The sequence below is a fragment of the Candidatus Zixiibacteriota bacterium genome (assembly GCA_035574315.1).
GTDB lineage: Bacteria > Desulfobacterota > Binatia > UBA9968 > UBA9968 > DATLYW01.
Genome location: DATLYW010000024.1, coordinates 1 through 56,679 on the forward strand (window position 1 = coordinate 1; position 56,679 = coordinate 56,679).

General features: G+C 65.1%; 53 protein-coding genes and 1 tRNA gene (1 of these 54 only partly in view). 8 read left to right on the forward strand and 46 right to left on the reverse strand.

Going from position 1 to position 56,679, the window contains the following annotated elements:
- Nucleotides 1-580 precede the first annotated feature (580 nt).
- From dapB to xerA, 13 genes are all read right to left on the reverse strand, one after another.
- Nucleotides 581-1,384, reverse strand: coding sequence for a 4-hydroxy-tetrahydrodipicolinate reductase (gene dapB / locus VNN77_07260; GenBank protein HXG51184.1), 804 nt, complete (start codon nt 1,382-1,384; stop codon nt 581-583).
- 4 nt (nt 1,385-1,388) lie between these two features.
- Nucleotides 1,389-2,261: a 4-hydroxy-tetrahydrodipicolinate synthase gene (gene dapA / locus VNN77_07265; protein HXG51185.1), complete on the reverse strand. Its 873-nt coding sequence runs from the start codon at nt 2,259-2,261 to the stop codon at nt 1,389-1,391.
- A 67-nt stretch (nt 2,262-2,328) separates the two neighbouring features.
- Nucleotides 2,329-3,150, reverse strand: coding sequence for a diaminopimelate epimerase (gene dapF, locus VNN77_07270; GenBank protein HXG51186.1), 822 nt, complete (start codon nt 3,148-3,150; stop codon nt 2,329-2,331).
- Nucleotides 3,151-3,170: 20 nt separating this feature from the next.
- Complete coding sequence (gene lysA / locus VNN77_07275; protein ID HXG51187.1) at nt 3,171-4,442, reverse strand: diaminopimelate decarboxylase; 1,272 nt, start codon at nt 4,440-4,442, stop codon at nt 3,171-3,173.
- Nucleotides 4,442-4,885 carry a lipoprotein gene (locus VNN77_07280; protein ID HXG51188.1) on the reverse strand — a complete coding sequence of 148 codons (444 nt, stop codon included), beginning with the start codon at nt 4,883-4,885 and terminating at the stop codon, nt 4,442-4,444. The genes lysA and VNN77_07280 overlap by 1 nt, the downstream gene beginning before the upstream one ends.
- Nucleotides 4,882-6,267 (reverse strand): argininosuccinate lyase, encoded by a 1,386-nt coding sequence (gene argH, locus VNN77_07285; protein ID HXG51189.1) that lies wholly within the window; start codon nt 6,265-6,267, stop codon nt 4,882-4,884. The genes VNN77_07280 and argH overlap by 4 nt, the downstream gene beginning before the upstream one ends.
- Nucleotide 6,268: 1 nt before the next feature.
- The gene (locus VNN77_07290; GenBank protein HXG51190.1) at nt 6,269-7,480 is read right to left on the reverse strand and encodes an argininosuccinate synthase; all 1,212 of its coding nucleotides are present in this window, start codon (nt 7,478-7,480) and stop codon (nt 6,269-6,271) included.
- A gap of 8 nt (nt 7,481-7,488) precedes the next feature.
- Nucleotides 7,489-8,469 carry an ornithine carbamoyltransferase gene (gene argF, locus VNN77_07295; GenBank protein ID HXG51191.1) on the reverse strand — a complete coding sequence of 327 codons (981 nt, stop codon included), beginning with the start codon at nt 8,467-8,469 and terminating at the stop codon, nt 7,489-7,491.
- 22 nt (nt 8,470-8,491) lie between these two features.
- Nucleotides 8,492-9,682 carry an acetylornithine transaminase gene (locus VNN77_07300; GenBank protein HXG51192.1) on the reverse strand — a complete coding sequence of 397 codons (1,191 nt, stop codon included), beginning with the start codon at nt 9,680-9,682 and terminating at the stop codon, nt 8,492-8,494.
- Nucleotides 9,683-10,564, reverse strand: coding sequence for an acetylglutamate kinase (gene argB / locus VNN77_07305; protein ID HXG51193.1), 882 nt, complete (start codon nt 10,562-10,564; stop codon nt 9,683-9,685).
- A gap of 10 nt (nt 10,565-10,574) precedes the next feature.
- On the reverse strand, nt 10,575-11,894 hold the full coding sequence (gene hslU, locus VNN77_07310) for an ATP-dependent protease ATPase subunit HslU (GenBank protein ID HXG51194.1): 1,320 nt from the start codon (nt 11,892-11,894) through the stop codon (nt 10,575-10,577).
- 147 nt (nt 11,895-12,041) lie between these two features.
- Nucleotides 12,042-12,572, reverse strand: coding sequence for an ATP-dependent protease subunit HslV (hslV, locus tag VNN77_07315; protein ID HXG51195.1), 531 nt, complete (start codon nt 12,570-12,572; stop codon nt 12,042-12,044).
- Nucleotides 12,573-12,632: 60 nt separating this feature from the next.
- Nucleotides 12,633-13,529, reverse strand: a complete 897-nt coding sequence (xerA, locus tag VNN77_07320; GenBank protein ID HXG51196.1) for a site-specific tyrosine recombinase/integron integrase — start codon at nt 13,527-13,529, stop codon at nt 12,633-12,635.
- Between the two features lie 281 nt (nt 13,530-13,810).
- Between xerA and VNN77_07325 the strand changes: the two genes are divergently transcribed.
- Both VNN77_07325 and VNN77_07330 read left to right on the forward strand, forming a co-directional pair.
- Nucleotides 13,811-14,575, forward strand: coding sequence for an alpha/beta fold hydrolase (locus VNN77_07325; protein HXG51197.1), 765 nt, complete (start codon nt 13,811-13,813; stop codon nt 14,573-14,575).
- Nucleotides 14,576-14,579: 4 nt separating this feature from the next.
- Entirely contained in the window at nt 14,580-14,996 is a 417-nt protein-coding gene (locus VNN77_07330; GenBank protein ID HXG51198.1) for a hypothetical protein, read from the forward strand.
- Between the two features lie 3 nt (nt 14,997-14,999).
- Here VNN77_07330 and VNN77_07335 read toward each other — a convergent pair whose 3' ends face one another.
- Nucleotides 15,000-16,328 (reverse strand): MFS transporter, encoded by a 1,329-nt coding sequence (locus VNN77_07335; GenBank protein HXG51199.1) that lies wholly within the window; start codon nt 16,326-16,328, stop codon nt 15,000-15,002.
- Between the two features lie 97 nt (nt 16,329-16,425).
- Between VNN77_07335 and VNN77_07340 the strand changes: the two genes are divergently transcribed.
- Together VNN77_07340 and VNN77_07345 are read left to right on the forward strand one after the other, a co-directional pair.
- Nucleotides 16,426-16,998: a class I SAM-dependent methyltransferase gene (locus tag VNN77_07340; GenBank protein ID HXG51200.1), complete on the forward strand. Its 573-nt coding sequence runs from the start codon at nt 16,426-16,428 to the stop codon at nt 16,996-16,998.
- Entirely contained in the window at nt 16,995-17,642 is a 648-nt protein-coding gene (locus VNN77_07345; protein HXG51201.1) for a class I SAM-dependent methyltransferase, read from the forward strand. Before VNN77_07340 ends, VNN77_07345 begins: the two co-directional genes overlap by 4 nt.
- Here VNN77_07345 and hisA read toward each other — a convergent pair.
- From hisA to rpmE, 8 genes are all read right to left on the reverse strand, one after another.
- The gene (hisA, locus tag VNN77_07350; GenBank protein HXG51202.1) at nt 17,636-18,361 is read right to left on the reverse strand and encodes a 1-(5-phosphoribosyl)-5-[(5-phosphoribosylamino)methylideneamino]imidazole-4-carboxamide isomerase; all 726 of its coding nucleotides are present in this window, start codon (nt 18,359-18,361) and stop codon (nt 17,636-17,638) included. The genes VNN77_07345 and hisA overlap by 7 nt on opposite strands.
- A 7-nt stretch (nt 18,362-18,368) precedes the next feature.
- Entirely contained in the window at nt 18,369-18,983 is a 615-nt protein-coding gene (hisH, locus tag VNN77_07355) for an imidazole glycerol phosphate synthase subunit HisH (protein ID HXG51203.1), read from the reverse strand.
- 16 nt (nt 18,984-18,999) lie between these two features.
- Nucleotides 19,000-19,587, reverse strand: coding sequence for an imidazoleglycerol-phosphate dehydratase HisB (gene hisB, locus VNN77_07360; GenBank protein HXG51204.1), 588 nt, complete (start codon nt 19,585-19,587; stop codon nt 19,000-19,002).
- Nucleotides 19,588-19,596: 9 nt separating this feature from the next.
- Nucleotides 19,597-20,886: a histidinol dehydrogenase gene (gene hisD, locus VNN77_07365; protein HXG51205.1), complete on the reverse strand. Its 1,290-nt coding sequence runs from the start codon at nt 20,884-20,886 to the stop codon at nt 19,597-19,599.
- Nucleotides 20,887-20,921: 35 nt separating this feature from the next.
- Entirely contained in the window at nt 20,922-22,190 is a 1,269-nt protein-coding gene (gene murA / locus VNN77_07370) for a UDP-N-acetylglucosamine 1-carboxyvinyltransferase (protein ID HXG51206.1), read from the reverse strand.
- A 10-nt stretch (nt 22,191-22,200) separates the two neighbouring features.
- Entirely contained in the window at nt 22,201-23,091 is an 891-nt protein-coding gene (gene prmC / locus VNN77_07375; GenBank protein ID HXG51207.1) for a peptide chain release factor N(5)-glutamine methyltransferase, read from the reverse strand.
- Between the two features lie 35 nt (nt 23,092-23,126).
- Complete coding sequence (gene prfA / locus VNN77_07380; protein ID HXG51208.1) at nt 23,127-24,191, reverse strand: peptide chain release factor 1; 1,065 nt, start codon at nt 24,189-24,191, stop codon at nt 23,127-23,129.
- A 118-nt stretch (nt 24,192-24,309) separates the two neighbouring features.
- Nucleotides 24,310-24,513 (reverse strand): 50S ribosomal protein L31, encoded by a 204-nt coding sequence (gene rpmE / locus VNN77_07385; protein ID HXG51209.1) that lies wholly within the window; start codon nt 24,511-24,513, stop codon nt 24,310-24,312.
- A gap of 328 nt (nt 24,514-24,841) precedes the next feature.
- Between rpmE and VNN77_07390 the strand changes: the two genes are divergently transcribed.
- Together VNN77_07390 and VNN77_07395 are read left to right on the forward strand one after the other, a co-directional pair.
- Nucleotides 24,842-26,125 (forward strand): ATP-binding protein, encoded by a 1,284-nt coding sequence (locus VNN77_07390; protein HXG51210.1) that lies wholly within the window; start codon nt 24,842-24,844, stop codon nt 26,123-26,125.
- Nucleotides 26,126-26,246: 121 nt separating this feature from the next.
- A complete protein-coding gene (locus VNN77_07395) occupies nt 26,247-27,860 on the forward strand; it encodes a UbiD family decarboxylase (protein ID HXG51211.1) in 1,614 nt (537 codons plus the stop codon).
- A 75-nt stretch (nt 27,861-27,935) separates the two neighbouring features.
- Here the strand turns inward: VNN77_07395 and VNN77_07400 are convergent, their stop codons facing one another.
- From VNN77_07400 to VNN77_07415, 4 genes are all read right to left on the reverse strand, one after another.
- Nucleotides 27,936-28,931 (reverse strand): ABC transporter substrate-binding protein, encoded by a 996-nt coding sequence (locus VNN77_07400; GenBank protein ID HXG51212.1) that lies wholly within the window; start codon nt 28,929-28,931, stop codon nt 27,936-27,938.
- A gap of 198 nt (nt 28,932-29,129) precedes the next feature.
- A tRNA-Ala gene (locus VNN77_07405) sits at nt 29,130-29,205 on the reverse strand.
- A gap of 86 nt (nt 29,206-29,291) precedes the next feature.
- Nucleotides 29,292-30,986 carry a DNA repair protein RecN gene (recN, locus tag VNN77_07410; protein ID HXG51213.1) on the reverse strand — a complete coding sequence of 565 codons (1,695 nt, stop codon included), beginning with the start codon at nt 30,984-30,986 and terminating at the stop codon, nt 29,292-29,294.
- 10 nt (nt 30,987-30,996) lie between these two features.
- Nucleotides 30,997-31,854, reverse strand: a complete 858-nt coding sequence (locus VNN77_07415) for an NAD(+)/NADH kinase (GenBank protein ID HXG51214.1) — start codon at nt 31,852-31,854, stop codon at nt 30,997-30,999.
- Between the two features lie 334 nt (nt 31,855-32,188).
- On the opposite strand from VNN77_07415, the gene VNN77_07420 reads away from it, so the two are divergent.
- Nucleotides 32,189-32,641 (forward strand): DoxX family protein, encoded by a 453-nt coding sequence (locus VNN77_07420; GenBank protein HXG51215.1) that lies wholly within the window; start codon nt 32,189-32,191, stop codon nt 32,639-32,641.
- 76 nt (nt 32,642-32,717) lie between these two features.
- Here the strand turns inward: VNN77_07420 and VNN77_07425 are convergent, their stop codons facing one another.
- The 10 genes from VNN77_07425 to era all read right to left on the reverse strand — a co-directional run bounded on the left by VNN77_07425 (nt 32,718) and on the right by era (nt 43,595).
- Nucleotides 32,718-33,557: a tetratricopeptide repeat protein gene (locus tag VNN77_07425; GenBank protein HXG51216.1), complete on the reverse strand. Its 840-nt coding sequence runs from the start codon at nt 33,555-33,557 to the stop codon at nt 32,718-32,720.
- A 2-nt stretch (nt 33,558-33,559) separates the two neighbouring features.
- Nucleotides 33,560-33,931, reverse strand: a complete 372-nt coding sequence (locus VNN77_07430; GenBank protein ID HXG51217.1) for a hotdog domain-containing protein — start codon at nt 33,929-33,931, stop codon at nt 33,560-33,562.
- Nucleotides 33,932-33,978: 47 nt separating this feature from the next.
- The gene (locus tag VNN77_07435) at nt 33,979-34,896 is read right to left on the reverse strand and encodes a branched-chain amino acid transaminase (protein HXG51218.1); all 918 of its coding nucleotides are present in this window, start codon (nt 34,894-34,896) and stop codon (nt 33,979-33,981) included.
- Nucleotides 34,897-34,997: 101 nt separating this feature from the next.
- Nucleotides 34,998-35,222 (reverse strand): HU family DNA-binding protein, encoded by a 225-nt coding sequence (locus VNN77_07440; GenBank protein ID HXG51219.1) that lies wholly within the window; start codon nt 35,220-35,222, stop codon nt 34,998-35,000.
- Nucleotides 35,223-35,361: 139 nt separating this feature from the next.
- A complete protein-coding gene (locus tag VNN77_07445; protein HXG51220.1) occupies nt 35,362-36,303 on the reverse strand; it encodes a Ppx/GppA phosphatase family protein in 942 nt (313 codons plus the stop codon).
- Nucleotides 36,300-37,646, reverse strand: a complete 1,347-nt coding sequence (gene trmFO, locus VNN77_07450; GenBank protein HXG51221.1) for a methylenetetrahydrofolate--tRNA-(uracil(54)-C(5))-methyltransferase (FADH(2)-oxidizing) TrmFO — start codon at nt 37,644-37,646, stop codon at nt 36,300-36,302. The genes VNN77_07445 and trmFO overlap by 4 nt, the downstream gene beginning before the upstream one ends.
- A gap of 4 nt (nt 37,647-37,650) precedes the next feature.
- Nucleotides 37,651-39,942: a type I DNA topoisomerase gene (gene topA / locus VNN77_07455; protein ID HXG51222.1), complete on the reverse strand. Its 2,292-nt coding sequence runs from the start codon at nt 39,940-39,942 to the stop codon at nt 37,651-37,653.
- 19 nt (nt 39,943-39,961) lie between these two features.
- Nucleotides 39,962-41,110 carry a DNA-processing protein DprA gene (gene dprA / locus VNN77_07460; GenBank protein HXG51223.1) on the reverse strand — a complete coding sequence of 383 codons (1,149 nt, stop codon included), beginning with the start codon at nt 41,108-41,110 and terminating at the stop codon, nt 39,962-39,964.
- Between the two features lie 171 nt (nt 41,111-41,281).
- A complete protein-coding gene (der, locus tag VNN77_07465; protein HXG51224.1) occupies nt 41,282-42,670 on the reverse strand; it encodes a ribosome biogenesis GTPase Der in 1,389 nt (462 codons plus the stop codon).
- A 1-nt stretch (nt 42,671) separates the two neighbouring features.
- On the reverse strand, nt 42,672-43,595 hold the full coding sequence (gene era / locus VNN77_07470; protein HXG51225.1) for a GTPase Era: 924 nt from the start codon (nt 43,593-43,595) through the stop codon (nt 42,672-42,674).
- Nucleotides 43,596-43,619: 24 nt separating this feature from the next.
- Between era and VNN77_07475 the strand changes: the two genes are divergently transcribed.
- Nucleotides 43,620-44,285: a hypothetical protein gene (locus tag VNN77_07475; GenBank protein ID HXG51226.1), complete on the forward strand. Its 666-nt coding sequence runs from the start codon at nt 43,620-43,622 to the stop codon at nt 44,283-44,285.
- Here VNN77_07475 and VNN77_07480 read toward each other — a convergent pair.
- From VNN77_07480 to VNN77_07525, 10 genes are all read right to left on the reverse strand, one after another.
- Entirely contained in the window at nt 44,282-45,220 is a 939-nt protein-coding gene (locus VNN77_07480) for an aldo/keto reductase (protein HXG51227.1), read from the reverse strand. The two genes, VNN77_07475 and VNN77_07480, sit on opposite strands and share 4 nt — an antisense overlap.
- 55 nt (nt 45,221-45,275) lie before the next feature.
- A complete protein-coding gene (locus VNN77_07485) occupies nt 45,276-45,617 on the reverse strand; it encodes a DUF2007 domain-containing protein (GenBank protein HXG51228.1) in 342 nt (113 codons plus the stop codon).
- Nucleotides 45,618-45,635: 18 nt separating this feature from the next.
- Nucleotides 45,636-45,983: a DOPA 4,5-dioxygenase family protein gene (locus VNN77_07490; GenBank protein ID HXG51229.1), complete on the reverse strand. Its 348-nt coding sequence runs from the start codon at nt 45,981-45,983 to the stop codon at nt 45,636-45,638.
- A 112-nt stretch (nt 45,984-46,095) separates the two neighbouring features.
- Nucleotides 46,096-46,290, reverse strand: coding sequence for a hypothetical protein (locus tag VNN77_07495; protein ID HXG51230.1), 195 nt, complete (start codon nt 46,288-46,290; stop codon nt 46,096-46,098).
- A gap of 299 nt (nt 46,291-46,589) precedes the next feature.
- Nucleotides 46,590-50,966, reverse strand: a complete 4,377-nt coding sequence (locus VNN77_07500) for a VWA domain-containing protein (protein ID HXG51231.1) — start codon at nt 50,964-50,966, stop codon at nt 46,590-46,592.
- A 4-nt stretch (nt 50,967-50,970) separates the two neighbouring features.
- Complete coding sequence (locus tag VNN77_07505) at nt 50,971-51,900, reverse strand: DUF58 domain-containing protein (GenBank protein HXG51232.1); 930 nt, start codon at nt 51,898-51,900, stop codon at nt 50,971-50,973.
- A 15-nt stretch (nt 51,901-51,915) separates the two neighbouring features.
- Complete coding sequence (locus VNN77_07510) at nt 51,916-52,923, reverse strand: AAA family ATPase (GenBank protein ID HXG51233.1); 1,008 nt, start codon at nt 52,921-52,923, stop codon at nt 51,916-51,918.
- Nucleotides 52,924-52,967: 44 nt separating this feature from the next.
- Entirely contained in the window at nt 52,968-54,377 is a 1,410-nt protein-coding gene (locus tag VNN77_07515; GenBank protein ID HXG51234.1) for a hypothetical protein, read from the reverse strand.
- On the reverse strand, nt 54,374-55,120 hold the full coding sequence (locus tag VNN77_07520) for a hypothetical protein (protein ID HXG51235.1): 747 nt from the start codon (nt 55,118-55,120) through the stop codon (nt 54,374-54,376). Before VNN77_07520 ends, VNN77_07515 begins: the two co-directional genes overlap by 4 nt.
- A protein-coding gene (locus tag VNN77_07525) for a hypothetical protein (protein HXG51236.1) crosses the window boundary here: on the reverse strand, nt 55,117-56,679 show its 3' portion. Its footprint extends 381 nt past the window's final position; only the last 1,563 of its 1,944 coding nucleotides appear in the window; its start codon lies beyond the right edge, outside the window; the stop codon is at nt 55,117-55,119. The genes VNN77_07520 and VNN77_07525 overlap by 4 nt, the downstream gene beginning before the upstream one ends.

Below are 56,679 nucleotides of genomic sequence, written 5' to 3' on the forward strand. Positions count from 1 at the left end.
AGGAATCGGTTTACGTCCGGGACGGCCATCGGGAATATTTTCCTCGGGAAAATGCTCCCGGATCCTCGCCCAATGTTCATCGCTGAGTCTCAACATGCGCCGATGATACACGAGTTTCTAATTTTGAGATAGGTTCTAGAAACTGCTCGTCGGTGATCCGCATGAGATTCAGCTTTCGCGCGGCAGGCTGATGATCCGATACCCCTTACCCTCGTTGATCGCCTTGGCGACGACGACGTAGATTCCGTCATCGTGGAAAAGGCCGACGATGCCAGGGGCCAAGAAAAACGTCAGAGCAGAGAGCGCAAGAGCGAGAGCCACAACCGGTGGCCACCCGCCCGTTACAGACGAACCTCGTTCCATAGAAGCGCCTCCGTGAAGATCGGTGAGCGCTTTGGTGAGTAGAGAACAAAATGGCCGCTTCGATTGCCCATCGCAGAGAACTATTTTAAACCAAAAGGCCTATCCGCCTCTAATATTTTACCGGGCAGCCGCCGCTGGGAGTGCACATTCGCGTTTTGTAGCCGGTTTTCGCTCCCAGCTCTCCAAAAGATAGCTCTCAAGACGGAACTGAGGGGCTCTACACCCCCAGCATGTCGCGCATGCCGTAGAGCCCTTTCTTTTGCCGGACCAGCCATTGGGCGGCGCGGATCGCGCCGCGGGCGAAGGTGTCGCGGCTGTGCGCGCGGTGGGTGAGCTCGAGCCGCTCGCCGATGCCGCCGAAGATGACCGTGTGCTCGCCGGCGATGTCGCCCGCCCGGACCGAAAGAAGCGCGATCTCCTTCTTCGGCCGCTCGCCCACCAGACCCTTGCGGCCGCTGATCCCGACGGCGTCGAGATCGCGCCGTAGCGCCTGCGCCACCTCCCGGCCCAGAGCCAGGGCGGTGCCGCTCGGCGCGTCCTTCTTGAAGCGGTGGTGCGCTTCGACGATCTCCACGTCGTAGTCCTCGCCCAGCATCCGGGCCACCTTTCCCACGACGGACAGGAGCACGTTGACGCCGAGGCTGGTATTGGCGGAGAGCAGGACTGGCGCCCGGCGGGAAAGCCGCTTGATTTCGGCGAGCTGTGCGGAATCGAAGCCCGTCGTGCCGATCACCACGGGAACGCCCTTCTTTGCCGCGGCTCTCAGGTGCTCCAGGGAGGCCTCGGGACGGGTGAAATCGACCACGACCGAGCCGGGCCTGAGGTGAGGCTCGATGCGATCGTCGACGGCAACGCCGAGGCGGGGCGCCGAGCAGATCTCCCCGGCGTCGCGGCCGAGCCTTGGACTTCCCGGCCGGTCGATGGCGGCGGCGAGCCTGGCCGAAGGAAACTCCGGGAGCGCGCGGATGATCGCGCCCCCCATGCGCCCGCCTGCGCCGCAAACGATCAGCCCGACGGCCATGGGCTCAAAGCAACCCGAACTCCCGCATGGCTTGCTTCAGCTTCTCGAGGGCGCCCGGCGACATCGGCGTCAACGGCAGCCGCAAGTCGGCCGAGCATCTGCCCATCAGGGAGAGCGCGGTCTTCACCGGAATCGGGTTGGTCTCGATGAAGAGGCTCCGAATCAGCGGGATCAGGCGAAACTGCAGCTCCCGCGCCTGCTCCCATCGCCCCGCGAGGCAGGCCTGGGTCAGTTCCGACATCTCTTTGGGAGCCACGTTGGCGACCGTGGAGATGACCCCTTTGCCGCCGAGCGCCATGAGCGAGTAGGTGAGCGAGTCCTCGCCGGAAAACACCGCAAGGCGATCTCCGCAGAGCCGGATCACGTCGATCGCCTGATCCACGGACCCCGTCGCTTCCTTCACCCCGACGATGTTCCGTATCTCGGAGAGGCGCGCCAGCGTTTCCGGCTCGATCTTCGAACCGGTGCGGGCGGGAATGTTATAAACGATGATCGGGATGCCGACCGATTCCGCGACCTTCTTGTAGTGCTGGTAGATGCCTTCCTGGGTCGGGCGGTTGTAGTACGGCGAGATCATCAAGGCCCCATCCGCGCCCGCCTTTTCCGCCGCGCGCGTGAGCCGAATCGCCTCCTCCGTCGAATTCGAGCCGGTCCCGGCGACGACGGGAACCCGCTTGTTCGCGGCGCGGATCACGGCCTGGATGACCGCGTCGTGCTCCTCGTGCGTCAGGGTCGCGGACTCTCCCGTGGTGCCGCACGGAACGATCCCGTGCGTGCCGTTTTGCAGGTGAAAGTCGACCAGGCGCTCCAGGCTGTTCCAATCGACGCTGCCGTCCTTGAAAGGCGTCACCAAAGCGACCATCGAGCCGGCAAACATAGCCGTCCCCCCTTTCAATCTGTCGGCGAGTTTGTAAGCATGCAGACGCGTCTGCTACCGGCGGATCTCAGTCAACCTCGATCGTTCCCCGAAAAACCTCTTCAGCCGGGCCGGTCATGTAAACCCGGTTGTCGGCGCGCCACTCGATCGAGAGGTCGCCTCCTTTGAGGTGAACGGTGACGCTCCTTCCGGTCCGGCCGGTCAGAACCCCGGCGACCCCGACGGCGCTGGCCCCGGTGCCACATGCCCAGGTTTCCCCCGCGCCTCGCTCCCACACGCGCATCCTGACTTCTCCAGGGCCTAGAACCTGGACGAACTCCGTGTTCACCCTCTTGGGGAAAAACGGGTGATGCTCGAAAGCCGGCCCGATCTTTTCCAGGTCGAGCGAATCGACGTCGTCGACGTAGAGCACGCAATGCGGGTTGCCCATCGAAACACAGGTGACCCGATAAGTCTCCCCCCGGACGGTCAGAGGGTGATCGATGATTTTCCCGTCGGCGTCCACAGGGATCTCTCTTCCCTCCAGAATCGGCGCGCCCATGTCGACCTCGACGAGATCCCCCACGATGCGCGGCCGGATGATCCCCGCGAGGGTTTCGACCTCCAGCTGCCGCTTGTCCGTGAGCCCGTGGTCGTGGACGTACTTCGCAAAGCAGCGGATCCCGTTGCCGCACATCTCCACGCGGCTCCCGTCGGCATTGTAGATTTCCATCTTGAAGTCGGCCCGATCGGAAGGGTGAACGGTAAGGAGCTGGTCTGCCCCGATCCCGAAGCGGCGGTCGCAGAGGCGGCGCGCCAGCGCGCCGAGGTTCGGTATCTCCTGCTCGAGACAGTCGAGAAAGATGAAATCGTTGCCGCAGCCGTGCATTTTGGTGAACGCGATTTCCATCGGGCTCGCTTCTCCGGAACCTAGCTCAACGAAGGCGGAATGAACTCCCCGCGCACCAGATCTTCGTAGCTCTCCCGCGCGCGTACCACGTAATAGCGGTCCCCGTCGACGAGCACCTCCGGCGGCCTCGGATGGGAGTTGTAATTCGACGCCATCGTAAAACCGTAGGCGCCCGCGCTCATGACCGCCAGCAGATCCCCCCGCTTCGGCCTTTCGATCTCTCGGTCCTTGGCAAGAAAATCCCCGCTCTCGCAGATCGGGCCAACGACGTCGGCGACCATCTTCGCGCCGCCGTTTCGGACCACGGGCTGGATCGCCTGGTAGGAGCCGTAGAGCGCCGGCCGGATGAGGTCGTTCATGCCGGCGTCGACGATGACGAAGTTTTTCTCCTCGGTCTCTTTCACATACTGCACTTCGGTGACGAGGATCCCCGCGTTGCCGACGATCACCCGGCCGGGCTCCAGGATCAGCGTCACGTCCAGGCCTTCGAGCCCCTGGATGACCGCCTGCGCGTACTCCTCCGGGTGCGGCGGCATCTCGTCCTTGTAGCTGATCCCCAGGCCGCCTCCCAGATCGAGGTAGCGGATACGCACGCCTTCCTTTCCGAGCGAGCCGGCGAGCGCGCGGTCGAGGTACTCGCGCACCCGCGCGAGCGCGTCGACGAACGGGGCGACGGAAGTGAGCTGCGAGCCGATGTGGCAATCGACGCCCACAACCTCCAGGTGCGGGAGCGAGAGGGCTTTTCGGTAGCTGTCGAGCGACCGCTTGATGTCCACCCCGAATTTCGCCTTCTTGAGCCCGGTGGAGATGTACGGGTGCGTCTGGGGATCGACGTCCGGGTTGACGCGCAGGCTGATCGGCGCCCGGACGCCCAGCTCCGCGGCGACCGCGTTGAGCACGACCATCTCCTCTTCCGACTCGACGTTGAACATGAGAATGCCCGAGCGCAGTGCGTAGGCGATCTCATCCCTCTTCTTTCCCACCCCCGAGAAGACGATTTTCCGGGGGTCCGCCCCGGCCTTGAGCGCGCGGAAGAGCTCTCCGCCCGACACGATGTCGCAGCCGCCGCCCTCACGAACGAACGCGCGGAGCAGGGCGAGATTCGAATTCGCCTTGACCGAATAACAGACGATGTGCGGGATGGCGGCGAACGCCTGGTCGAACACCTGGAAATGGCGCCTCAAGGTCGCGAGGCTGTAGACGTAAGCCGGCGTCCCGACCTCGGCTGCGATGTGGCGGACCGGCACGGACTCGGCGTACAGCTCGCCGTTGCGGTACTCGAAATGATGCATCAGGGCCCTCTCGCAATTTCCACTTCGTTGGAAGGAGCGCTCAGTGAGCCGTCGGTGAGCTGCGAGGCCACGCGATAGCGGTAGACCTGTCCCGGGCGCGCCTCCTGATCGATGAAGCGGTACTGTTTCTGTTTCACGAACCTCTCTCGATCTTCCACGAAGACCGTCGTCAGCGGCCGGTAGGGGGCGATGCAGTCGGGGCAAGCCGGCGGCAGCTCCTTGCGGAAAATCACGAAGGCGGCGAGATCCTTGAGCTCACGACCGTCGACGTACTCGGTCGGCCGGCTCCAGGTGAGAACGATGCCCGCCTTGTCCGCCCTCGCGCTGAGATTGCGTATGGTCTGAGGCGTCGCCAGCTCCGGAGCGCGCGGCTCGCCCTTCCGGCCGCACGCGCAGAGCCCCAGCACCGCAGCCAATGCCAGCACCGTTGCAGGTCGCATCATACCCCTAGTTCCTTCAGCCGCCGCAGCACGTTGGCGCGAGCGGTGCCGCCCGGAGAGCGGCGGCGGTCGACGCCCGACTGCGGCGACAGATAGCGGTACACGTCTTCGTCGATTTTAGCCGAAAACCGCTTCAATTCCACCAGCGGCAGATCCTCGAGGCGACGCCCGGCGGCGATGCAATGGCGGACGATCTTCCCCGTGATCTCGTGCGCCGCCCGGAACGGAACTCCGCGCGCGACCAGGTAGTCGGCGAAGTCGGTGGCGTTCATGAATCCCCCGCGAGCCGCCTCGAGCATGCGCTCCCTTTTCACCTGCAGCCCGGCAATCAGCTCGCGGACGATCGCCAGGGTCGACCGCACGGTGTCCGCGGTGTCGAACAAAGGAAGCTTGTCCTCCTGCATATCCCGGTTGTAGGCCAGCGGCAGCCCTTTGACGATCGTGAGCAGGGCGCCGAGATGGCCGAAGACCCGGCCGGCTTTGCCCCGCACGAGCTCCGGCACGTCCGGGTTCTTCTTCTGCGGCATCATCGAGCTCCCCGTGCAGTAGCGGTCCGGCAACTCGATGAAGCCGAACTCCTGGCTCGACCACAGCACCATCTCCTCCGCGAGGCGGCTGAAGTGGACGAACAGGATCGCGGAGGCGGAGAGAAACTCCAGCGCGAAATCGCGGTCGCTCACCGCGTCGATGCTGTTGGTGGCGATCCGCGGAAAGCCGAGCAGGCGCGCAGCGTAACGCGGATCGACCGGATACGTGGTTCCCGCCAGCGCCCCCGCCCCGAGAGGCGAGACGTTGACGCGTTCCAGGCAGTCGCGGAAGCGATCCCGGTCGCGCTGGAACATGTCGAAGTAGGCGAGCAGGTGATGCGAGAACAGGACCGGTTGCGCCCGCTGGAGATGGGTGTACCCGGGCATGATCACGTCGATGTGGCGGCGCGCGGCCCGGGCGAGCTCCTTGCCGAGCGCGTCGAGCCCCTCGAGGATGCGCCCGATCTCGTCGCGCAGGAAGAGCCGCAGATCGAGCGCCACCTGGTCGTTGCGGCTGCGCCCGGTGTGGAGCTTCGCTCCGGCCTTGCCGATCTTCTCGATCAGGCGCCGCTCGATGTTCATGTGGATGTCTTCGTCCGCGGTCGAAAACCGAAAAACGCCGCGCTCGATCTCCCGCTCGATCGCCTTCAGGCCGCGAACGATCTTCCGCGCGTCGGAGACCGCAATGATCCTCTGGCGGGCGAGCATCTTCGCGTGAGCGATGCTGCCCGCGATGTCATAGCGGTACAGGCGCGCGTCGACGCCGATCGACGCCGTGAACTCCTCCACGGAGCTGCTGGTCGCCGACGCGAAACGACCGCCCCAGAGTTTTGCCTTCCTGTCGCCGCGTCCTTTCAAGTCAACTCCGCCGGCCGCGCGCCTGCCTCAGCCGGCGCAGCCGCAGCCGCAGCGCGTTGAGGCGGATAAAACCCTCGGCGTCGGCCTGCCGGTAGACGTCGTCCTCCTCGAACGTCGCCACTCTCGGGTCGTAGAGCGAAGAGTCGGACTTGCGCCCGGTCACGATCACGTTTCCCTTGTAGAGCTTCAGCCGCACCCGCCCGCTCACGTTCGCCTGTGCTGCGTCGATGGCCCGCTGGAGCATCTCGCGCTCCGGCGAGAACCAGTAGCCGTAGTAGATCATCTCCGCGTACCGGGGCACCAGCGAGTCGCGCAGCCGCAGGACCTCCCGGTCGAGCGTGATCGATTCCAGGGCGCGATGCGCCGCGTGCAGGATCGTCCCCCCGGGGGTTTCATACACGCCGCGGGACTTCATTCCGACGTAGCGATTTTCCACCACATCGACCCGGCCGATCCCGTGCCGGGCGCCGAGGTCGTTCAGCCGGGCGAGGAGTTTCGCCGGCGAAAGAGCCCGGCCGTTGACGGCAACCGGATCGCCGCGCGCATAGTCGATCTCCACGTACTCCGGCCGGTTCGGGGCTTTCTCGACAGGCCGGCACCAGACGAACATGTCAGCGGGCGGCTCCTTCCACGGATCCTCGAGTACTCCCCCCTCGTAGCTCACGTGGAAGAGGTTGCGGTCCATGCTGTAGGGCCGCGCACGGCTGACGGGCACCGCAATCCCGTGCCTGCGCGCGTAGGCGATCAGCGCCGATCGGGAGTTCAGATCCCAGATGCGCCAGGGCGCGATCACCTTGATCCCGGGCTTGAGAGCGTAGTAGGTCAGCTCGAAACGGACCTGATCGTTTCCCTTGCCGGTCGCCCCGTGCGATACCGCGTCCGCCCGTTCCCGGGCCGCCACCTCGATCTGCGACTTGGCGATGAGCGGCCGGGCGATCGCGGTCCCGAGCAGGTAGGCGCCCTCGTACACGGCGTTCGCCCGCAACATCGGAAAGACGTAGTCGCGGACGAACTCTTCCCTGAGATCGCCGATCACCGCCCGGCTCGCGCCGGTCGCCAGCGCCTTGCGCCGGATCGCCGACAGATCTTCCCCCTGCCCGAGGTCGGCGCAGAAAGCGACCACCTCGCATCCGTACTGCTCGATCAACCATCGCAGGATGACCGAGGTATCCAGCCCGCCCGAATAGGCGAGAACGACTTTCTTGACGTTCATTTTTCTCTTCAGCCTCTTTTACCGGCCGGCGCCCGACCCCGCGGCGTGCGCGACCTGGCGCTCCCCGCCCCGCGTGCCTGCTCCGCCAGCCACACCATGATCGCCTTCTGCACGTGGAGGCGGTTTTCGGCCTGATCGAAAGCGATACAGCGAGGGCTTTCCAGGACCTCGTCCGTGATCTCCTGCCCCCGATGGGCCGGCAGGCAGTGCATCACGACGGCGTCCTTCTTGGCCATCGCCACGACCTTCGCGTCGACCTGGTATCCTTGGAAGACCTTCAACCGCGTGGCGATGTCCCATTCCTGCCCCATGCTCGCCCAGACGTCCGTATAGACCACATCCGCACCCCTCACCGCCTCCTTGACGGAAGTCGTCACGGTGATCCGCGCGCCGTTCTTTCGCGCGCGCGCCTCGATCTCCCGGTTGGGCCGGTAGCCGTCGGGGCAGGCGAGCGCGAGCGTAAAGGGTATTTTCTCGGCCGCTTCGATCCATGAATGAGCCATGTTGTTGCCGTCGCCGACGAAGGCGATCTTGAGCTTGTCCAGGCTTCCCTTGTGTTCGAGCAGCGTCAGGCAGTCAGCCAGCACCTGGCAGGGATGATAGAGATCCGTGAGGGCGTTGATCACGGGGACAGAGGCATAGCGCGCCATTTCTTCCACCGTCGCCTGAGCGAAGGTGCGCACCACGATCATGTCGACCCAGCGGCTCAGGCTTCGGGCGCAATCGGCTGGCGTCTCCCGAACCCCGAGCTGGACCTCTCCCGGCGCCAGGAACACCACATGGCCGCCGAGCTGCACCATCCCGACCTCGAAGGTCACCCGGGTTCTCAGGCTGGGCTTCTCGAACAGCATCGCCAGCCCCATGCCCTCCAGCAGCCGGTGCGGCACCCCCAGTTTCTGTTTCTTCTTGAGCTCCCGCGCCAGCCTGAAAATCGTTTCCATTTCCTGGCGGCTCAGCGCTTCGAAGCTCAGTAGATCGCGCTTGCTCATCGTGGGCCGGAACACGCCGGAGCTACTGGCGGGCGAGCACCTTCTCGAGGATGGCGAGGCCCCGGTCGATCTCGCTCCTGGTCACGGTCAGAGGGGGGAGGAGCCGCAGGACCTTGCCCGCCGTGCAGTTGAGCAACAACCCTTCTTCCATGCACGCCTCGACGATCTTGCTCCCGTCCATGTCGAGCTCGACGCCGATGATGAGCCCCTTGCCGCGGATCTCGCGGATGAACGGAAACCGGCGCTTCAGCCCCTCGAGCCCCTCGAGCAGGACCTTCCCCATGCGGACGCAGTTTCTCAGCGCCCCGCCCAGCAGGGTGCGCAACACCGCGAGCCCTGCGCTGCACGCCACCGGATTGCCGCCGAAGGTCGAAGCGTGGCTTCCAGGGCCGAAGCTCCGGGCCACCTGCTCGCGCGCCAGCATCGCACCCAGCGGAAGCCCGCCGCCGAGCGCCTTGGCGAGCGTCATGATGTCGGGCTCGATTCCGAAGTGCTCGTAGCCGAAGAGCTTCCCCGTGCGGCCCATTCCGGTCTGGACCTCGTCGAGGATCAGCAGCAGGCCGCGCTGATCGCAGAGTTCCCGCAGCCCGCGCAGGTAACCCTCCTCGGCGACCCTCACGCCGCCCTCCCCTTGAATCGGCTCGATCAGAAAGGCGACGGTTTTCTTATCGTCGATCGCCTCCTCGCACGCGCGCAGGTCGTTGTACGGTACCTGGCGAAACCCCTCCGGCAAAGGATCGTAACCCGCACGGACCTTTTCCTGGCCGGTGGCCGTGAGCGTCGCGAGAGTACGGCCATGAAAGGAGTTGTGGCAGGAAAGGATCTCGTACTTGCCGCCCAACCTCTCCGCGCCGTAGCGGCGCGCAAGCTTGATCGCGGCTTCGTTGGCTTCGGCGCCGCTGTTGCAGAAAAAGACGCGGTCGGCGAACGAACGGCGGCAGAGCTCGCGTGCCAGCTCGGCCTGCGGCGCCGTGTGATACAGGTTGGAGACGTGGAGCAACGTCCGCGCCTGCTTCTGGATCGCGCGCACCACGGCGGGGTGGCAGTGGCCCAGGCTGTTGACGGCGATTCCGGAAAGGAAGTCCAGGTAGGCTTTGCCGTCGGCGTCCCAGACCCTGGTTCCCTTGCCCTTGACCAGCGCGACGGGGAAACGAGCGTAAGTTTGCGCTACGTACCTTGCGGTGATCGCGGCGACGTCTCGATTCTTCACCATCTACTTCCTTACCACCTCGGTCCCCACACCCTCTTTGGTGAAGATTTCGAGCAGCACAGCGTGCTTGACACGCCCGTCGATGATGTGCGTTTTCTCGACTCCCCCTTTGAGCGCGTTGACGCAGCACTCGACCTTGGGAATCATCCCGGAGGCGACCACGCCCTCCTGGATCAGCTTGCGCGCCTGCGCGACCTTCAGCGTCGTCAGCAGCTCCCCCTTTTTGTCCTTGACGCCCTCGACGTCGGTCATCAAGATCAGCTTTTCCGCGTGCAACGCCTCGGCGATTTCCCCGGCCACGAGATCGGCGTTGATGTTGTAGGTTTCCCCGTTCTCGCCGACCCCGACGGGCGCGATCACCGGGATGAATTTGTTCTCGTCGAGCGACTTGATGACCAGCGGGTTGATGCCGACGATCTCGCCGACCATGCCGAGGTCGATGATTTCCGGAGGCGCACCGTTCTCCGCCACGGTGACGTTCATCTTGCGTGCGAGGATCATGCCTCCGTCCTTGCCGCTGAGACCCACCGCCATGCCGCCGTGCTGGTTGATGAGGTTGACGATCTCCTTGTTGACCTTGCCGACCAGGACCATCTCCACGATGTCCAGGGTCTCCTGATCCGTGACGCGCATCCCGCGCACGTAGCGGCTGCGAATCCCCATCCGCTCCAGAACCTCGTCGATCTGCGGGCCGCCGCCGTGCACCACGACCGGATTGATCCCGACGTACTTAAGGAGCAGGATGTCCTGGGCGAAGCTCGCCTTCAGCTCCTCGTCGATCATGGCGTTGCCGCCGTACTTGATCACGAAGGTCTTGCCATAGAAGCGCCGGATGTACGGCAGGGCCTCCATGAGCACTTCCGCTTTGCCGATGAACTTTTCCATGGCGGTCAGCCTAGAGGATATACCGCGACAGGTCTTCGCTCTTCAAGATGGGCAACAACCGCTCGCGCACGTAGGCCGCGTCGATGGTCACCTCCTTGCCGCTCATTTCCGGGGCGGCGAACGACACGTCGTCGAGCAGCCGCTCCAGGACCGTGTGCAGGCGCCGCGCGCCGATGTTCTCGGTGCGTTCATTCACCTCCGCCGCCAGCCGGGCGATCTCCTGGATCGCATCCTCGGTGAAATTGAGCCGGACCCCCTCGGTCTCCAGTAGCGCAGCGTACTGCTTGATCAGCGCGTTGCGAGGCTCGGTGAGAATGCGAACGAAGTCCTCGGCTCCGAGCGAGCTGAGCTCCACCCGGATGGGGAAGCGCCCTTGGAACTCCGGGATGAGGTCCGACGGCTTGGCGCCGTGAAAGGCCCCCGAAGCGATGAACAGGATGTGGTCGGTTTTCACCATGCCGTACTTGGTGTTGACGGTCGAGCCTTCGACGATCGGCAACAGATCGCGCTGCACTCCTTCGCGCGACACGTCCGGGCCGTGGGTCGACTCCCGGCCCGCGATCTTGTCGATCTCGTCGAGGAAGACGATTCCCGACTGCTCGACCCGGCGCACCGCCTCCGCGATCACCTTGTCCATGTCGACCAGCTTTCCGGCCTCTTCCTGCGTGAGAATCTCCAGCGCCTCCGAGACCTTGACCGTCTTCTTCTTGGTTTTCTTCGGCAGCAGGTTGGAGAACATCTCCTTGAGGCTGAACTCCATTCCCTCCAGTCCCTGGGGAGCGAGCACCTCGATCATCGGCATCGCCGACTGCGTCAATTCGAGCTCCACGAAGCGCTCGTTCATCCTGCCTTCCCGGAGCATCTTCTTGAGCTTCTCGCGGGTCCCCTGAGCGCGGGCGGCGTCGATCGCCTCGCCGTCGGCGGCCGAGGGCAGCAACAGATCCAGAATCCGCTCCTCGGCGATCTCCCTCGCCCTGAACTCGACCTTGTCCTTCTCCTCCTCCTTCACCATGTTGACCGCGAGATCGGTCAGATCCCGGATGATCGATTCCACGTCGCGGCCCACGTAACCCACCTCGGTGAACTTGGAGGCTTCGACCTTGATGAAAGGAGCCTGGGCGAGCTTGGCGAGCCGCCGCGATATCTCGGTCTTGCCGACACCGGTCGGGCCGATCATGATGATGTTTTTCGGAGCGATCTCGTCGCGCAGCTCCTCCGGCACCAGCTGGCGGCGCCAGCGGTTGCGCAGGGCGATGGCGACCGCCCGTTTCGCCTCCCTCTGCCCGACGATGTAACGGTCGAGCTCGGAGACGATTTCCCGAGGCGTCATCAGGGGCGCCGGCGCCCGCGGCGGGGCCGCGATCGTCTTCGAGGGCGCGTCAGGCTTCATGGGAACAGGTCACTCCTAGCAACTTCACCGGGAAATGCAACGATTTTCGACCGCGAGCGCGCTCGGCGGGCCCGGAACACGCCGAGTTCAAGGCAGCTCTTCGAGGGTCAGCTGATCGTTGGTGTAAACGCAGAGGTCCGCGGCGACGCTCATCGCCTCCGCGGCGATGGTTCGGGCGTCGAGCTCGGTGTGCTTCATCAGCACCCGGGCCGCTGCCAGCGCGTAGTTTCCTCCGGAGCCGATCGCAATGAGCCCGTCGTCGGGCTCGACCACGTCCCCGCTCCCGGAGATCACGAGGAGATCGTTCAAGTCGGCAACCACGAGCAGCGCCTCCAGGCGGCGCAGCACCCTGTCCGTGCGCCAGTCCTTGGCCAGCTCGACGGCCGCCCGCTTGAGGTTACCGTTGAACTGCTCGAGCTTCGCCTCGAACTTCTCGAACAGCGTGAAGGCGTCCGCCGTGGCGCCGGCGAAGCCCGCGATCACCCGATCGTGATGCAGCTTACGAACCTTCCGGGCGGTGTGCTTCATCACCGTATCGCCGAAGCTCACCTGGCCGTCGCCGGCGACCACCACCTTGCCGTTGCGGCGGATCGCCAGAATCGTCGTACCCCGGAACATGAAATCGCCCGCCGTTTCCTTCCGCTTGTCTACAATCCTAAGGCTTAAAAACGTTTTTTTCTAGGCTCTCGGATGAGCCCGGTCGTAGACGGCCGTGAGCTGGTCCAGATTGAGGTGAGTGTATCGCTGGGTGGTCGAGAGGCTGGCGTGGCCGAGCAGCTCCTGGATCACCCGCAGGTCGGCGCCGTTGTTCAGAAGGTGGGTCGCAAAGGTGTGCCGCAACCCGTGGGGTCCCATCCGGACAGCGATGCCCGCCGCCTTCAGCCGTTTGGCAACCACCCGGGCGATGCTCCGGGTCGTCAGCCGCTTTCCGAAGCGGTTGAGAAAGATCGGGTTCTGGCTGCTGCAGGGGCGGTTCCAGCGCCTGCACTCCTCGGCGGCGTAGTCCCTCAGCGCCCGGAGCGCGACCTCGCCGATGGGTACGATGCGTTCTTTGGAGCCTTTGCCGACCACGCGGACGATGCCCAGGTCGAAGTCCACATCGCGCCAGTCGAGGCCAGCCAGCTCGCTGACGCGCACGCCGGTCGAGTAAAGCGTTTCCAGAATCGCCCGGTCGCGGGCATCCGGGAAACCGCGGTCTTTCAGTCCGCCGAGAAGCCGGAACACGTCGTCGACCGAGAGAAAAGCAGGCAGGGGTTTTCCCTGCTTCGGGCTCCCGAGCAACAAGAGCGGGTCGGCATCCAGCGCCCCGCTCTCGACGAGGTACCGAAAGAAGCTCTTGAGGGCTGCGGCCTTGCGGCCGAGCGAGCTTTTCTTGCGGCTCTTGGCCAGCGAGGCGAGGTAAGCGCGCGCCACGTCCAGGTCTACCCGGCGCAAATCGACCGGCCGCCCGGGCTCGATTCCGGTAAGAAACTCCTCAAACTGGGCGAGGTCGCTCAGATAGCTCCGCAGGGTGTGGGGCGAGACGCGGCGCTCGATTTCGAGATAGCGCGCGAACTTCTCCACCAGGTCCTTCATGCGCAGCGCGTTTAGGATAGCACGCGGCGGATCAAAACCAAACCGAAGCCGTTGAGTCCTTCGGTGCGCGGAGCTAATATGGCGTTGGCGTATTGATGTCGAAATGCAGACACGCTACCCGGGGGCCGAGGCCTGCCGCTTCGTACGGTTCAATCGTTCAGAAGGAAACAAGAGCGTTCGATAGCTTCTGGCACCTGTCCGCTCAAGAGTAACCCAACCAGAAACCGCACTTTTCGCCATGTTACCCATCGTTGACTGTTTCGCCGGGCCGAACTCTCGCCATGCCGCACGGGGCGACTGAAGAAAGGGTTTCTTTCCCCAACGGCCGCGGCGACACGCTGGTCGGCGTGCTCCACCGCTGCGCCAAGAGCGATTCCGGGGCCGTGATCCTCTGCCACGGCATGGATTCGAACAAAGAGAGCGAAAAGCTCGTTTACCTCGCTCGTGCGCTCGCCGAGCGGGGAACCACGGCGCTTCGCTTCGATTTCGCCTATACGGGGGAATCGACCGGGCGCTACGAAGACATTACGTATACCGGCGGAGTCGAGGATCTGAGGGCCGCCTACGCTCTGGTCAAGGCCGCGGCAGGCGGAAAGATCGGGTTGTTCGGTTCGAGCATGGGCGGCACCGTGGCGTTGCTCTTTGCGGCCCGGGAACCCGGCGTCGCGGCCCTTGTGACCGTCGCGGCGCCGCTCCATCCCGAGCGCTTTCCCTCGCGGGTGCTCAGCGCTGAGGGGCTCAAGGCCTGGCGGGATCAAGGGGTCACCTACTACAACGGCCGGCGCCTCAACGCCACGCTGCTTCGGGACCTGGAGCAGCTCGACGTCGCCGCCGCGGCCGCCCGTGTCGTCTGCCCCGCCCTCGTGATTCACGGAGACGCCGATGCGGTCGTTCCGGTCGACGAGGCTTACGAGCTTTACGAGCGCCTGGCGGGGCCGAAGCGGCTTTCGATCCTGCCGGGAACCGACCACCGCTTCTCCGACCCGGCTATGATGGAGCGGGCGATGGCGGAAGCGCTGGACTGGCTGGTGGAACGGGTGCGCTGACACCATGCGAACCGGCGGCCGGAGACTCCAGGCAATCACGATCTTGCTTCTCGCCCTGGCGGGTGCTGGCGGTTGCGGCCGGGACCTCGGCACGGCGCAGGGAGTGGTCGAGGAATTCCTCGACCAGCACTACGTGCACATCGATCTGGGGAAAGCCAGGCTCCACGTCGTCGGGCTGGCGCTGCACAAGGTCGACGAGGAGATCCGCCTCACGGCGGGGCAGGCGATCGACGCGTCGACCCAAAAGCCCCGGGTCAACTATCGGCTGCTCGAGAAGCGGGAGGGACGCGGGCGGGCGTCGTTCCTGTACGAAGGAACAATTCGATCCGACGACGGCAGCTCGTTCACGCGCAAGTGGCTCATCGCCGCGCGCCTGGAGAACGGCCGCTGGAAGGTCTCCAACTTCACCGAATCCGACTGACCTCTAGGCTCCGGCCGGCATCGGCGCGGCAGGGGCGGCCTCGGCGTCCCGGGCTTTGGATCTGATCTGCAACGCCAGGCCGGCCGCGATCATCGCGATCACTCCGCCCGATAGAAAAGCAAAATGGTAATCGCCGATCAGGTCGCGTACGGCCCCGGCGGCCGAGGCCATGGCCGCGGCCCCGATCTGGTGCGACATGAAAATCCAGCCGTAAACCTTTCCCACGTTCTGCTTGCCGAACGTGTCAGCGGTGATCGCCATCGAAGGCGGCACCGTCGCGAACCAGTCCAGGCCGTAGATCACGGCGAAAACCACCAGGCCGGAAAAATCGCGCACGAAAGGCAGGAGCAGCAGCGACACTCCCCTGAGAGCATACACGAGCGCCAGCCACCGTTGCGGCTGCACCCGGTCGATCATCCAGCCGGAAAAAATCGTGCCCACCAGGTTCAACGACCCCATCACGCCGACGATGGAAGCCGCGGCGACCTGGGGTATGCCGATCTCGATTTCGTGCGGGATCAGATGGGTCCCGATCAGCCCGTTCGCGGTGCCGCCGCAGATGAAAAAGCTCCCGCACAGCAGCCAGAAGGTCGGGTGGCGGAGGACCTCTCTGGCCGTGACCGTGGCGCCTTTCGCGGGCATACCGCGCAGGGAGGCGGTTCCGCCCGATTTCACCGCCAGCGGGTCCCCCGCGCCGTAGGGCTCGAGTCCTACTTCCGACGGATCGTCCCTCATCCAGAGGTAGATCATCGGCAACAAGACCAGCGCCACGGCGATCAAGACCATGGAGCCCAGCCTCCAGCCAGCGTAGGTGATCGCCGCCATGAAGAGCGGAATGAAGATCAGCTGCCCGGTGGAGCTCGCGCTGCCGAGAACGCCGAGCGCCAGGCCGCGCTTGGCCACGAACCAGCGGTTGCCCACCGTGGCCGCCAGCACTGAGCCGACTCCTCCCGCTCCCAGACCGACGATTACCCCCCAAACGATGAAAAATTGCCAGAAACGGTCCATCGCCACCGTGCCGGTCACGCCGAGGACCAGCAGGCCGAGGCTGCCGAGCATCACCTTGCGCGGACCATAGCGATCCAGAAGCCAGCCGCTGACGGGCGCCGCGATCCCGAAGAGCAGCAGGTTCATGCTTACTGCCGAAGCGATGAGCGTCCGGCTCCAGCCGAACTCGGCCTCGAGAGGATGGATCAGGACCGAGGGCGAGGAGCGCACCCCGGCGCTGGTGAGCGTGGTTACGAAGCACAGACCGATAACGAGCCACCCGTAATAGAACGGCAGTGATAGAGGAGGGCGTTTCTCGGCCGCGGCCAGACTGTGATTTTCCATGGGTTCATATAACCATCTCCGCGGAAAATCACAAACCGGACCGGCTCCGCTTGACACCGGCCGGCGAAAGCCGCTAGGGATCGACCGGGCGGAACCGATGAAGCGCTTCCTGGCGATAGGGATCGTCTGCGGGCTTTTCCTGCCCTCCCCGAGGTGCCTTCTCGCCGAAGAGCAGGAAAAGGTGCCTTACGTGCCGACCCCGTTCGAGGTCGTGGATCGGATGTTGAGCCTTGCGGGGGTGAAGCGCGACGACGTCGTCTACGATCTGGGAAGCGGGGACGGGCGCATCGTGATCGAGGCCGCGAAGCGATACGGCGCACGGGGGGTCGGCATTGAGCTGGACGGGCGTCTGGTGGAAGTCGCCCGGGCCGCGGCCAGGCGCGAGGGTGTGAGCCACCTGGTGGAGTTTCGCCAGGCGGACGCCCTCAGGGCGGACCTGTCCCCGGCCACGGTGATCACGCTCTACATGCTGCCTTCGTTCAACCGGCGGCTGCGACCCGCTCTGGAGCGACAGCTCCGGCCGGGCACGCGCGTGGTGGCTCACGATTACCCTATCGAGGGGTGGCAGCACGACAGGTGGGAAGAGACGCCGCTTCTCGATACCCGGCCCGAAGTTGCACCCCACAAGCACATCCTCTATCTGTATGAATGGCGCCCCGACCGACGATGACCGCAGCAACAGCGCAACCCGGCCGTGAAAAGATCGCCCGCTCGTTCCGCCAGTTCCCCTCCCGGGGAACCGCCGCCCGGCGGCTCGCGCTCTGCTTCGCGGCTCTCTTGCTGATCCGGGCGAGCGCAGCTCGCGCTGATTATCCCGAAGAGATCCCGTTCCTGCCGACGCCGATCGAAGTGGTCGATCGCATGCTGGAGCTTGCGGCGGTCACGCAAAGCGACGTCGTCTACGATCTTGGAAGCGGCGACGGGCGCATCGTCATCCGCGCCGCGAAAAAGTACGGCGCGCGCGGCGTGGGTATCGAGATGGACGCCGCCCTGATCGAGCGCGCCGTGGAGGCCGCGCGGCAACAGGGCGTGGAGCACCTGGTCGAGTTTCGCAGAGAGGACGCCCTCAAGGCGGACCTGGCGCCCGCCAGCGTCGTCACGCTCTACATGCTTCCGTGGTTCAACGAGGCGGTCAAGCCGAGCCTCCGAAAGATGAAGCCGGGCGCTCGCGTGGTCGCTCACGATTTCGGCATCGAGGGCTGGCCGCCGGACAGGACTGTCGTCCTGGAGAAGCCCGAGCGGATGCTGGGCGGCATCAAGCACCCGCACAAGATCTTCCTCTGGAAAATCAGGAAAGAGAGCAGCGATCAGTAGGACTCCGCGAGCTTGATCGCATCCGCCAATTCGAACCCGCGCGTGTAGAGGGCCCGGCCGACGATCACGCCTTCGACCCCCTGCTTCCCCAGGGGCCCGAGCCGCCGGATGTCCTCGAGGGTCGCCACTCCACCCGAGGCGATGACCGGAATCTTCACGGCTCCCGCGATCCTCAGCGTCTCTTCCACGTTGATGCCCTCTCGCGTGCCGTCCCGGCCGATGTCGGTGTAGATGATCCGGGAGGCCCCTTCCTTCTCGCAGCGCTGCGCCAGGGTGACCGCGTCCATCGGGGTGGTCTCCTTCCAGCCCTTGATCGCGACCCTGCCCTCGCGCGCGTCGATCCCGACGACGATCCTTCCGGGAAACCGGCTGCATAGGGTCCGAAGCAAATCCGGGCGATCATAAGCGGCCGTCCCCACCACGACGCGGGCGACGCCGAGCCCGAGCGCGGTTTCCACCGCCGCAACGGTGCGCATACCGCCTCCGAGCTGCACCCCCGCACCCAACCGGCAGATCTCTTCGACCTCGCGCAGGTGCACCGGGCGCCCTTCGACGGCCCCGTTCAGATCGACGACGTGCAGCAGGGCGGCTCCCTGGGCGATCCAATGCCTGGCGGCGTCCACCGGGTTATCGAAGTAAACCGTCGCACGATCCATGTCGCCCCGGAGGAGACGAACACAGCGGCCGTCTTTGATGTCGATGGCGGGGATGATCAGCACGGGCGGCTCAGCGGGATTTCACGAAACGGCCGAAGTTGGCGAGGATCCTGAGACCCAGCTCCTGGCTTTTTTCCGGGTGAAACTGGCAGGCGAAGAGATGGTCCGTGGCGATGCTCGACGCGAACCGGATCCCGTAGTCGGTGGTCGTGGCGACGATCGAGGGATCGGCCGGATCGACGTAGAACGAATGGACGAAATAGACGAAATCGCCGCTCCGAATCCCCTCCAGAAACGGCGAATCCAGTTTCTTTTCGATACTGTTCCAACCCATGTGGGGAACCTTGAGGCCGTCGGGCCTGAACCCGACCACCCGGCCCGGAAAGAGGTCCAGCCCCTTCTGCGGACCGAACTCCTCGCTTTCGGAAAAGAGCAGCTGAAATCCCAGACAGATTCCCAGGAAGGGTTTTTTTCCCCGGACAACCTCGCGGATGGCTTCGACCAGACCGAACCGGGCGAGGTTTTCCATGCAGGCCGGAAAGGCCCCGACCCCCGGCAGAACCACCCCGCGAGCCTCGGCGATGCGTGCCGCCTCCCGCGTGATGCGGGCCTCCACGCCGACGTGCTCGAAGCCCTTCTGCACGCTGCGGAGATTTCCCATGCCGTAGTCGACGATTGCGATCATTGGATCGGCTTGTCTGCTACAGACTCCCTTTCGTCGAGAGCACCCCTTCGACGCGCCCGTCGATCTGGGTCGCCATGTCCATCGCTCGCGCGAACGCCTTGAAGATCGCCTCGATGATGTGATGCGGGTTTTCCCCGCGTACGAGGTCGATGTGCAGGTTCATGCCCAGTTGGTTTGCGAAGGCGGCGAAAAATTCGTGCGGCAGGTCCGTGTCGAAGTCGCCGACCCGGCCCGGCCGGATCTTGACGTTGTACGACAGATAGGGTCGCCCGCTCAGATCGACCACCACCCGGGCCAGCGCTTCGTCGAGGGGACAGCTCGCCTCCCCGAACCGCCGGATGCCGTGCTTTGCTCCCAGCGCTTCTTTGAAGGTCTGGCCCAACGCCAGACCGACATCCTCGACGGTGTGATGGTAATCGACCGCCAGGTCTCCCTTGGCGTCGAGTTCGAGGTCGAAAAAACCGTGCCGGGCGAAGCTGTCCAGCATGTGGTCGAGAAACGGAATGCCGGTTTGAACCCGGGCCCGCCCGGTTCCGTCGATCTCGACCGCAACGCGGATTTCGGTCTCCTTGGTCTTGCGCTCCGTGCTCGCCGTCCGTCCCATGGTCTCTCCTTAGCCCTCGAAGCGGGATTCGACGGCGCGTGCGTGGTCATCGAGCCCTTCGAGGCGCGCCAGCCGGGCGATGCGCGGAGCCAACGCCTTCAACGACCGCGCCTCCGCCTGGATCACCGTCGTTCGCTTGAGAAAATCGTACGTCCCCAGAGGCGAGAAAAATCGCGCGCTCCCCCCGGTCGGCAGGACGTGATTCGGGCCGGCAAAGTAATCGCCCAGCGGCGGAGTCGAGTAACGGCCGAGAAAGATCGCTCCGGCATGGCGCACGCGGTGCACCCATTTTCGCGGCTCCCTCACCATCAGCTCCACGTGCTCCGGCGCGATCGCATTGGCGAGATCGAACGCCTCGAGCAGGCTGCGGGTGACGATGATCGCGCCGTAGTCGGCGAGCGCTTTCAGGCTGACCTCGCGCCGCCGGCTCCGCCGCAGGCGTTCGGAGAGCGCCGCCTGAATCCTGGAAGCCAGGGCCAGCGAAGGCGTCAGACAAAGCGCCGACGCCAGCTCGTCGTGCTCGGCCTGCGACAACATGTCGGCGGCGGCGTACCTCGGATCGGCGGAGTCGTCAGCCAGCAGGAGGATCTCGCTCGGTCCGGCCACCGAGTCGATGTCGACCTGGCCGAAAACCATTCGCTTGGCCGTCGCGACGAAGATGTTTCCCGGCCCCACGATCTTGTCCACCCTGGGAACCGTCTCGGTGCCGAACGCCAGGGCAGCGACCGCCTGGGCCCCGCCTACCCGGAACACCCGGTCCACCCCGGCGATCCGGGCCGCGGCGAGGATGATGTCGCCGTCGGCTCCGACCGGAGAGGCCATCACGATCTCGTCGACTCCCGCCACCTTGGCCGGAATCACGTTCATGAGAACGGTGGACGGGTAGGCTGCTTTGCCCGCCGGCACGTAAACGCCCACGCGCTCAAGCGGCGTGACCCTCTGTCCGAGCAGGAGCCCCAGGCGATCTCGATAGTACCAGCTCTTCTCGAGCTGCCGGCGGTGAAACGCGGCGATGCGCCGGGCGGCCGCCTTGAGCAGGGCGATATCCCGCTTCGGAACCCGCGCCGCCGCCCGCGCCATCTCCTCGCGAGCCACCTCGATCGCAGAGCGCGTCAGCCGGCGCCGGTCGAACAGCCGCGTATAACGGATCAGGGCCCGATCGCCTCCACGGCGGACGTCGGCGATAATCGCTCCCACCTGCTTCTCGACCTCTCCCTGGCGGCGCTCCCTGCGCCCGAGAATGCGCTCAAGGAGCGAGTCGAACCCTGCGTCCGTAGTCTTGACAAGTCGGATTTCCACGACCGTACCCGTTCGCTCCCTCCGCTTTCGGCTCCCTATGCCCGGACGCGTCTGATATCGGCTCCCAGCTGAGAGAGCTTTTGCTCGATCCTCTCGTATCCGCGGTCGAGGTGATAGACCCGGGCGACCTCGGTGGTGCCGCTGGCCACCAGACCGGCGAGAACGAGGGATACGCTGGCGCGCAAGTCGGTCGCCATGACTGGCGCTCCGGAAAGCGCTCGGACACCTCTCACGATCGCTCGGTTTCCCTCCAGGCGGATGTCGGCCCCCATCCGGTCCAGCTCCTGGGCGTGCATGAACCGGTTCTCGAAGATCGTTTCCGTGATCACGCTGACGCCGTCGGCGACCGACATCAAAACCATCATCTGCGCCTGCAGATCCGTGGGGAACCCGGGATACGGGAGGGTGGTCACGTCGACGCTCTTCACCCGCATGCCGCTTCTCACGCGCACGGCGTCCTTCCCGACCGTCAGGTCGACCCCTGCTTCCCTGAGCTTGATGAAAAAAGCGTCCAGGTGATCCGGCCGCACGCCCTTCACCACGATGTCGCCGCCGGTCAGGGCTCCGGCGATGACGAAGCTTCCGGCTTCGATCCGATCAGGGATCACCGTGTGGGTGACGCCGTGCAGCTCCGGCACTCCCTCGATGGTGATGATGTCGGTGCCGGCGCCGCTGATTCGGGCCCCCATGCCCGAAAGGGCGATTGCCAGGTCCTCGACCTCCGGCTCCTTGGCCGCGTTCTCGATCACCGTCGTCCCCTCGGCGAGGGTCGCGGCCATCATGAGATTTTCCGTGGCTCCGACCGAGGGGATGTCGAGGTAGATCTTTGCGCCCTTGAGCTTCGCGGACCGAGCTTCGACGTACCCGTGAACCTGCTCGATCGAAGCGCCCATCGCAGCCAGTCCCTTGAGATGCAGGTTGACCGGCCGCGTGCCGATGGCGCAGCCGCCGGGCGTGGAAACCCGCGCCCGCCCGAAGCGGGCGAGCAGCGGACCCAGAACCAGAAACGAAGCCCGCATGGTTTTCACGAGGTCGTACGGCGCCTGGAAGTCGGTTACCCGATCCGCGCGCACGAAGACCCTCCCGGTTCCCTCGCTCCAGCCCTCCTTGTCGACGGCGACCCCCAGACCGGAAAGAAGCTTGAAGGTGGTGCTGATGTCGGCGAGGCGGGGAATCGCCTCGTAAGTACAGGGCTCCGCGGTCAGGAGGGAAGAAATCAACACGGGCAGGGCCGCGTTTTTCGAGCCGCTGGCCCGCACCTCGCCTCTCAAAGGCGTCCCGCCTTGAATGACGACTTTGTCCATGCGGCCGTTCCTATGTTTCGGCCGTGGGCCGGCGCGCGACCAGGACCCTCTCTAGGCCAGAGCTGTCCCGATACACGGCGGGCCTGCCGTAGACACGCGCCGACTCGATGAGCTCTCCGACCGGACCCGCCATTCCAGAACCGATCTCCAGCGCCAGGAACCCGCCCTGTGCCAGATAGCCGCGGGCATCGTCGAAGATCCGCCGATAGAAGTCCAGACCATCGGCGCCGCCGTCCAGGGCAACCCTCGGCTCCCAGTCGGCGATTTCCGGAGCCAGCCCGGCGATGTCGCTGCGGCGAACGTAAGGCGGATTGGAAACGATCAAGTGGAACGGGCCGGCATCTGCGTCGAGCGCGCCGAAGAGGTCGCCCCTGGCGAGCCGGATACGATCGGCGACGCCGTGGCGGCGGGCATTGTCGCGGGCGACCTCGAGCGCATCCTCGGAAATGTCGGTCGCCCAGACGCGCGCCCGGCTGATTTCTTTAGCGACCGCCACCGCGATCACCCCGGCACCGGTGCCGATGTCGAGCACGCGGAGCTCCCGCTCCGATTCGAGCGAGCTCGCCAGCACGACGGCGATCTCCACGAGGAGCTCCGTTTCGGGCCGGGGAACCAACACGGAGGGAGTCACCCGGAATTCGAGGGACCAGAATTCTTTTCGACCCACGATATAAGCGAGAGGCTCGCGCCTGAGTCGGCGGCCGATGAGTTGCTCGTATCGGAACCGCTCTTCCGGGCGGACTCTTGCGTTGCGGTCCGTGCAGAGCCTTTCTTTCGTCCATCCGAGCGCTTCCCCGAGAAGGAGCTCGGCGTCGAGCAAAGCGCTTTCGATGCCGGCCGCCGCCAGGCGCCTCCCGCCCTCCGCCAGAAGCCCGCGGACCGATGCTGCGGGGCCGATCATCGACCGCTCGATTTCAGAAGTTCCCGCCATTGTCCTTATGCCGTCGCCTTGAGGGCCTCAGCCTGATAGTGCGTGATCAGCCCGTCCACCAGCTCGTCGATCTCCCCCTCCATCACGCGGTCCAGCTTGTAAAGCGTCAGATTGATGCGGTGGTCGGTCACCCGGCCCTGCGGAAAATTATAGGTGCGGATCCGTTCGCTGCGGTCTCCGCTCCCGACCATCATGCGCCGGGAAGCCGCGATCTCGGAGCGCTGTTCTTCCAGCTTCTTTTCCAGCAACCTCGCTCTCAGGATCTTCATTCCCTTGGCGCGGTTCTTGTGCTGCGACTTCTCGTCCTGACAGGAAACCACGATGCCGGTGGGAAGATGTGTGATCCGGACCGCGGAATCCGTAGTGTTGACGCTCTGCCCTCCGGGTCCCGAGGAACGGAAAACGTCCACGCGCAGATCCTTCGGATCGATCTCGACCTCGACCTCGTCGGCTTCCGGCAGAACCGCCACCGTGACCGTCGAGGTGTGGATCCGTCCCGAGGCTTCGGTCACGGGAACGCGCTGCACCCGGTGCACGCCACCCTCGAACTTGAGCCGGCTGTAGGCTCCGGCGCCTTCGATGCTGGCGATGATTTCTTTGAAGCCTCCGAGACCGGTCGGATTGGAGCTCATCATCTCGACCCGCCAGCCCCGCGATTCCGCGTAGCGCGCGTACATCCGGAACAGCTCCGCGGCAAAAAGCGCGGCCTCCTCCCCGCCGGTGCCGGCCCGGATCTCGAGGATAACGTTCTTGGCGTCATTGGGATCTCTGGGCAGGATGAGAATCCGAAGGCGGTTTTCGAGCTCCGCCTTTCGGGCGCGCAACGCCGCCAGCTCTTCCTTGGCGAGCTCCCGCAAAGCATCGTCCTTTTCATCGAGCAGCTGGCGGTTCTGCTCAATCTCCCGCTCCACCTTGCGCCATTCCCTGAAGCACCGCACGATTTCCTCGAGCTCAGACCGCTCCTTGGCGATCTTGGAATACTCCCGCTGCTGACTGAGGAGCTTGGGGTCGGACATGAGACCTTCCAGCTCCACGTATCGTTTCTCGACTTCCGCCAGTTTATCGAGCATCGGCGCACCCGTATCTCCGGGTCTAGCGACGGAAAAAGAAAAAAGGGGCAAAGGGAAGCCCGCCACCCTTTGCCCCTTTATGCGACCCAAAGCTGTTTCGACCGCTGGCCTGCCGGGCTTACTCTTTGATGCCGTACTTCTTTCTGAACTTCTCGACGCGACCCGCGGAATCGACCAGTTTCTGCTTGCCAGTGAAGAAAGGGTGGCAATTGGAGCAGATATCGACGTGGATCTTGCTCACCGTGGAGCGGGTTTCGACAACATGCCCGCAGGCGCAGATCACCTGTGCCGCCTTGTATTCCGGATGAATTCCCGGTTTCATAAAGTACTCCCGAAGCGTTTTTTATAACACACTCCTCTTCTCTCTTCAAATCCGGAACTTTCGTTTCAAAAACAACGACTTAGGCTGGCGGACCGGAAGATTTGCTTGCCGGCCCGGGACGGGTGGGGTATCCTAGTACATGTTTTTTCCGACCTGCGGGTTGGTCGATTGGTGGATTTGCTCGAGAAACCCTTTGACGGGCTGGCAGCGACAAAATTCCCGGCTTCGGGTCCCGGGTTCCGGTCAAAGCAGCGATTTCGGCCCGAGCGCATGATACGGTGTCTGCATACGAACGAACTCAGTAAACGTCAGGGTAGGGTTTAAAACCATGGCCAAGAACGAAGAGGTCCTCTCGACCCGGTCCGATCCCCACCTTCCCCCGGTTCCGTTGTCCGTGGAAGCCACGGAGCTCGATTTCGGCTTCCTCGCAGACCTCGCCCTCAAGACCGTTTACGCCGACACCAATTGCACCACCGAACGGGCGTCCCAGAAGCTCAAGCTTCCGATGCCGCTGACCGAACAGTTGTTGCAGCACCTGTATCGCGAGAAGTTCGTCGAGATCCGCGGCCTGATCAGCTACGGCAACAACCGTTACGCGATGCTCGACCGGGGCTGGCAGCGGGCCCAGCGGCTGCTCGAGATCAACGGCTATATCGGGCCCGCTCCCGTCTCGCTCGCCGCCTATTCGAAGATGATCGTCGAACAGAGCGCGAGCCACGAAAACATCCCGCCCCGAGCGGTTCAGGCCGCGTTGTCGGGACTGGTTCTCCCCGACGCCACGGTTCAAACGCTCGGCCTGGTCGTCAACTCCCGGCGAAGCCTGTTTTTGACCGGACCCTCGGGAAACGGCAAGACGACCATCGCCACCGCGTTGCACCAGGCGCAGTCGGGAGAGATCTGGATCCCGTACGCGGTAGAGGTCGACGGACAGATCATCAAGGTCTTCGACCTTCACAACCACGTGCCGGTGGACCCACCGGAGCAACGTTACGATGAGCGCTGGGTGCGGATCAAACGCCCCATCGTGGTCGTCGGCGGGGAAATGACCATCGAAACCATGGACCTCATCTACAGCGAGACGGTGCACTTCTACGAGGCGCCGTTTCAGATGAAGGCCAACGGCGGGACCCTGGTGATCGACGACTTCGGCCGCCAGCGAGTCGAGCCTCACGACCTTCTCAACCGCTGGATCATTCCGCTCGAGGGGCGGGTCGATTATCTCACGCTCCACACGGGAAAAAAGATCGAGGTGCCCTTCGAGCAGCTGCTCATCTTCGCTACGAACCTCGACCCCAAGGATCTGGTCGACGACGCCTTTCTGCGCCGGATGGGATACCGCCTCTTCATCAACCAGCCGAACCAGGAGCTGTACGGGAAGATCTACCGGAACTACGTGGAGGGGCAGGGGCTCAACTACGACCCGGCTCACCTCGAGTTCCTCTTCCAACGCTATAAAGAGGAAAATCGACCGCTGCGGGGCTGCGAGCCGCGCGATCTGATCCAGCGCTGCCTGGATATCTGCGCCTACGAAAACCGCCCGCGCGAGATTTCCATCGATCTGCTCGCGCTCGCCTGGTCGAACTACTTCGGCGCCCGGCCGGCGTCGCGCTGAGCTACAAAATCCGTAACCTCCGGGAGCCGGCGCCTGGAAAAACGCGCCGGCCCCGGCTCGTTTGACGCACCGCCCGCAATCGTATATTTTTCCCTGACCTTTCAAGCGACAGAGGAAGACGATGGCCTACTCAGACCTTCACGAACACCTGAACAGGCTCGACGCCGCCGGCTATCTGCGGCGCGTCCGACGCCTCATCAACAAGGACACCGAGCTCCATCCGCTCGTGCGCTGGCAATACCGCGGCGGCATTCCCGAGGAAGACCGCAAGGCCTGGCTTTTCGAGAACGTCACCGATGCAAAGGGCCGACGCTATGACTTTCCCGTGGTCGTAGGCGCCCTCGCCGGCAATCCCGCGATCTACTTCATCGGGATGGGCTGCAAGAGCGCGGACGAGATGGACGAAAAGTGGCGGCGCGCGCTTTCCCAGCCGATTGCGCCGGTGATCGTCCGGGAAGGGCGCTGCCAGGAGGTGGTGCACTCCGGACGCGACCTCGAACGGGAGGGCTTCGGCCTGGACAAATTCCCGGTGCCCATCTCGACGCCCGGGTTCGACAACGGGCCCTACACCACGTGCTCCCACTGGTTCACCCGCGATCCGGAAACCGGGATCCAGAATGTCGGCAACTACCGCGGGCAGATCAAGTCGCGCACCCGCGTCGGCGTCTTTCCGTCCGGACTGGGCCAGGACATCTACCTCCACTGGAAAAAAGCCCAGGAGAAAGGGCAGCCGCTGCCCGCGGCTCTGGTGCTCGGTGCGCCGCCCGTGGTTTCTTACGTTTCGGTGCAGAAGGTCTCTTACGGCGTGGACGAGATCGGGGTCGCGGGCGCGCTGGCCGGCGAACCGATTCCGATGGTCAGGTGCAAGACCGTGGACATAATGGTCCCTGCAGATGCCGAAATCGTGATCGAGGGGAACCTCAACACCGAGTGGATCGAGCCCGAAGGACCGTTCGGGGAATCGCACGGTTACATGCATCCGCGCCAGCTCAATCCTTTCATGGACGTCACCGCGATCACCCACCGCAGGGACGCGATCTATGTATCCTGGCTGAGCCAGCTGACCCCGAGCGAGTCCTCGGTGATCCGGAAGATCGGCTACGACCGGCTCATGCTGGTCCACCTCCGCGACGAATGCCGCATCCAGAGCGTGCTTCGCGTCGAGATGCACGAGCCGTTGACCAACACCTACAAGCTCGTGATCATCCAGATGCGCCGACCGAGCGAAGCGGAGGTCTGGCGCGCCCTGCACGCCGCGTGCTCGTTCCACCCGGGAGTGGGAAAGATCGTGGTCGCCGTGGACGAGGACATCGATCCCTCCAACGAAGCTGCCGTGTTCTGGGCGATGTGCTACCGCATGAAGCCGCACCGGGACGTGCACATCGTCGGAGGGATGGAAAAGGGGCACGCTCCGCCGTTTCTGTACAAGCACGAGACGCTCGGCACCGACGTGGTGTCGTATCATCTGCCGGCCGACGAGTCCGCGATGCTCTGCAACGCCATTCAGAAGGAGCCTTTCCCTCCGGTTTCTCTGCCGAAGCGGGAATACATGGAAAAAGCGCGCGAGATCTGGGAGGAGCTGGGCCTGCCGAAGCTGCGCCCGCAGATGCCCTGGTTCGGTTATTCCCTCGGCCAGTGGGACGAGGAGCTGGACGAGGAGGCCCGGCTGGCGGTGGAAGGGCGCTACTTCGAGACCGGAGAAAAGCTCAAGGCGGGTCGGGTCAAGGCAAAGTAGCCCGGCTGTGATCCCGGGGCAAGCGGGACGACAGCAGGCGCCCGCGGTGCAAGCGCCATCGACCGGCGACAGCGCTCAACGCGCGTAGAGCCGGTCGATGGCGCCGCTCTGCTCCAGCTCTCGGACGAAGCGCATGTCGAGGAACCCCTGCGGATCGGCGTTCCTGGCCCGTGGGTCGCGCGCCGCGGCGAGATCGAAGATGGTCTGGACCGCCGCGGGCGCCGCGTACGGGGCCTTGGGAAACTGCTTGACGACAAAGGAATCGTACGCCTCGTCGAGCGCCTCGCGATCCCGCAGGTGCAGGTACTTTTGCATGACCTTGAGCGCCGCTTCGCGGTTTGTCTTGGCGTAGTGAATCGCTTCCGTCACCACCCGGACGACTCGCCGGACGATATCCTCGTGCGATCGGATGTAGACGCGCCGGGTCACCAGCCCACCCTGAAGAAACGGAATGCCGAGCTCAATGCCGTCGGCCAAGGAGCGGAACCCTAGCCGCCGGGCCTGAATCGTTTGGGGCGGATCGAGGACGGTCGCATCGAACTTTTTTGCTTCCATAGCGGCCAGGCGGGTGGCCGGCCCGCCGCCCCCGGCCTGGATGATCTGGACGTCGCGGTTCTCATTGATGCCGAGCTTGCGTAGAATCAGGCGAAGCCCCCAGTCGGCCGCGGCACCGAAACGGCCGATACCCACCACCTTCCCGCGCAGATCCTCGGGCCGGCGAATCTCGGGACGCGTGACGAGCTGGTAGGAGAGCAGGTTGCACCAGCCGGCAAGCATGACGACGTCCAGCCCGTTCAAATAAGGACCCGCCGCCAGTCCGCCGGACATGGTGGCGATCGGCGCCTGGCCCGCGGTCAACGCCTGCACCGCCGGGCTGGAGTCGACGTAGATCAGGTCCGCGGCCAGACCGTGGCGCTCGAAAAGACCGGCTTCCCGGGCGAACCAGGTAATCGAATTGGTCATCGTAAACTGGCTGTAAATGATGCTGAGCCGTTCTTGGGCGATCGCCGACGTGGACAAAAACAGAAGGACCGCCGCGACGAGCGCGGCCTCCAGCCTCTCTTTTTCCATGGCAATGCTCCCCCCCTGAACCCGGCTCGCGGTACGCCTGTTCGCACACCCCGACGTGCGCAACGCCGGCCTCGACGCTATTCGAGAACCGTGGCAGCGGTCAAGAAAAAAATGCGCGCGAGGGTCGGTAACGGTGACTCCCTACGGAGCCGGCGAGCGCGCGGGTCCCGAACTCTGGACAGCTCGAGAGAAAAAAGATGGTGGAGCTGATGGGAGTCGAACCCACGACCTCTTGAATGCCATTCAAGCGCTCTCCCAACTGAGCTACAGCCCCACAGCGGACGGGATGCTTGGAGGCAGGTGACGAACTCAAGTTAGAAGAGCCGCCGGGAAAAGTCAACTTCAGCCGAACCGGCGGCGTCACCGCCCGCGGACCATCTCCTCGGCGTGCCGGCGGGTCCTTTCGGTGATCTTGATCCCTCCGAGCATCCGCGCGATCTCCTCGATCCGCCGGGATTCGTCCAGCTTTTCCACCCGCGTGCTCGTCCTGCCCCGCCGAACCTCCTTTCGCACCGCGTGGTGCGAGTCCGCGAGCGCGGCGATCTGCGGCAGATGGGTCACGCAGAGCACTTGATGGGTGGAAGCGACCTGCTTGAGCTTCTTGCCCACGACCTCGGCGATGGCCCCGCCGATACCGGCGTCGACCTCGTCGAAAAGGAGCGTGGGGATGTCGCCGGGAAGGAGGACCAGAGATTTGATCGCGAGCATCAGGCGGGAGAGCTCGCCGCCGGAGGCCGTCCTGGCAAGCGGCTTCGGCGGCTCGCCGGGGTTGGGCGAGAAATAGAACTCCACCTGGTCGGCTCCCTTTTCCGTGATTTTCCTGCCGTGCATCACAAAAGGCGGCTCGTCGGTCTTCTCGGAAGCTTCAAGGAAGCGCACCTGGAAGATCGTCCCCGGCATGCCGAGGCTCCTGCACTCGCGCTCCAGCTCCTTCTGCATGCGGCCGGCAAGCCTGCGCCGCTCCAGCGACAGAGCTTCAGCGCTCTTCCACGCGGCGCTCCGGGCGGCCTCCAGCTTTTTTTCCAGCTCGGGCAGCTCTTCCTCGCCGCGGTCGAGCGCCTCGAGCTCCGCGCGCAGCTCGTTACAGACGCGCAGGATGTCCGGGACCGCTCCGCCGTACTTCCGCTTGAGGCGCTGAATTTCCGCCAGGCGGTCCTCGAGCCGCTCCAGAGCCCCGGGCTCGAATGCCACCCGCTCGCCGTAGCGGCGCAGCTCTCCGTTGGCTTCTTCCAGATGGGCCATCGCGGCGGCAAGGAGGTCGACCGCCGGTTGGAGGGAGGCGTCGATCCTGGCGAGCTCGCGCAACTTGTTGGCGTATCTCCCCACGCGGCTGATCAGCGCGTCCTCGCCTTCGTACAGCAAATCCTCGCCTTCCAGGCATCCCTGGTAGAGCCGTTCCGCGTTGGCGAGGATGCTCTTCTGAAGCACGAGCTCCTCCTCTTCTCCGGGACGGAGCTGCGCCTTTTCGATCTCCTCCACCTGCGCTTCCAGCATCCCCCTTTGCCGCCGACGCTGCTCCAGCAAGGCGCGCGCCTTCGCAACGGCCTCCCAGGCCTCCGCCAGAGCGCGGAAGCGTCCGGCATGTTCCGCCGCCGCGGCGGCGAGCCCTCCGTAAGCGTCGAGCAGCTGCAGGTGCGCTTCGGGGTGAAGCAACGTGTGGTGCTCGTGCTGGCCGTAAACATGCACCAACGAGCGACCGACCTCCGCGAGCAAAGCAAGGGGAGAAAGGCTTCCGCCCAGATAAACGCGATTTTTCCCCGACCGGCTCACCACGCGCTTGACGATCAGCTCTTCGCCGACTTCGCAACCCGCCTCCGTCAGGCGTGCCGCTGCGGCTTGCGGCAGCTCGTCGAACAGCGCCTCGACGCTCGCCTCCTCCTCGCCGTGGCGGATGATTTCGGAGCCGACGCGCTCGCCCGTCACCAATCCCAGCGCGCTCAGAATAATGGACTTCCCGGCCCCGGTCTCGCCGGTGAGCACGTTCAACCCGGCCGACAGCTCGAGCGACAGCTCGTCGATCACCGCGAAGTTCTTGATACGGAGCTCCCGCAGCATGGCTCTTCCGTCATCGTTCGCCCCATTTGAGCTTGTTCCTGAGGATCTCGTAATAGCTTCTTGAGGCGACCTTGATCAGCGACACCGGCAGCCCGGAGTCGCGCGCTTCGACGCGGTCGCCGTTGTTGAGCCGCATCCCCTGCCGTCCATCGGGGCTGAGAATCACCGTGTCCCCCGCCGAGCGCAGGGTCACCCGGATCGTGGCTTTGCTCGGGACCACGATCGGGCGATGGGTCAGCGTATGGGGGCAGATCGGGCTGAGGATGATCGCGCCGAGCGCCGGCTCCAGAATCGGTCCCCCTGCGGCCAGGGAGTAGGCCGTAGAGCCCGTCGGCGTCGACACGATCAGGCCGTCCGCCCGGTAGGTGCACAGGTAGTCTTCGTCGACGTAGGTTTCGAGATCGATGATGCGGCTGCGGGCTCCCTTGGCGATGACCACGTCGTTCAGCACCCGAAAGCGGCGCGGCTTGCCGCGCTTGCCGAATACCCGAGCCTCCAGCGTCATTCGCTTCTCGACGGCGTAGTCGCCCTCGAGCGTCTTCGAAAGCACCGCCTCCAGCTCGTCCGCGGCCACTTCCGTGATGAAACCCAGCCCTCCCAGATTGACGCCGAGAATCGGCACCTCGGGCCGCTCCACGAGCGGCGCGATGTTGAGGAGCGTGCCGTCGCCCCCCAGGGAAATGATCAGGTCCGCTTTACGGGCGATTTCCTTTTTCGTGCACGAGGAGGCGGAGGCAAGCCCCCGCACGGCGCCGTTTTCGACGAGAACCTTCTTCCCTCTCTGCTTCAGCCAGGGCACCAACCATCTGACCATTTCGGTCGCCTTAGGCTCCTGGTATTTTGCGACGAGTCCGACGGTGCGAATCATGAAAAGCCCCTACGCGACCGCGAGAGTAGCATAACGCGAGACAAAATGCCCGACGTGCGCCGCTCCGCGCGGCCTCCTCATGGAGCCCGTAACCGGCTTTCTCGAGCGGACGGCGGCTCCGTGAAACGCTCCGATAAGTACGGCGACGGTCGGGGCCATCGGAAAGCAACTCCGCAGGCGATATTGCAGGGGTGGCGGGGCGTCTGCAAGAATATCGGCTGCGCCTGTGGGGTCATTTTGCCGGCTCACGGCTCGGCCTCCTGCTGACCGGTGCCGAGGTTTTCACCGCGAGGGCCGGACTCCCCGGCTTTTCGCCGCCATTGGAGGAAAACTCATGTTGCCGTCCAACGCGAGACGACTCATGCCCTGGGCGATGCTTCCTACCCGTATCGGTCTCGGGGCTGTCTTCATCGCCCACGGAGCGCAAAAGCTTTTCGGCTGGTGGGGTGGGACCGGCCTCCAGGCGACAATCGAGACTTTCGAGCGTTCGTTGGGCGTGCCCCCCTATCTGACGGTGCTCGCCGCCGGAACGGAGTTTTTCGGCGGCATCGCGGTGATTCTGGGATTGCTCACGCGCCTTTCAGCCTTGGGCCTGGCGTGCGTCATGGCCGTCGCGGTGTGGACGGTTCACCTCGCCAACGGCTTTTTCCTCAACTGGTCCCTCACCCCCGGTCAGGGGCACGGCTTCGAGTTCAACCTCACCTTGATCGCGATGGCGGTGAGCCTGATGCTGTCCGGTCCGGGCAAGCTATCCGTCGACCGCCTGCTCGGGTTCGAGAACGACTGAGCACCGATCATTGCGCCGCGCGGGAGAGCGCCCCGCCGGGGCAGAGAAGTCGCTCTGCCCTCCGCGAGATTACTGATTACTGATTTCTGATTTCTTCGAGCAGCCGCTTCGCCTTCTGCTTGTGCCTGGCGTCGTCAGAAAAACGGATCGGCAGCGGTTCGATCGACCGTAGCAGCGCCCGGGCTTGCGCCCAGTTTTCCGCCGCGATGTAGCTTTGCGCCAGCTCGAGACGGCTGACGATCACGCCGGGATTGAGCGCGATCGCCTTTTTCAGGAGTTCGACGGACTGCTCCAGGCTTCCCCGCGGGATCGAGCGGCCGTAGACGACGTTGGCGAACAGGCGACTCATCCTTCCGATCTCCGCCATCTTTCGGTGCCAGACGCCGTAAACGTGATAAGCGAATCCGTTGCCGGGATCGAGCGCGATCGCCCTTTCCACCGCCGACCGGATCTCCCCGGCGAGGTCGATCTGCGTGCCGACCGGGGAAATCATGGCGATGTTTCCGAGCGACCAGGCCACGTAAAAATGGCCCCACGTGGAACCCGGATCGACCGCGACCGCCTTGCGCGCGAGTCTCTCCGCGATCCGGTATTCCTCGAGGCGCTTGGCCTGCCAACCGGGCTCCGACTCGAGGACCATGTCCCCGATGTCGATGTGGGCGCGCGCGAGCATGGTGAGCGCCTCGAAGTGATCGGGTTCCGCCTCGAGCACCTTGCGTAATTCCCGCGCCGCCTCTCGAGGCTTGAACTGGGCGTGCAGCCGTTCCGCGCGCTTGACCAGCTCGGCGATCTCCGGACGCTCCGGCCGGCAGTGCGCGCAGCCCGGACGGGCGGGCTCCTGCGCGCCTCCCGGCACGGCCGCTCCCACCCAGGCGATCGCGCCGATCAGCAAGAAAAGCTTTGCTTGCACCCGCATGGTCACCGGATCGGTACCGGCCGTCCGGCCTCGTCGATCGCCACGTAGGTCACTTCTGCGGCGGTGACCCGCACGGGCCGGCCCGGCTCCCTCGCCCGCTCCGCCTCGACCTCGATGCGCACCGTGAGCGAGGTGACTCCCTCGCGGACCACGGACGTGTAAAAACTCACGAGATCACCGACGTAAACGGGAGCGATAAACTCGACCGCGCGCATGGCACGGGTGACGAAGTCGCGACGGACGTGCTGTGAGGCGGCCAGCGCTCCGGCCAGGTCGATGTGACTCAAAATGACGCCGCCGAAGATCGTGCCCCGCGCGTTCGTGTCCCGCGGCAGCATGGTTACGCGCAGCTTGGGGTCTCGGGCTTCGGCCATGGATAGAGGGCGCGCCGGCGCTTCCGCGAAACTTCGAACGCCGGCGCTCAAAGGTAGGTCAGCCAGCCGCTGTAATCCTTGTTTTTCCCCTTGATGACGTCGAAGAACACGCGCTGCAGCTCGCCCGTGATCGCGCCCGGGCGGCCGGTACCGATCGGGCGGTGGTCGACCTCCCGTATCGGGGTCACTTCGGCAGCAGTCCCGGTAAAGAACGCTTCATCCGCCGTGTACAGCTCGTCGCGGCTGAAGCGCTCCTCCGTGACCTGATAGCCCTTGTCGCGCGCGATCGTGATGATCGAATCCCGGGTGATACCCGGCAGAATGGAGGTCAACGGGGTCGTTTTCAGCCGGCCGTCGCGCACGATGAAGATGTTCTCTCCGCTCGCCTCGGAAACGTAACCCTCGGAATCGAGCATGATCGCTTCGTCGTATCCCGCATTCTTCACCTCGGTCTTGGCCAGCACGGAGTTGATGTAGTTTCCGGACGCCTTGCTCTTGGTCATCATGACGTTGACGTGATGGCGCGTATAGGAGGAGACCTTCGCGCGGATGCCGTTCTTCAATCCTTCGTCCCCCAGATACGCGCCCCAGGGCCAGACCGCGATGCAGACGTTGATCGGATTCCCGGGTGCGTACAATCCCATCTCCCCCAAGCCGACCAGGGCGAGCGGCCGGATGTAGCACTCTTTCAGGTGATTTGCCCGGATGGTGTCGAGAATGGCCGTTTTCAGCTGCTCGACGCTGTAAGGCAGCGGGAAGCCCAGGATCTTGCCGGAGTCAGAAAACCTGCGAACGTGCTCGTCGAGGCGAAAAACCGCCGACCGGCCGTCGGCCATGGAATAGCAACGAATCCCTTCGAAATAAGCGGTCCCGTAATGGAGTGCGTGGGCGAGCACGTGAACTTTCGCGTCCTCCCAGGGAACCAGCTTTCCGTCAAACCATATTTTTTCCGTCCTGAGCGACATGAGCTTTGTCGAAAACTCCTGACCGGTGGGGGCGAGCCGTCATTTTACGTGCGCTCGCCTCAGGTATCAAGGGCGGGGACGCGCGACGAGCAACACCGCTCCTAGAGGCTCTCCTTCAGGCTCGGCGCGGGCTTGAAGTCGATCGTGCGGCTCGCCTTGATGACCATCGCGGCGCCGGTTTGTGGGTGGACGCCCTTGAGCGCCTTGCGCGAGCGCGCGGTGAAGGTGCCGAACCCCGGGAGCTGGAAGCGTTTGTTCTTTCGGATCGCCCGCGCGATTCCCTCGAAGACCGCGTCCACCGCCCCTTCCGCCGTCGCCTTGTTGATCTAAGCTCCCTTCGCGACCGCCTCGATCGACTCGGCCCTGGTCATAGCCCCTCCCGGCTTTCCGGGCCGCTTCCCCACCGGCTGAAGCTCACGAGAGCCCGGGTATGAAACGGGATAGTTTCCAATCGAGCCGGAATTGTCAACACCGAAAAGATACCCCCAGCCGCTCGTACAACAGCCCGTAACGCAAGCCCTGATCGCTCACGATCACCCGCTCGATCCCGCTCAACGTCATGATCCGCTCGACCAGCAGCGTCCCTGCGAGAATCACGTCGGCACGGCGCGGGTCGAGTCCGACGATCCGTTTTCGCTCGGCGATCGAGCGCTCGCCGTAGAGACGAGCTTGCCGCCGCACTTCCGCGAGCCCCAGAGACTCGCCGTGCACCGCCTCGTGCGAGTACCGCCGGAGCCCTCTGGCAACCGCCGCCAGAGTGGTGAAGGTGCCTGCGATCCCCACCATCGTTCGCGCGCCAGCCGCTGCGCGCAGCGGCTCGCACGTCGAAGCGATTGCACCGTCGATGGCCGCGACCGCCAGGCGGATCTCCGCTTCGGTGACGGGATCGCTTCGCAGGAAGCGCTCGGTGATCCGAACCGACCCGAGGTTTACGCTTCGTGCCTCGACCGTCCCGCCCGGCTCCCCGCGAACGAATTCCGTGCTGCCGCCACCGATATCCACGACCCAAAGCTCGCCGCGGCGCAGGCCGAGCCCGCGGTGCACGGCCAGAAAGGCGTAAGCCGCCTCCTCCTCACCCGAGATCACGCGCACCTCCAGACCGAGGCGCTCGCGGAAGCGGCGGCAGACCGCCGCGCCGTTGCGCGCGTCGCGCAGGGCGCTCGTGCCGACGGTGCAGATGCGCTCGACACCGAGTTCCCTGCACCGGCGCAGATACCGTTCCAGGACCGCGTAGCTTCGCTCCTCGCCTTCCCGGCCGATCCGGCGGGTGCGATCGACACCTTCCCCGAGTCGAGGAATTTCCGCCAGGTCCTCGAGGACCCGGAAGCGCCCTCCGTCGCGCAGTTCGGCGATGAGACAGAGGATCGTGTTGGTGCCGATGTCGATGAACGCCTCGCGCGGGCTCATGGCACCGAAGCGGTCCCGGCGGCCGAAGCTCCCCGGAGCTCGATCTCGACCAGCCGCCGCCAGGTTTCCAGGTCGCGCAGCGCGCGCTGCGCCAGGATCTCCCGCTTCTGCCTTTTCGAGGCCGCTCCGGCGACCGGCGGCAAAAGCCCGAAGTTGACGTTCATCGGCTGGAAGTGCCGCCGGTGCGGATCGCTGATGTAGCGGACCAGGGAGCCGAGCGCGGTCGTGGGCGGAGGAACGACCGGCGGCTTGCCGGCGACCAGCAGCACCGCATTCAATCCGGCGAGCAGGCCGCTGGCCGCTGATTCGACATAGCCTTCCACGCCGGTGATCTGCCCGGCGAAGAGCAGACTCTCGCGCCGGCGCCACTGCAGGGTCGGCTGCAGATGCGCGGGCGCGTCGATGAAGGTGTTGCGGTGCAGGCTCCCGAGCCGGACGAACTCGGCTTGCGCCAGCCCCGGGAGCATGGAGAACACCCGGCGTTGCTCGGGATACGTCATCTTGGTCTGGAAGCCGACCAGGTTGTAGAGCGTCGCCTCGCGGTTTTCCTGTCTGAGCTGAACCACGGCGTACGGCCGCCTCCCGGTTCGCGGATCCACCAGCCCCACGGCCCGCATCGGGCCGAACGCCAGGGTTTCACGCCCGCGGTCCGCCATCTCCTCGATCGGCATGCAGCCTTCGAATGGCACGAAGCGCTCGAAGCTGCGCGTCGGGACGCGCTCGGCCGTTCTGAGCGCGTCGACGAAACGCTCGTATTCTTCGCGGGTGAGCGGCAGGTTGAGGTAATCGCCTTCCTCGAACCCATGGCGCGATGCGCGGAAGGCGACCTTCATGTCGATCGACTCCGCCGTCACGATCGGCGAGATCGCGTCGTAAAAATAGAGGTGCTCCGAGCCCAGCATGGCCGCCAGCGCCTCCCCCAGCGCGGCAGAAGTGAGGGGGCCGGTCGCGATGATCGTCAGCCCGTCCGGCACCTCGACGACTTCCTCGCGCACGACGCGCACCGTCGGAAGCGCCGCCAGCGCCTCTCCCAGCGCGGCAGAGAACAACGCCCGGTCGACCGCCAGGGCAGAGCCGGCCGGAACGCGGGCCGCCTCCGCGGCGCGAACGACCACCGACCCCAGCCGCCGCATCTCTTCTTTCAGCAAACCGGCGGGAGTGTGGAGCGCGTTCGAGCGCAGCGAGTTGCTGCAAACCAGCTCGCCGATATCGGCCGTCGAATGGGCCTCGGTCATGCGCCGCGGGCGCATCTCGAAAAGCTCGACCCGCACTCCCCGGCGCCCCAGCTGCCAGGCCGCCTCCGCACCCGCAAGGCCGGCTCCGATCACGCGTACGGGCTCCATCGGGCTATTCTCCCGCAGGCGCCGAATAGTCGCACTCCCTGCTGTAGCAACGGCGCGAGCGCCCTGTCCGCTTGGTCACCTTTTCCACCAGGATGGGCACGCCGCACTTCGGGCAGGGACCGGGAACCGGCCGGTCCCACGACGCGAACTTGCATTCGGGGTAGCGGTCACAGCCGTAAAAGACCTTGCCGCGGCGCGACTTGCGCTCCTTGAGGTTGCCTTCCTTGCATTCCGGGCATTTGATCCCCAGATCGACCGGTTTTTCGAGCGGCCGGATGTTGCTGCATTCCGGATACCCGCTGCAGCCGAGGAACTTCCCGTACTTGCCCCACCTGAGCTGCATCGGCCGGCCGCACTGCTCGCAGGTCTCCTTGATCTCGGCATCGGGCGCGACCTGGACTTTCCCCTTCTCGTCGCGCCGGAAGTTTTTCGTGTTCTTGCAGTCCGGGTAACGCGGGCAGGCGAGGAACTCGCCGTTGCGCCCCCACTTCACCACCATCATCGCCCCGCACTTGTCGCAGGCGATGTCCGTGGGCACTTCCTGGCGCTTGACGTTCCGCATCTGGGACTCGGCCTTCTTGAGATCGCGGGAGAAGGGGACGTAAAAGCGCTTCATCGCTTTGGTCCACTCCTCCCTCCCCTGCTCGATCTTGTCGAGCTCGTCCTCCATTCCGGCCGTGAACTTGACGTTCAGGATGTCAGGAAAGCTGTCGACCAGCAGGTCGGTCACGAGAAAGCCTAGCTCGGTCGGCACCAGCGCCCGGCGCTCGTCCTGCGCGACGTATTCCCGATCGAGGATGTTCGAGATGATGGTCGCGTAGGTCGATGGCCGGCCGATGCCTTTCTCGTCCAGTTCCTTGATCAGCGAGGCCGGAGTGTAGCGCGGCGGCGGCTGCGTGAAGTGCTGCTTCGGCTCCATCGACAGGAGCTTCAGGGATTCGCCCTTCTGCAGGTCTGGCAAGATCCCGTCGGCTTCCTGGTCCTCGCCGTCCGCCGCCCCGTCGGGCTCCGCCCCTTCGATGTAGACCCGCATGAAGCCATCGAACTTGACCTGCTGTCCGGTCGCGCGAAAAACCGCCTCGCGCACCGGGATCTCGAAGGCGGTTTGATCGTACAAGGCCGGCACCATCTGGCTGGCGACGAAACGGTCCCAGATCAGCTGGTAGAGCTGGAACGCGTCCCGCTTGAGAAAGCGGCGCACCCGCTCCGGCGCATAGTCCATCGAAGTGGGCCGGATCGCCTCGTGTGCGTCCTGGGCACCTTTCTTGGATCGATAGGTGTTCGGCTTCGCCGGAACGTAGCTGCGGCCGTACTGTCGCTCGATGTGCTCGCGCACGGCGGCGAGCGCGTCGGCCGATATGCGGGTCGAGTCGGTCCGCATGTAGGTGATCAGGCCTACGGACCCTTCGCTCCCCAGCTCGACCCCTTCGTAGAGCTGTTGGGCGAGCTGCATCGTACGTTTCGGCTGGAAGCCGAGCTTGCGAGCCGCTTCCTGCTGCAGCTTACTGGTGACGAACGGCGGGGCCGGATAACGGCGCCGTTCCTTTTTTTCCACCTCGCCGATGATCCAATCGGCGCCCTCGAGGGAAGCCAGGATCGCCTGGACCTTCGCCTCGTTCTCAAGCCTGAACTTCTTGTTGTCGATCCTTTCGCCCTGCCAGGCGACCAGGCGTGCCCGGAAGGACGGGGGCAGCCGTCCCTCCAGCAGCGCGGTGACCGACCAGTACTCCTGCGGCTGAAACGCGCGGATCTCTCTCTCGCGCTCGCAGACCAGCCGCACGGCCACGGATTGAACCCGGCCGGCGCTCAACCCGCGTCGCACCTTGCTCCACAGCAAGGGGCTGATCTGATAGCCGACCAGACGGTCGAGCACCCGCCGCGCGATCTGCGCATCGAACTTGTTGCGGTCGAGCTCGCGCGGGTTGGCGATCGCTTCGAGCACCGCCTTGCGGGTGATTTCGTTGATGAGAACCCGGTGAACCCGCTTGTGGTCCTTGGCCACCTGATCGGCGATGTGCCAGGCGATCGCCTCGCCTTCGCGGTCGGGATCGGAGGCGAGATAGATGTTTTCCTTCCCCCTGGCCGCCCGTTTCAGCTCCTCGATCACCTTCTTCTTGGACTGGATGACGTGGAAGTCCGGAGCGAAATTCCTCTTGATGTCGACGCCCAGCTTGTTCTTGGGCAGATCGACGATGTGCCCCACCGAAGCCTTGACCTGAAAATCGCGGCCCAGATACCGTTCCAGGGTTCTGGCTTTGGCTGGAGATTCGACGATGACTAAGTTCTTCGCTGCCATAGCTCCTTTTCTAGCTTAACTAACGCTCCACGGCGTATCGACCGCCGGGCAGTTGCTTGAGATACCCCTGAAGCTCGAGGTTCAGGAGAATCTCGGAGATTCGCCCCGCCGGAAGGCCCGTCGCGTCGATCAGCTCGTCGACGTGCCGCGACTCTTCCCGGAGCATTTCGAAAACCTGCCGGACGTCCTCCGGGGCGTCCGGCGCGAGCGCCAGCGCGTCATGGCCCGGGCCTTCAGAGGAGACCGCCGGAAGCTGGGGCGCGATTTCTTCAATGATATCGCCGACGCTCTCGACGAGCTTGGCCCCGCGCCGGATCAGCTGGTGCGGGCCACGACTGCGGCTCGAGCCCGCCGGCCCCGGCACGGCAAAGATCTCCCTTCCCTGCTCCGCCGCCAGCTCCGCCGTGATCAACGAACCGCTTTTTTCCGTCGCCTCGACCACGACAACCCCCAGGGACAGACCGCTGATCAGGCGGTTGCGCGCTGGAAAGTGATGGGCCATCGGGCGCGACCCCAGGGGCAGCTCCGATAGCACGGCGCCTCTTTCTGCGATCCGCCGATAGAGGCCTACGTGCTCCGGCGGGTAAACGCGGTCGGCTCCGGAACCGAGCACCGCAATGGTTCTTCCGTGCGCGGCCAGAGCGCCTTCGTGCGCCGCGCCGTCTATCCCGCGCGCCATCCCGCTCACCACGGTAAACCCTGCGGCGGCCAAGCCGCGGCAAAGCTCGGATGCGATCCGGCGGCCGTAATCGCTGGCGCTTCTCGAGCCGACGACCGCCACCGCCCGATCGTCGGCCGGCTGCAGGGCGCCTTTGACGTAAAGGAAAGGCGGCGGGTCGGCGATTGCCCGCAACCGCGCCGGATACTCGTTCGACGCGAAGGGGACGATCCGGATCCCGGCTTGCTCGGCCCGCCGAAGTTCCTCTTCGACCCCGGACCAGTCCGTAAAACTCGCCAGCGCCTCCATGGCGACCTCGTTCAGGCCCTTTACCCGAGCCAGGTCGCCTGCCGACGCCTGTAGTGCGAGCGTTGGGTCTCCGAAATGTTCGACGAGCCTTTTAAACCCCGAGCCGCCCAGGCCGGCTATGCGGCTCAAGGCAACCCACGCAGCGGCCCCGCCACCCTCCATCCCCACCCCTCCGACGCGAGCCAAGGTAGGTTCAACCATCGGTTCTCCCGCCCCTGTCAGGGCGTTGCCGCAGACGAGGCGACTGGCGCCGCGGGCGAGATAATAAAATGATAAGGTAAAATGCGCCCGAAGGCTAGAACCGGGTCAAGGCGCTTCGGCGCTAGCCCCTGTCCGGGGTCTTAACGCGTTTAACAGCGGCTAAAGCCCCTGTCAACGCCTGTCTCCCTTCCGCTCCTCGCGGCGCGCCCGGAAGATCAGCCGAAGCGGCGCGTGGGCAAAACCCAGCTCCTGCCGCAGCTGCTGCGCGAGGTACCTCCGGTAGCCCTCGGGCACAGCCCCGGGAAAGTTTACAAAAACCGTAAAAGCCGGTGGCCGAACACCCGTTTGGGTGGCGTAGAAAAATTTCACAGCCTTTCCCTTGTAGAGAGGAGGGGCGTGGGCCTGGACCGCACGCCGCAGCGCCTGGTTCACCAGCGACGTCGAGACCCGCCGCCGGTAAACGTCCAGCAAATCCCGCGCGGTTTCGAGCATCTTTGCCACGCCGTAGCCGGTCGCCGCGGCGATGAAAACGACCGGCACGAACTCCAGAAACGGGAGCTTGAGATAGACCTCGCGGCGGTAGTAGTCCTCGGACCGGTTGCCGTTTTTGGCCATCAGGTCCCACTTGTTGACGGCGATCAGCTGGGCCTTGCCCCGCTGATGAGCGTAGCCCAGGATCTGGGCATCCTGGTCGGTCACACCTTCGGGACCGTCAAGTATATGGATCACCAGATCCGCCCGGTCCACCGAGCGCAGCGCCCGCTGGACGCTGGTACGTTCCAGACGGCCGCTGATCCGAGCCTTGCGCCGGATCCCGGCCGTATCGATCAGCAGGCAGGGCTCGCCTTTGAGGTCGAAAGGGCTGTCGACGGAGTCGCGGGTGGTCCCCGGGGTTGCCGCCACCACGGACCGCTCGAACCCGAGCAGGCGGTTGATCAGCGTCGACTTCCCGACGTTTGGCCGCCCGACGACCGCGATGCAAAGCGGGCCCTCGGCCTGGCCCGGTTGCGCTTCACCGCCGGGTGCTTCCGGGAGCCTGCGGGCGATCTCGTCGAGCAGATCGGCGACGCCCGATCCGTGCTCGGCGGAGATCGGCAGCAAAGGCTCCAGACCGAGCTCGTAAAATTCGTAGAGAGCGGCGGCCCTGGCCGGGGAATCGATCTTGTTTACGGCGAAGACGACCGGTTTGCCGACCCCGCGCAGTGAGTCGACGACGTCGCGATCCAGGGGATTCAGGCCGCTCTTGCCGTCGAACAGGAAGATGACGACGTCGGCTTCCGCCAGGGCCAGCTGGCTCTGACGTTGCACGTGGGCTTCGACGTCGCTTTCCGCTCCCGGGACGAGCCCGCCGGTGTCGATGAGGCGGAATCGCCGCCCGCGCCACTCGGCCTCGCCGTAGTTGCGGTCGCGCGTCACGCCGGGAACGTCGTCGACGATCGCCTTGCGCTGACCGATCAGTCGGTTGAAAAGCGTCGACTTGCCGACATTCGGCCGTCCGACGATCGCGACCACGGGCAGGCCGCTCGGCCCGGGGCGCGGCGAGGGCGAAGCGCCGCCCATGTCACAAACCCATCTCCTTGAGCGCCTGCAGGTTCTGCGTCCATCCTTCGTCGACGCGGACGAACAATTCGAGAAAAACCCTGCATCCGAGCAGCGCTTCCAGCTCTTCCCGGGCTTGCCTGCCGATCTCCTTCAACATCGCCCCCTTTTTCCCGATCAAGATCGGCTTGTGGGAAGCTCGCTCGGTGTGGATGGTCGCCTTGATCACGACCAGGTTTTTTTCTTCTTTTTCGGTGAACTCGTCGATCGTCACCGCCACGCCGTAGGGGATTTCCTCGCGGGTGAGCAAGAAAATCTTCTCGCGGATGATTTCGGACGCCACGAAGCGCTCGCTCTGGTCGGTGAACTCCCCCTCGGGAAAATAACGTGGTCCCTCCGGCAGCCACCCCTCGACGGTTTTCAGCACCTCCGCGAGACCCTCCCCCTTGAGTGCGCTGATCGGAATGATCTCCTTGCCGGGCAGGAGCTCCGAGCATCGCTGGATGAGCGGCAGCAACTTGCTCTTGGCCACCAGATCGATCTTGTTGAGCAGGATCAGGACCGGTGTCTGCAGCGGCCGCAGCGCCTCCGCGATCCGCTCTTCCTCCGGTCCGATCCGGTCGTGCGCGTCAAGCAGCCAGAGAACGCCGTCGACCTCGTGCAGCGTCTGCAGCGCGATCTCCACCATGCGCCGGTTCATCAACGAGTGGGCCTGGTGGATGCCGGGCGTGTCGAGAAAAATGATCTGCGATCGCGACGTAGTGCGAATGCCGGTGATGCGGTTGCGCGTGGTTTGAGGCTTGGGCGTGACGATCGCCACCTTTTCTCCGAGCAGCTGATTGAGGAGCGTCGACTTCCCGACGTTCGGCCGCCCGATGATCGCCACGTAGCCGGAGCGAAACGGAGTCTCGGGTCCGCCCTTGTTCTTGTCCGAGGGCTCTGTCATAAACTGGTCAGACGCGCGGTTATTATGGCACGCAGGAACCGCGGTTCAAGATTGACGGCGCCCGAGGCGAGGATCGCGTTCACGCCGGGAATGAAAAAGCGGCTCACGCGGCGCGCGCTCGCGATGATCGAGCGATCGCTGGCGCTGTTTCCCGAGCTGCGGCATCATCCGGTCACCATCGGCTACACGCTCACGCACCTCGGCAGCGCTTCGGTCACCTGTCGCGCCGGCGGGACTGCGCGCCTGGCGATCCGGCTCAAGGTAAACTGCCTTTCCTACCAGACCATCGGACACGAGCTCACGCACCTCGTCCAGGGCTTGGCGCGCGGCGGCCGCCATTCCCGCGCCGCGCCGATCGGGAAAATCCCCGGCGGCGAAAAACAATGCGACATCTGGACGCTGGCTCGCAGCCGGCTCTTCTGCGACGACCCGCCGACCTACCTCAGGCTGCCGCGCGTCGTTCGACAGCGCTGGCACCAGTACGCCGGCCGGGTCCGCCGCCTGTGCATCCGGGCGATCGCCCAACGGCCTGCGCGGCGGTGCTACATCCGATGGCTGGAAACCGAGATTCGAAAGCTGGCGCGCGTCGTTCCGCCCGGCGGTCCGGGAGCGGAGCAACTGGCGCTGCCCTTCGGGCGGGCGGCGCGGAACGGCAGGCAGGTTGAGATCGGCGCCCCGGGCGTGACCTAGGCGCGGAGCAACGCTTCGACTTCAGCGAGCTCGCCATCGCCGAGCTTCCAGTCCACGGCGGCGACGTTGCGGATCACTTGCTCGGCCCTCGTCGCGCCGGTGATCACCGAACAGACCTGCGGCTGGGCCAGCAGCCACGCCTGGGCCAGCTCGTGGACGCGCCGACCGCGCTGTTCCGCCCACGCCGCGAGCCGGGCGACCCGTTTGAAGTTGTCTTCGGTCATCCGCTCGCGGACGTAGCGGTTGCTCTCCCCGCGCGAGCCCGGCGGCGGAGGCTTCCCCTGCTCGTACTTGCCGGTCAGGAAACCTCCCGCAAGGGGATAGTAGGGAACGAAACCGACCCGTTGCGCCCGGCAATAGGGCAGCACCTCGCGCTCGACGTCCCGGCTGAGCAGATTGTATTCGGACTGTATCGCCACGAACGGGCTCCAGCCGCGAAGCAAGGCCACGGCGTTGGCATGCGCGAGCTGCCAGGAGGCGAACGCGGAGGCACCGACGTATCGCACCTTGCCCGCGCGGATCAGATCATCGAGGGCGCGCAGCGTCTCCTCGATTGGAGTGGTGCTATCCCATCGGTGAACGTAGTAGAGATCGACGTGATCGGTCTGCAGCCGTCGCAGGCTCGCGTCGATCGCCTGCATAATATGGTAGCGCGAGGCTCCCCAGGTGTTCGGCCCATCTTTTCGCGGAAAGGAAAACTTGGTGGCGATCACCACTCGGTTCCACGACCCCCTGAGCGCCTGACCGAGGGATTCCTCCGAGCGTCCCTCGGTATAGATGTCCGCGGTGTCGAAGAAGTTGATCCCGGAGTCGAGAGCGGCTCCGACGATCCGCTCGACCTCCGCCTGGGGCACGTCCCCGGCACCGAGCCGGTTGCATCCCAATCCGATGGCGGAAACCCTCACTCCGGAACTGCCGAGCTGCCGGTACTCCAATCTGAGCTCCTTTCTCTCTTGCCGCGGGCGACCGTGCTTTCGGTCAGGGAAATCGCTAGCGCTCTTCGGGGGGCGGAGACGGCTCACCCGGACGTGATTCGCCGCAGCGCCAGCACTCGGAAAACTGTCCCTCGATCTCCTCCCCACAGCCCTCGCAGCGCCAGGGCTTTTTGACCGGATTCAGCGGCGCCAGCGTCTTCCTCAAAACGGACTCTGCTTCGAGCCGCCGCCGGTCGTCCACAACCCAGAGCTCCGGCCAGCACTCCGTCGGCGGCAGCTCGCCGGCGGCGCCGCAGAGGTCGAGCTTCCGCGTCGCGCATCGGATGCCGAACGTCTCCAGCACGTTGTTCAGGTGCGCGACCATCAGAGGATCCTTGGAAGTGTAAACCAGTTTCATACCCGCCGGGGCCGGTCGCTAGCCGCGACGCAGCACGCTTTCCTTGAGCTCGAGTCTTTCGCCGAGCCAGAGCGCGTGCTCAAGATGATCGCGATAGCTGTCGCCGGTGGACGGGTGCACTAGCACGCTCAAGCCCTCTCGATTCAGCATCAGCCACGGCACGATCTTGCCAAACGCCTCGGGCGTGAAGACGACCTGATACATCGGCGCCAGATGCGGACCGACCGGCTCGTCGTGCCAGCGCCCGAGCTGTACGTCGAACTCCGAGGCCAGCCCCCGCCGCACTCGCGCCGCGGCATCGCGCGTCTCGGCGGTGTAGTAGACGTGAGCGTGATAGCCTTTGATTGCCCCCGGACTGCGCGCCATGGCGGCTCCTCGCGATCCTGGGGTTCTCTTAGCAGATGTCGGGAACGAAAGCCAAGCAGCGTCCGAGGAGCACGCGGGTAGCCCTCGGGCGGGCCGAGGCGCGAGAGCGCCTTCAGGACCTGGCGGCTTCGAGCGAGATTTCCTCGGGGAAAAGGTACTCTTCCCCGGCGCTGCCGAAATTCACGAGGATCAATTTTCGTCCGAGGTTTTCGACCGCTCTTACAAAAGTGCCCTCGCGCGGCAAAAGAACCCCGGTTTTTTGCGATCGGATCGGCTTGATGGTTTTCAGGCGATCACCTGGCTTCATGGCTGTCTCCGTCGGGGGCGTCCCGCCTGTTGTGCCGTTGTCTCGTCCGTGTCGTCTGGGTAGCCGCACAACCTGCAATGAATCATGCCTCCTCTCTTGTGTTTAGACGTTTCGAGGGTTCGAAGGCTCTCGACCGCTTTTCGTCACTCCTGCTCGTAACCGTTGAAGCAAGACGCGGGCCAAATGCGATCAGGCTCGCAAAGAACCCGTGATGAGCGGGGACAGCGACGGTTTTTACTGTAAATGCAACGGTCTAACAGGCGGGCCCGGGACGATGTACGGGCGCTCTTGCAAGCGTCTTACCCGGCGGTTGTCGGGGGTGTGACGGCAGCAACACGAACGGCCACTGACGGCTTTTGAACAGGCCAGTGGCGCAAGACAAGGTCGCCGACAAACAACAGCAGGGCCGCACCGCAGAGCGGCCACCAGGTTTCCTGCTCGCGTGCTCCCTTCGCGCGGCCCGGTGTATAAAGCGCCCGTATCCCCTCCTCCAGCCTTTCACGCTCGACGATCTTCCCGCCGGTTTGCTCGGCCAGCCTTCCGAGCAGCGCCCGGTTGGGACCCAGCTCGCGGTATTCTTGCGGATAGGGAGAAACATAAGGGACCGTCTTCAGCACCGTCGAAGACCCCCCCGGCTCCATCTCCGTATAAATGGTCAGGAGATTCACGCCGCGGACGGCGGTGGAGAAGCGGCCCTCGTAACGCCCGGGAGCCACTTGCAGGAGGGGTCGCTCCTCGGTCGCCTGCCCGGCCGTGAGCTTTCCCCTGAGTTCAAGGCCGTTCAAGAAATCGCCCTCGCTCGATACCACGTCCGCAATGACCCTGAGACCGTCCTCTTCGGGACGAAACTCCGCGCGCAGCCGCTCCGATGAAAGCCGACGCATGGCGTCCCGCGCGACCTGGCTTGCCCATTTGGGAAAGCTTTCCCACCGCACCCATTCTCTACCCCAGCGGCTGCTCAAGTCCGACGTAAAGGCGGTGACGCGTCCCAGCCCGTAGCGCCACGAGGCGAGGAGCGGGTCGGGGCCGGCTTTCATGAGCAACGCGGCTCCGGATTTCGGATACGTGAGCACGTAGCCATGAAGCGGGGGAAACTCGACGCCGCCGAATCCTCTCAGCGGCCCCGTGGCGGCGACCACGGCCGGCTGCGTCGGCTTCTCCACCAGCAGCTCCCGAGCGATGAGCAGCGTCTCGGTGGTGAAGATCTGCGGAATGCTTTCCGGATCGAGGGTAACGTAGCCTCGCCCCTTTCCGGTCCTCGCGATCTCCGCCATCAATTTGAAATCGGCGTCTCCGCCCACAGCGACGGTGGAAACCGTGATCCCGTCGCGTGCCATCGCGCCCACCAGCGAAGCAAAATCCATCTTGTCGGTCAGGCCGTCGGAGAGCACCAGCACGTGCTTGACTGCCGCCTTCCTGCCGGCGATCGCCCGGTGCGCCTCCACCAGCGCCTTGTAGAGATCGGTGCCGCCGTCGGAACTGAGTGAGGCGAGTTTCTCCGAGATCCATTCGCCCTTGCCCACGGGTCGAAAGGGAAGCACCCAGTCCCAGGCCGCGTCGAAGCCGAGAATGCCCACCTGATCGGTCGGATTCATGATGTCTGCCGCCGCCAGAGCGGCTGCTTTCGCCAGGTCGAGCTTCGTACCCCCTTCGGGTCCGCTTCCCATGCTGCCCGATTTGTCGATCACGAAGAGCAACGCCACCTGCGGCAGGTCGAGGCGCGCCGGCGGCCGCATGTCCAGCGGCAGCAGCTTCTCGAACGGAGTCTTGTAATATCCCCCCGCGCCGTAGCTCTGCGCCCCGCCGACCACCCACAACCCGCCGCCGAGGTCGCGGACATACCGCTCGATCGCTTCCATCTCCCGTTGCGCCAGCGCGTAGGCCGCGACGTTGTCGAGGACCACCAAATCGAACGAGGCGATCCCGACAAGATCCAGAGCGCGGGAGCCGGGCGACGCTTCGGAAACCGCGTATCCCTGGGTCCGAAGCGCGCGCGCGAGCAGACGCTGTTCTTCTCCGCCCGAGGCGATGTACAGAACCCGCGGGGGTCCCCGCACTTCCACGACTCCCTGAAGGATGTTGTTCTCCGGAAGCGTGTCGTCGGAGGATTCCACCAGCACCTCGAAGTGATGGCCTCCCTGCGCTTGCAAGCTGGCGCGAAAGGTCACCCAATTGGTACCACCCCGAAGCACGAGCTGCCGTTCGCCCGCGACGACCCCGTCGCGGAGCAGCCGCACCCGGGCCGCGGCCGGGGCGCGACTTTCGACGGCGGCGCGAATCTCGAACGTCTCGGCGCTGTCGACTTCCCGCGGCAGCTGCAGGTCGCTCAGGTAGATCTCGTTGCCGGCACGGGAAAGACCGACCGGGAGCGGCCAGACTTCGACTCCCTGGGCGCGGAGCAACGGGACGATCGCCGAACTCCGCCCGCGGTTCTCGTTGCCGTCGGTGACGAGCAGCACTCTTTTCTGCCGCCCCTCGCCGAATCGCGCGAGCGCCGCCTGCAGCGCGGCCTGCAGGTTGCTGGCCTCTCGATCGAGCGGCGGCAGGACGTCGGCCGGCTGAAAGTCCGGCTGCGGGGGGAACTCCCACACCGGCTCGGCGGCAAAGAAAAGGAGCCCCGTGCGCAGCTCGGGGCTTCGATGGCGGCTGGCCGCCTCGAGCGTTTCCCGCGCGCTCTCCAGCCCTTCGCGCCCGACGCTGCGCGAGACGTCCACGCCGACGACCACGTCGAGCAGCGTCGCGGGCGTCACGATTTTGGGATCGAAGAAAGCGAGCGCCAGCGCGGCGAATGCCGCCGAACGCGCCGCCGCCGGAGCCCAGGAAAGCCCCGCGCGCCAGGCCAGCGCCGTCTCAACGGCGAGCACCACCACGACGAACGCGAGCAGATAAGGCCACAGGGGGCGGCCGCTTTCGGTGCCTGGCGCTTCTGCGGAGCCCGAACGGGAAGCACCCGGCGGCGCCCGGAGTCTGGGCTCGATGTCGGACTCGGCCTCGTCGAAGAGGTTCACGCCGAAGCTTCCGGACCGGCTGCTGCTTCGAAACGTGTAGAATCCGGCTTCCAGCGTTTCGCTGAACGCCGCCCTCTGTCCGGTCACCGCGAGGTTTTCCTTGCGCCCCGACGGAACGGTGATCTCCACCGTTTCATCCGCGCTCCCGAGGCTGAGCTCATAGGGGTGCCCCGAGCGCGTGGCTCGGCTCGGGAACTCGGCACGGCCCGGACGCAGCCAGTCGATGGCGTTGTGCAGCAGGAGCGGGAATGCGACTCGAAAAGGCAGATCCGAATCGAGCAGATTGAACCCGATCCACAGCGCTCGAACCATGTCGCCTTCGAAAGCCCAGAGCAGCGGACCTTCCGCCGTCTGGGCCAGGGCTTTTCCCCGGCCGCCCGTGTCGATCGCGCGGGTCGCCTGCCGGACGAAGAGGTCTCCGAGCCGCAGCCCTTCGGTCACCCGGTGGCGGGTGACCGACAGAACGCGCGGGTGTAGCATCTTCCCCCGCGGCTGTAGCGGCAGGTTCGGGGCGACGGTGTCGATCAAGATGAAGTTTCCGCGGTCGAGCGGAGGAACAGGGACTCGATCGAAGACCACCACGTCGGGCGGCGCCGCATCGGCCGACGTCGAGTCCGGCGGCCAGCTCTCCACGCTCGCGACCTGAACTTCCGGGAAGAAGCCGAGCAACCGGCTGAGGAACGGATTGCCCGGCCCCACGTACAGAAGACGAACGGGAGCCGCGGGCGCGAGCGCCAGGTAAGCGCGGTTGTCGGTTGCAAAGTCGTCCTTGACGTCGAGACGGGCCTCCAGCAGGCCCTCGAACGGCCCCGCATAAGGAAAGACCCGCACGCGCCGACCCCCGGCCTCCAGCTCCATTTCGTCCCGGGCGACTGTTTTGGTCCCGAGAGTTATCACAACCGGCACCACGGCCTTTGCGGCGGTGAAGTTTTTCACGTGCACCATGATCTCGGCGAGGGAAGGCTGCCCCGAACGGCGCCTCACCTCGAATCCGGTGATGCCGATGTTGTCCTTCCCTCCCGACACCTGGATCAGTCGCAGATGAGGCGCCTGCCACGAAAACCTATCGGCCCCGGCGAAGGCGCCGTCGCTGATGACCACCACCCGGTCGGCGCTCCCCTGCTTCAAAAAGGCGTGCGCGAAGAGAACCGCTTCTCGAACCCGGCCGGGGGCATCGGTCGGCGAAATTCGCCGGGCGGTTTCCCTGAGCCGCCGGGCATCGGAGGTCAGCGGCGCCAGCACCCGCGGTTCGGGACCGGCGCCGATCAGCATCATGCGCTGCCCCGGTGCGAGACGGTCGATCAGGGAGAGGAGCTCCCGCCGGGCGGCGTCGAAGCGCGACCCGGAAGCGGCGCCGGCTTTCATGCTGGCGCCGAGATCGATCACGACCACGACGTCGCCCGGCGGGGCTCCGAAATAGAGCAGCGCCGGATCGGCGAGAGCGGCGATGAGCGCGGTCGCCGCGAGCAGCTGAAGTGCGAGCAGGAGGTTCTTGCGCACCAGCCGGCCGAGTCGGCTGCCGAGCGGCCGCTGCTGCAGCACCCGTTCCCAGATAAAGAAAGCCGTCGTTCGATAGACTGCGCCCCGCCGTCTCAGGCTGTGCAGGAAAACAATCAGCGGGACAACGCCGAGAAGAAGCAACCAGGCGTAGGGGGCTCCCCAGAGCATGGCGTTAGGTGACGCTGCGCGTCCGGCGCAACATCTGCAGGACGAACTCGTCGAAAGCCACGTGCGTCGTCGTTCTCACGTAGTCGATCTTCCAGCCGGCGCAAACCGCCTCGATCTCGGCCAGATACCGTGCCAGCTCCTGCTCGAAAAGCCGCACCAGCTCGGCGTCGATAAAGGTCCGGCGTTCCCGGGGCTGCTCGACATCGAGGAGCGTCACCTCCCCGGCCGCCATCGGATGGAGCTCGTCGGGGTCGAGGATATGAACCACGAGGAGCTGATGCCCCCGGCGGCAGAGCTCCTCGAGGCCGGCGCGACACCCCGCGGGATCCATGAGATCGCTCACCACGACCACGAGACCGGGCTGGGCGAAGAGGGCGCCGAAGGATTTCACGGCATCGAGAAAGTCGGTCCGCCCGTCGCAGGAGAGCCGCGCGAGAAAGTCGAACAGGCCGAGAATCTGTCGGCGTCCTCTTCCCATGCTCAACTTCGCCTGCAGGCGGGACGAGAAAGACGCCCCTCCCACCCGGTCGAGGTTCTTGAGCGCTATGTAGCCGAGTGCGGCGGCGACGTGCCGGGCGTAGTCGATTTTCGCCGGACGCCCTTCGGCCATCGACAGGCTGGTGTCCACGAGCAGGTAAACGTTCATCTCCTGCTCGGCGGTGAAGACCTTCAGCAAAAGCCGTTCGAGTCGGCGATAGACGTTCCAGTCTACGTATCGGAGGTCGTCGCCCCGCTGATAGCGGCGGTAGTCGGAAAACTCCAGGCTATGCCCCTTGCGGACGGCCGCATGCTCGCCCTTGAGCCCGCCCCAGTTCAGCCGCTTCGCCACCAGATGCAACCGTTCGAGCTTCTTCAAGAGCTCGGCGTCGAAAAACAATCCCGGGGCGCCGGCGGTATCAGCCGTCGCCGAGAGGCCGGCTCCTCTGTTCTCCATCGTTTCGCGCCTCGATCAGGGGATCTCCGCGACCCGCTCCATCAGATCGGCCAGGATGTGCTCCGCGCTCACCCCTTCGGCGTCCGCCTCGAGGTTGAGAATCAGCCGGTGCCGCATGCTCGGCGCCACCATGGCGCGAATGTCGTCGAACGAGACGTTGGGCCGGCCGGCCAGCAGAGCGCGCGCCTTGGCCGCCAGGATGAGGCTCTGCAGGCCGCGCGGGCTCGAGCCGTAACGCACGAACCTGGCCGCGAGGCCCGCGCTTCCGTCCGCTCCCTCCTTGCCCGGGTGCGTGGCCAGCAGCAAACGCACGGCGTAGTCCTTGACCGCTTCGGCCAGCGGCACCTCGCGTACCCACTGGCGCATGCGCAACAACGTCCCGCCGTCGAGAACCTCCGCCAGGGGCGCGGGCGGCGCGGCGGTGGTCAGGTCGGCGATGCGACCGAGCTCTTCGCGGCTCGGATACTCCAGCAGCAGCTTGAAGAAGAAACGGTCCACCTGGGCTTCCGGCAGCGGGTACGTACCCTCCATCTCGATGGGGTTTTGCGTCGCCAGCACCATGAAGGGCGCCTCGAGGCGGTGAACCCTGCCGCCGACGGTGACGCTTTGCTCCTGCATCGCCTCGAGCAGGGCGGATTGAGTCTTGGGCGTCGCGCGGTTGATCTCGTCGGCGAGAACAATGTTGGCGAAGACCGGCCCCCGCTGGAACTCGAAGATCTTTCTCCCCGATGGATCGTCGGTGAGCACATTGGTTCCGGTGATGTCCGCGGGCATGAGATCGGGCGTGAACTGGATCCGGGAGAAGGTCAGGTTCAGAACCTCGCCGAAGCTTCGCACCATGAGCGTCTTGCCGAGCCCCGGCACTCCTTCGAGCAGGCAATGGCCGCCGCAAATCAGCGCGATGAAGATCTGTTCGATCAACTCCTCGTGGCCGACGATCACGCGGCTCATCTCCGCTCGGACGCGCGCGAAGTTCTCGCGCGCCTCGGCGATTCTCTCCTGGAATTCCCCAACTCCCTCCATGGGAGCCTCCTTGTCCTCTCCGGCGCCGCAGTCGAGACCCGCCGTTACCGGCTCCTCTCCCCGCTCAGGGAAAGAAAATAGTTCCGGATCGTCTCCTTCAGCGCTTCAGGCACCGGCTCGGTTTCGAGCTCGGCCTCCGCCTGCCTGCGGTACGAGGCGACGACCTCCTCCCGTGACACGGCCGCTTTTCCCGGGCCCGATGGCGTCGCGGGAAACCACATTCCGGCGCTCTCCCCTTCACCCAAAATTCCGGTGAGCCGGCTTGCGCCCGCGGCCCCGAGCCGGGGCGGCGGCCCGGGAAGGTTCTCGCCCCGGCCCGGTTCGGTGCCCGGCTCGGGGCCGTGGGCCCTGTCACCGGAGCCGGAGAACCGGCCCTCCCGCCGTGAACCGGCCGTCTGGGTTTCTTCTCCGCGCGGCTCCTCGAGAAGTCGCTCGAGGAACCGCTCGGCGTCTATGAGGCTGCGGCGATCCAGCTCGGCCCGGAGCTCCTGCTCCAGTCTTTCAAAAAAGGATCTCAACCGCTCCCGGTCGAGGTCGGCGGACCCCGGAAAGCTCCGCTCGAGCTCACGCCGTAAATGGGGAAGGCCTTCGAGCCGCTCGAGCAGCCTGGCTGAATCCCGCCCTTTCTGCAGCTCGGGCGGGTGGCTTAGGTTGCGGGCGACCTCGAGCTCGCTCTTGAGGTCGGCGAGATGCTCGACGCTCTGAGCCGCCAGGAACTTCCGCTCCGCGCCGCCGCGTCGGCTCAGGGCCGCGATCTTTTCACCCGCTGCCGCGAGCTCATCGGCGAACTGCTCGTGGTCGAGACGCTTCTGGAGCGCTTTTCGGGCCAGACTCTCGAGCTCGCGGCCGGCGGCAAGGCTGTCGGGCAACCCTTCGCGCGCCGCCTTCTCCTGCAGCTCGCGGGCGAACGCCCCGAGCTTTTCCGCGCGGCTTCGCAAGCGCGGATCGTCGTCATGAGCCGCCCCCCACGGGCGCTCGCCGATCGACCACGCCAGAACGAGCCAAACCGCCGCGACCGGTGCCAGCGAGCGCAGCTTCCAATCCTTTTGCCGCGGAAGCACGGCGAGCGGGTCGGCCTTCTCCAGCTTCTCGCCCGCTTCGGCCAGCACGAGCCGCTCCGCCGGCCGGAGGCTTCCGCGCGCGAGGATCTCCCAGGCGGTGAGAGCCCGTTCCTCGAGATTCAACGCCAGGTCGAGCCGTCGCAGAGCGCGCAGCGAATCGCGCGTGCTCCAGCGGGCGCGAGCGACGAAAAAGGGCGCCGCCGCCAGAGCCAGGGCCGCCGGCGCCAGCCAGCGCTCGAAACCGAAGCTCCACAGGAAGCTCAGGGGCAGCAGCACCAACGCGCCGGCGAACGCGTAAAAGGCGACGGCGACCAACGCCGCTTCCCGGCGCTTGCGCCGCTCCCAGCGAAGGAGCCGATCCAGCTTCTCTCGCAGGGATGCGTCGACGGTCATACCTCGCCTTTCCGCTTCAAGGACCAGAGATAGGTGGCGAGACCGGCCCCGAAGAGGACCGCGTGAAAACCGAAATGAACCACTGCCCCGGGCCATTTCCAAGGGCCGACGGCCAGCGGCGCAAGCTCCTGCCGGCTGAGATAGGCGAGCACGAAGCCGACCGGATTGAGCGGCAGGTACAGAAGCGCCGAACCGACGAGCACCGCAAAGAGGAGCGAGCGCACGAAGACCTGCCTGGTTTCCGGCTTGCGCTCCCAACGGGCGAGCGCCGCCAATCCCCAAATCGCATAGGTGAACCCGTAAAACCAGAGCAGCAGGAGCGTGGTGAGGATCGCTCCCGGCCCGGTTCGCGCGATCGCCCCGGCCCAGATCAGCAGCGGCGCGCAAACGACGAGAGAAACGCTCACGTGCAAGGCGAGAAAGCTCAGCTGCGCCCGGCAAAAACTCGCCACGGGGATTTTCCCGTCGCGCATCCAGTGTTTCGCCGGTCGAAAACGCCAGGGGGCGAATTCCTGGTTCGCCACGCGCAGGCCGAAGTACGGCAGCAACAGCAACGCGGTCACCGAGCAGACCTTGAAAAGATTGGCCGAGCCCGACCACATCTGAGCGTCGAGCGACGGGATGTAGAGCGAGAGAAACTCCACCGGCGCGAGAACCGCGAGGATATAAAAGTACACGGGAAAGCCGTGACCTTCGAGAAAGAAGACTTCCACGCTCTCGCGGAAGACCGGATGGTTTTTCATTCGTCCTCTCCGCCGAGCGACACGACCTTGCGGAACAGCGCCTGCTCATAGGCGCGAATCCGGCCGTTCTCGGCCCACAACCTCCGGGGCGGCTCTTTCACCCAACCGAAGAAGAGCGCCGCCTGACCGCCGAGCGTGGCGGCGACCTCCCGCGGGAAAAACGAATTGTGGAACAGGAGCTCGCGGAGCGGATCCTTGAAAGGGAGATCGCGCAGCTGGTTTTCCGCAGGTCGGGGACTCTCCTCCGCGCCGGCCGGGCTCTCGCGCGAAAACGCCAGCTCTCTGGTCCACGCGGTCCCCGGTGCGATCTCTCCCAGGAAGTGTCTCTGGCCGGGAAGAATCAGCCAGCAGTCGGTCAGTGTTCTCGAACCGCGGTGGTCGAGGCGAAGCTTGATCCTGTCGCCGGCGCGCTCGACACCGACGTAAACGGGAAACCGCTCGACGAACCGAAACCTCAACAGGCGATAATCCCATTCGCGCAGCGGAAATACCACCCGGTGAAAGCGCGTCCCCGGGTAAGAGACCAGTGAAGGCTCGTCGTGCGGCCGACTCCGGGCGCTGACCGGGAGGAGGTCCAGCCAGCCCGGGTCGACCCGCAGGTCGAAGTCCCGAGGCTGTGTGGAGAAGATTCCGACGTTCGATTGGGCCTCCGCATAGCCCTCGGCGATTTCGTCGAGCAGCGTTGCCGAAACCATCACTCCGTCCGGGATGTTGCCGCCGCGACCGAAGAAAAGATAGCCGCCGACGGAAGACGCCGCCGAAAAAAGGAACAAACCGGCGAGCGCGCGACCGAAACTCAGCTTTCGCCGTTGCCAGATCCACGGCGCGGAAAAGACCACGCCGGTATATCCGAGAAGGGCTGCAAAAAGAGCCCCCGAAGGAATGTAGGTGGAGATCAGGGTCGGATTGAGGAACAACCTCAGGAAGACCGATTCGTCCCATACCGAGCGCGACCCCGCGACCCGCTCGGGAAGGGGCGCGAGCGCGCCCTTGAAAAGCTCCGTAAGGCCGTTCCAGCCCGCCAGCGGCGGCCGGCCGATATCGAGAGCGAGATAGACGATCTTCCCCTTGCCGCGATCCGCCTCGACGACAATCGGGCTGCCCTCCAGCTCCAGGATGGTCCTTCCCGCCACCGGCCTGGCTTCCTGGATCCAGAGCTCCTTGAGATCGGCGGCACCCGGCAGCTTGAGCGCGGCAGCGCCCGATAGCTTCTTCAGCCCGCTGACTTTTACGGGCAGGAACCGATTCATCGCAGGCCCTTGGTAGAGGGCCGCATGAACGCTGGCGAGAATCAGCAGGCGCCCTCCCGCAGCGATCCAGGTCTCCAGCGCGTGGATCTGCTCCGGGGAAAGATCTTGCAGCGATTGGTCGTACACGATCAGGGTGGAAACGCCGAGCAGCGCCCGGGCCTCGGCGGGCACCTCCGAAATCGAAACCGAAACGAGTCGGCCCGCGCCGAGGGCGGTCGGGGGAATCCACGGGATGCGGCTGCCTTCGCTCAACAGCAACGCCAGCGGCGTCGGAGAGAAATGGCGCCGGAGATCGATTTCGCGGCCGGC

Bases quoted from the DNA above. Each gene is read 5' to 3' on its own strand.
- VNN77_07390 (HXG51210.1), top strand. From the start codon at position 24,842: ATGGCCAAGAACGAAGAGGTCCTCTCGACCCGGTCCGATCCCCACCTT.
- hisB (HXG51204.1), bottom strand. From the start codon at position 19,587: ATGGGACGGACGGCGAGCACGGAGCGCAAGACCAAGGAGACCGAAATC.
- VNN77_07290 (HXG51190.1), bottom strand. From the start codon at position 7,480: ATGAACGTCAAGAAAGTCGTTCTCGCCTATTCGGGCGGGCTGGATACC.
- VNN77_07415 (HXG51214.1), bottom strand. From the start codon at position 31,854: ATGATTCGCACCGTCGGACTCGTCGCAAAATACCAGGAGCCTAAGGCG.
- VNN77_07520 (HXG51235.1), bottom strand. From the start codon at position 55,120: ATGAAAAACCATCCGGTCTTCCGCGAGAGCGTGGAAGTCTTCTTTCTC.
- VNN77_07430 (HXG51217.1), bottom strand. From the start codon at position 33,931: ATGGCCGAAGCCCGAGACCCCAAGCTGCGCGTAACCATGCTGCCGCGG.
- VNN77_07500 (HXG51231.1), bottom strand. From the start codon at position 50,966: ATGCTCTGGGGAGCCCCCTACGCCTGGTTGCTTCTTCTCGGCGTTGTC.
- trmFO (HXG51221.1), bottom strand. From the start codon at position 37,646: ATGGAGCCCGTACGCGTGATCGGAGCCGGCCTTGCGGGTGCGGAGGCG.
- argB (HXG51193.1), bottom strand. From the start codon at position 10,564: ATGGAAAAGTTCATCGGCAAAGCGGAAGTGCTCATGGAGGCCCTGCCG.
- VNN77_07485 (HXG51228.1), bottom strand. From the start codon at position 45,617: ATGAAACTGGTTTACACTTCCAAGGATCCTCTGATGGTCGCGCACCTG.
- VNN77_07435 (HXG51218.1), bottom strand. From the start codon at position 34,896: ATGTCGCTCAGGACGGAAAAAATATGGTTTGACGGAAAGCTGGTTCCC.
- VNN77_07325 (HXG51197.1), top strand. From the start codon at position 13,811: ATGCCGCACGGGGCGACTGAAGAAAGGGTTTCTTTCCCCAACGGCCGC.
- der (HXG51224.1), bottom strand. From the start codon at position 42,670: ATGGGCGGCGCTTCGCCCTCGCCGCGCCCCGGGCCGAGCGGCCTGCCC.
- rpmE (HXG51209.1), bottom strand. From the start codon at position 24,513: ATGAAACCGGGAATTCATCCGGAATACAAGGCGGCACAGGTGATCTGC.
- xerA (HXG51196.1), bottom strand. From the start codon at position 13,529: ATGAAGGACCTGGTGGAGAAGTTCGCGCGCTATCTCGAAATCGAGCGC.
- hslU (HXG51194.1), bottom strand. From the start codon at position 11,894: ATGACGCCTCGGGAAATCGTCTCCGAGCTCGACCGTTACATCGTCGGG.
- VNN77_07445 (HXG51220.1), bottom strand. From the start codon at position 36,303: ATGAGCCCGCGCGAGGCGTTCATCGACATCGGCACCAACACGATCCTC.
- lysA (HXG51187.1), bottom strand. From the start codon at position 4,442: ATGCATCATTTCGAGTACCGCAACGGCGAGCTGTACGCCGAGTCCGTG.
- dapB (HXG51184.1), bottom strand. From the start codon at position 1,384: ATGGCCGTCGGGCTGATCGTTTGCGGCGCAGGCGGGCGCATGGGGGGC.
- VNN77_07400 (HXG51212.1), bottom strand. From the start codon at position 28,931: ATGGAAAAAGAGAGGCTGGAGGCCGCGCTCGTCGCGGCGGTCCTTCTG.
- recN (HXG51213.1), bottom strand. From the start codon at position 30,986: ATGCTGCGGGAGCTCCGTATCAAGAACTTCGCGGTGATCGACGAGCTG.
- dapF (HXG51186.1), bottom strand. From the start codon at position 3,150: ATGGAAATCGCGTTCACCAAAATGCACGGCTGCGGCAACGATTTCATC.
- VNN77_07345 (HXG51201.1), top strand. From the start codon at position 16,995: ATGACCGCAGCAACAGCGCAACCCGGCCGTGAAAAGATCGCCCGCTCG.
- dprA (HXG51223.1), bottom strand. From the start codon at position 41,110: ATGGTTGAACCTACCTTGGCTCGCGTCGGAGGGGTGGGGATGGAGGGT.
- VNN77_07490 (HXG51229.1), bottom strand. From the start codon at position 45,983: ATGGCGCGCAGTCCGGGGGCAATCAAAGGCTATCACGCTCACGTCTAC.
- VNN77_07505 (HXG51232.1), bottom strand. From the start codon at position 51,900: ATGGAGAACAGAGGAGCCGGCCTCTCGGCGACGGCTGATACCGCCGGC.
- VNN77_07420 (HXG51215.1), top strand. From the start codon at position 32,189: ATGTTGCCGTCCAACGCGAGACGACTCATGCCCTGGGCGATGCTTCCT.
- VNN77_07510 (HXG51233.1), bottom strand. From the start codon at position 52,923: ATGGAGGGAGTTGGGGAATTCCAGGAGAGAATCGCCGAGGCGCGCGAG.
- murA (HXG51206.1), bottom strand. From the start codon at position 22,190: ATGGACAAAGTCGTCATTCAAGGCGGGACGCCTTTGAGAGGCGAGGTG.
- hslV (HXG51195.1), bottom strand. From the start codon at position 12,572: ATGTTCCGGGGTACGACGATTCTGGCGATCCGCCGCAACGGCAAGGTG.
- VNN77_07330 (HXG51198.1), top strand. From the start codon at position 14,580: ATGCGAACCGGCGGCCGGAGACTCCAGGCAATCACGATCTTGCTTCTC.
- VNN77_07335 (HXG51199.1), bottom strand. From the start codon at position 16,328: ATGGAAAATCACAGTCTGGCCGCGGCCGAGAAACGCCCTCCTCTATCA.
- prmC (HXG51207.1), bottom strand. From the start codon at position 23,091: ATGATCGGCCCCGCAGCATCGGTCCGCGGGCTTCTGGCGGAGGGCGGG.
- VNN77_07280 (HXG51188.1), bottom strand. From the start codon at position 4,885: ATGATGCGACCTGCAACGGTGCTGGCATTGGCTGCGGTGCTGGGGCTC.
- hisH (HXG51203.1), bottom strand. From the start codon at position 18,983: ATGATCGCAATCGTCGACTACGGCATGGGAAATCTCCGCAGCGTGCAG.
- argF (HXG51191.1), bottom strand. From the start codon at position 8,469: ATGAGCAAGCGCGATCTACTGAGCTTCGAAGCGCTGAGCCGCCAGGAA.
- VNN77_07340 (HXG51200.1), top strand. From the start codon at position 16,426: ATGAAGCGCTTCCTGGCGATAGGGATCGTCTGCGGGCTTTTCCTGCCC.
- era (HXG51225.1), bottom strand. From the start codon at position 43,595: ATGACAGAGCCCTCGGACAAGAACAAGGGCGGACCCGAGACTCCGTTT.
- prfA (HXG51208.1), bottom strand. From the start codon at position 24,191: ATGCTCGATAAACTGGCGGAAGTCGAGAAACGATACGTGGAGCTGGAA.
- VNN77_07300 (HXG51192.1), bottom strand. From the start codon at position 9,682: ATGGTGAAGAATCGAGACGTCGCCGCGATCACCGCAAGGTACGTAGCG.
- VNN77_07515 (HXG51234.1), bottom strand. From the start codon at position 54,377: ATGACCGTCGACGCATCCCTGCGAGAGAAGCTGGATCGGCTCCTTCGC.
- VNN77_07425 (HXG51216.1), bottom strand. From the start codon at position 33,557: ATGCGGGTGCAAGCAAAGCTTTTCTTGCTGATCGGCGCGATCGCCTGG.
- VNN77_07475 (HXG51226.1), top strand. From the start codon at position 43,620: ATGGCACGCAGGAACCGCGGTTCAAGATTGACGGCGCCCGAGGCGAGG.
- dapA (HXG51185.1), bottom strand. From the start codon at position 2,261: ATGTTTGCCGGCTCGATGGTCGCTTTGGTGACGCCTTTCAAGGACGGC.
- VNN77_07395 (HXG51211.1), top strand. From the start codon at position 26,247: ATGGCCTACTCAGACCTTCACGAACACCTGAACAGGCTCGACGCCGCC.
- VNN77_07495 (HXG51230.1), bottom strand. From the start codon at position 46,290: ATGAAGCCAGGTGATCGCCTGAAAACCATCAAGCCGATCCGATCGCAA.
- topA (HXG51222.1), bottom strand. From the start codon at position 39,942: ATGGCAGCGAAGAACTTAGTCATCGTCGAATCTCCAGCCAAAGCCAGA.